This is a genomic window from Arthrobacter gallicola, from assembly GCF_014836775.1.
Taxonomy (GTDB): Bacteria; Actinomycetota; Actinomycetes; order Actinomycetales; family Micrococcaceae; genus Arthrobacter_B; species Arthrobacter_B gallicola.
Map to the genome: position 1 here is coordinate 55,946 of NZ_JACSQD010000004.1, position 56,266 is coordinate 112,211.

The 56,266-nt window shown below is 66.5% G+C and carries 52 protein-coding genes (2 of these 52 cut by a window edge); 19 read left to right on the plus strand and 33 right to left on the minus strand.

Annotated elements, in window-relative coordinates:
* Positions 1 to 809, minus strand: partial view of an acetaldehyde dehydrogenase ExaC gene (gene exaC / locus H9639_RS09720; RefSeq protein ID WP_191807894.1) — the 5' portion only. 715 nt of this gene lie to the left of the window's left edge; 809 of the gene's 1,524 nt are visible here — the first part of the coding sequence; the start codon lies at positions 807 to 809; its stop codon lies beyond the left edge, outside the window.
* A gap of 207 nt (positions 810 to 1,016) precedes the next feature.
* Between exaC and H9639_RS09725 the strand changes: the two genes are divergently transcribed.
* The gene (locus H9639_RS09725) at positions 1,017 to 2,699 is read left to right on the plus strand and encodes a DHA2 family efflux MFS transporter permease subunit (RefSeq protein WP_191807895.1); all 1,683 of its coding nucleotides are present in this window, start codon (positions 1,017 to 1,019) and stop codon (positions 2,697 to 2,699) included.
* Between the two features lie 39 nt (positions 2,700 to 2,738).
* On the opposite strand, the gene H9639_RS09730 is transcribed toward H9639_RS09725, so the two are convergent.
* Positions 2,739 to 3,974, minus strand: a complete 1,236-nt coding sequence (locus tag H9639_RS09730) for a GAF domain-containing protein (protein ID WP_191808132.1) — start codon at positions 3,972 to 3,974, stop codon at positions 2,739 to 2,741.
* Between the two features lie 376 nt (positions 3,975 to 4,350).
* Positions 4,351 to 5,778 (minus strand): FAD-dependent oxidoreductase, encoded by a 1,428-nt coding sequence (locus H9639_RS09735; RefSeq protein WP_191807896.1) that lies wholly within the window; start codon positions 5,776 to 5,778, stop codon positions 4,351 to 4,353.
* 171 nt (positions 5,779 to 5,949) lie between these two features.
* Between H9639_RS09735 and rarD the strand changes: the two genes are divergently transcribed.
* On the plus strand, positions 5,950 to 7,026 hold the full coding sequence (gene rarD, locus H9639_RS09740) for an EamA family transporter RarD (RefSeq protein WP_191807897.1): 1,077 nt from the start codon (positions 5,950 to 5,952) through the stop codon (positions 7,024 to 7,026).
* Positions 7,027 to 7,137: 111 nt separating this feature from the next.
* Here rarD and H9639_RS09745 read toward each other — a convergent pair whose 3' ends face one another.
* A complete protein-coding gene (locus H9639_RS09745) occupies positions 7,138 to 8,634 on the minus strand; it encodes a CAP domain-containing protein (RefSeq protein WP_191807898.1) in 1,497 nt (498 codons plus the stop codon).
* Between the two features lie 225 nt (positions 8,635 to 8,859).
* A complete protein-coding gene (locus H9639_RS09750; RefSeq protein WP_191807899.1) occupies positions 8,860 to 10,506 on the minus strand; it encodes an amidohydrolase in 1,647 nt (548 codons plus the stop codon).
* A gap of 246 nt (positions 10,507 to 10,752) precedes the next feature.
* Between H9639_RS09750 and H9639_RS09755 the strand changes: the two genes are divergently transcribed.
* Positions 10,753 to 11,649, plus strand: coding sequence for a LysR family transcriptional regulator (locus tag H9639_RS09755; protein ID WP_191807900.1), 897 nt, complete (start codon positions 10,753 to 10,755; stop codon positions 11,647 to 11,649).
* A 127-nt stretch (positions 11,650 to 11,776) separates the two neighbouring features.
* Here the strand turns inward: H9639_RS09755 and H9639_RS09760 are convergent, their stop codons facing one another.
* From H9639_RS09760 to H9639_RS09770, 3 genes are read right to left on the minus strand one after another with little or no spacing between them, the layout of a single operon-like run.
* The gene (locus H9639_RS09760; protein WP_191807901.1) at positions 11,777 to 13,348 is read right to left on the minus strand and encodes an APC family permease; all 1,572 of its coding nucleotides are present in this window, start codon (positions 13,346 to 13,348) and stop codon (positions 11,777 to 11,779) included.
* Positions 13,345 to 14,259: a universal stress protein gene (locus tag H9639_RS09765; protein WP_191807902.1), complete on the minus strand. Its 915-nt coding sequence runs from the start codon at positions 14,257 to 14,259 to the stop codon at positions 13,345 to 13,347. Before H9639_RS09765 ends, H9639_RS09760 begins: the two co-directional genes overlap by 4 nt.
* A 7-nt stretch (positions 14,260 to 14,266) precedes the next feature.
* Positions 14,267 to 15,637, minus strand: a complete 1,371-nt coding sequence (locus tag H9639_RS09770) for a flavin monoamine oxidase family protein (protein ID WP_191807903.1) — start codon at positions 15,635 to 15,637, stop codon at positions 14,267 to 14,269.
* Between the two features lie 183 nt (positions 15,638 to 15,820).
* Here H9639_RS09770 and H9639_RS09775 point away from each other — a divergent pair, with 183 nt between their 5' ends.
* Positions 15,821 to 16,489 carry a TetR/AcrR family transcriptional regulator gene (locus tag H9639_RS09775; RefSeq protein ID WP_191807904.1) on the plus strand — a complete coding sequence of 223 codons (669 nt, stop codon included), beginning with the start codon at positions 15,821 to 15,823 and terminating at the stop codon, positions 16,487 to 16,489.
* A gap of 102 nt (positions 16,490 to 16,591) precedes the next feature.
* Here the strand turns inward: H9639_RS09775 and gabT are convergent, their stop codons facing one another.
* Positions 16,592 to 17,947, minus strand: a complete 1,356-nt coding sequence (gene gabT / locus H9639_RS09780) for a 4-aminobutyrate--2-oxoglutarate transaminase (protein WP_191807905.1) — start codon at positions 17,945 to 17,947, stop codon at positions 16,592 to 16,594.
* Positions 17,948 to 18,099: 152 nt separating this feature from the next.
* Here gabT and H9639_RS09785 point away from each other — a divergent pair, with 152 nt between their 5' ends.
* From H9639_RS09785 to H9639_RS09795, 3 genes are all read left to right on the plus strand, one after another.
* On the plus strand, positions 18,100 to 19,518 hold the full coding sequence (locus H9639_RS09785) for a PucR family transcriptional regulator (RefSeq protein ID WP_191807906.1): 1,419 nt from the start codon (positions 18,100 to 18,102) through the stop codon (positions 19,516 to 19,518).
* 85 nt (positions 19,519 to 19,603) lie between these two features.
* Positions 19,604 to 20,230: a putative glycolipid-binding domain-containing protein gene (locus H9639_RS09790; protein WP_191807907.1), complete on the plus strand. Its 627-nt coding sequence runs from the start codon at positions 19,604 to 19,606 to the stop codon at positions 20,228 to 20,230.
* Positions 20,231 to 20,303: 73 nt separating this feature from the next.
* Positions 20,304 to 20,726: a hypothetical protein gene (locus tag H9639_RS09795; RefSeq protein WP_191807908.1), complete on the plus strand. Its 423-nt coding sequence runs from the start codon at positions 20,304 to 20,306 to the stop codon at positions 20,724 to 20,726.
* Between the two features lie 76 nt (positions 20,727 to 20,802).
* Here the strand turns inward: H9639_RS09795 and H9639_RS09800 are convergent, their stop codons facing one another.
* The 3 genes from H9639_RS09800 to H9639_RS09810 all read right to left on the minus strand — a co-directional run bounded on the left by H9639_RS09800 (position 20,803) and on the right by H9639_RS09810 (position 23,952).
* A complete protein-coding gene (locus tag H9639_RS09800; protein WP_191808133.1) occupies positions 20,803 to 21,813 on the minus strand; it encodes a polyprenyl synthetase family protein in 1,011 nt (336 codons plus the stop codon).
* A gap of 87 nt (positions 21,814 to 21,900) precedes the next feature.
* On the minus strand, positions 21,901 to 23,244 hold the full coding sequence (locus H9639_RS09805; protein WP_191807909.1) for a geranylgeranyl reductase family protein: 1,344 nt from the start codon (positions 23,242 to 23,244) through the stop codon (positions 21,901 to 21,903).
* On the minus strand, positions 23,245 to 23,952 hold the full coding sequence (locus H9639_RS09810) for a demethylmenaquinone methyltransferase (protein ID WP_191807910.1): 708 nt from the start codon (positions 23,950 to 23,952) through the stop codon (positions 23,245 to 23,247).
* A gap of 144 nt (positions 23,953 to 24,096) precedes the next feature.
* Here H9639_RS09810 and H9639_RS09815 point away from each other — a divergent pair, with 144 nt between their 5' ends.
* The 5 genes from H9639_RS09815 to H9639_RS09835 all read left to right on the plus strand — a co-directional run bounded on the left by H9639_RS09815 (position 24,097) and on the right by H9639_RS09835 (position 28,914).
* Positions 24,097 to 25,416 carry an isochorismate synthase gene (locus tag H9639_RS09815; protein ID WP_191807911.1) on the plus strand — a complete coding sequence of 440 codons (1,320 nt, stop codon included), beginning with the start codon at positions 24,097 to 24,099 and terminating at the stop codon, positions 25,414 to 25,416.
* A gap of 117 nt (positions 25,417 to 25,533) precedes the next feature.
* Positions 25,534 to 26,319 carry a basic amino acid ABC transporter substrate-binding protein gene (locus H9639_RS09820; protein WP_191807912.1) on the plus strand — a complete coding sequence of 262 codons (786 nt, stop codon included), beginning with the start codon at positions 25,534 to 25,536 and terminating at the stop codon, positions 26,317 to 26,319.
* Positions 26,320 to 26,498: 179 nt separating this feature from the next.
* Positions 26,499 to 27,284, plus strand: coding sequence for a basic amino acid ABC transporter substrate-binding protein (locus tag H9639_RS09825; protein ID WP_191807913.1), 786 nt, complete (start codon positions 26,499 to 26,501; stop codon positions 27,282 to 27,284).
* Positions 27,285 to 27,360: 76 nt separating this feature from the next.
* Positions 27,361 to 28,146, plus strand: coding sequence for an amino acid ABC transporter permease (locus H9639_RS09830; protein ID WP_191807914.1), 786 nt, complete (start codon positions 27,361 to 27,363; stop codon positions 28,144 to 28,146).
* Between the two features lie 6 nt (positions 28,147 to 28,152).
* The gene (locus tag H9639_RS09835) at positions 28,153 to 28,914 is read left to right on the plus strand and encodes an amino acid ABC transporter ATP-binding protein (RefSeq protein ID WP_318242050.1); all 762 of its coding nucleotides are present in this window, start codon (positions 28,153 to 28,155) and stop codon (positions 28,912 to 28,914) included.
* Between the two features lie 83 nt (positions 28,915 to 28,997).
* On the opposite strand, the gene menD is transcribed toward H9639_RS09835, so the two are convergent.
* From menD to H9639_RS09850, 3 genes are all read right to left on the minus strand, one after another.
* A complete protein-coding gene (menD, locus tag H9639_RS09840; protein WP_191807915.1) occupies positions 28,998 to 30,734 on the minus strand; it encodes a 2-succinyl-5-enolpyruvyl-6-hydroxy-3-cyclohexene-1-carboxylic-acid synthase in 1,737 nt (578 codons plus the stop codon).
* A 22-nt stretch (positions 30,735 to 30,756) separates the two neighbouring features.
* Complete coding sequence (locus H9639_RS09845) at positions 30,757 to 31,254, minus strand: ester cyclase (RefSeq protein ID WP_191807916.1); 498 nt, start codon at positions 31,252 to 31,254, stop codon at positions 30,757 to 30,759.
* Positions 31,255 to 31,413: 159 nt separating this feature from the next.
* Entirely contained in the window at positions 31,414 to 32,421 is a 1,008-nt protein-coding gene (locus tag H9639_RS09850; protein WP_191807917.1) for an o-succinylbenzoate synthase, read from the minus strand.
* Between the two features lie 161 nt (positions 32,422 to 32,582).
* Between H9639_RS09850 and H9639_RS09855 the strand changes: the two genes are divergently transcribed.
* Positions 32,583 to 33,482, plus strand: a complete 900-nt coding sequence (locus tag H9639_RS09855) for a phosphatase PAP2 family protein (protein WP_191807918.1) — start codon at positions 32,583 to 32,585, stop codon at positions 33,480 to 33,482.
* Here the strand turns inward: H9639_RS09855 and H9639_RS09860 are convergent.
* From H9639_RS09860 to pdhA, 5 genes are read right to left on the minus strand one after another with little or no spacing between them, the layout of a single operon-like run.
* Positions 33,457 to 34,716 carry an MFS transporter gene (locus H9639_RS09860; protein ID WP_191807919.1) on the minus strand — a complete coding sequence of 420 codons (1,260 nt, stop codon included), beginning with the start codon at positions 34,714 to 34,716 and terminating at the stop codon, positions 33,457 to 33,459. The two genes, H9639_RS09855 and H9639_RS09860, sit on opposite strands and share 26 nt — an antisense overlap.
* Positions 34,701 to 35,552: an MBL fold metallo-hydrolase gene (locus tag H9639_RS09865; protein ID WP_191807920.1), complete on the minus strand. Its 852-nt coding sequence runs from the start codon at positions 35,550 to 35,552 to the stop codon at positions 34,701 to 34,703. Before H9639_RS09865 ends, H9639_RS09860 begins: the two co-directional genes overlap by 16 nt.
* A gap of 51 nt (positions 35,553 to 35,603) precedes the next feature.
* Complete coding sequence (locus H9639_RS09870) at positions 35,604 to 37,019, minus strand: dihydrolipoamide acetyltransferase family protein (RefSeq protein WP_191808135.1); 1,416 nt, start codon at positions 37,017 to 37,019, stop codon at positions 35,604 to 35,606.
* A 2-nt stretch (positions 37,020 to 37,021) separates the two neighbouring features.
* A complete protein-coding gene (locus H9639_RS09875; RefSeq protein ID WP_191807921.1) occupies positions 37,022 to 38,116 on the minus strand; it encodes an alpha-ketoacid dehydrogenase subunit beta in 1,095 nt (364 codons plus the stop codon).
* A 15-nt stretch (positions 38,117 to 38,131) separates the two neighbouring features.
* Positions 38,132 to 39,280, minus strand: a complete 1,149-nt coding sequence (pdhA, locus tag H9639_RS09880) for a pyruvate dehydrogenase (acetyl-transferring) E1 component subunit alpha (protein WP_191807922.1) — start codon at positions 39,278 to 39,280, stop codon at positions 38,132 to 38,134.
* A 249-nt stretch (positions 39,281 to 39,529) separates the two neighbouring features.
* Between pdhA and H9639_RS09885 the strand changes: the two genes are divergently transcribed.
* Positions 39,530 to 39,982, plus strand: coding sequence for an Lrp/AsnC family transcriptional regulator (locus H9639_RS09885; RefSeq protein WP_191807923.1), 453 nt, complete (start codon positions 39,530 to 39,532; stop codon positions 39,980 to 39,982).
* A gap of 120 nt (positions 39,983 to 40,102) precedes the next feature.
* Here H9639_RS09885 and H9639_RS09890 read toward each other — a convergent pair whose 3' ends face one another.
* From H9639_RS09890 to paaA, 11 genes are all read right to left on the minus strand, one after another.
* A complete protein-coding gene (locus H9639_RS09890) occupies positions 40,103 to 40,366 on the minus strand; it encodes a DUF6480 family protein (RefSeq protein WP_191807924.1) in 264 nt (87 codons plus the stop codon).
* Between the two features lie 94 nt (positions 40,367 to 40,460).
* A complete protein-coding gene (locus H9639_RS09895; RefSeq protein ID WP_191807925.1) occupies positions 40,461 to 41,717 on the minus strand; it encodes a Dyp-type peroxidase in 1,257 nt (418 codons plus the stop codon).
* Positions 41,717 to 42,358: a copper chaperone PCu(A)C gene (locus H9639_RS09900; protein WP_191807926.1), complete on the minus strand. Its 642-nt coding sequence runs from the start codon at positions 42,356 to 42,358 to the stop codon at positions 41,717 to 41,719. Before H9639_RS09900 ends, H9639_RS09895 begins: the two co-directional genes overlap by 1 nt.
* Positions 42,359 to 42,500: 142 nt before the next feature.
* Positions 42,501 to 43,142 carry a copper resistance CopC family protein gene (locus tag H9639_RS09905; protein ID WP_191807927.1) on the minus strand — a complete coding sequence of 214 codons (642 nt, stop codon included), beginning with the start codon at positions 43,140 to 43,142 and terminating at the stop codon, positions 42,501 to 42,503.
* Between the two features lie 55 nt (positions 43,143 to 43,197).
* Positions 43,198 to 43,815, minus strand: coding sequence for a hypothetical protein (locus H9639_RS09910; protein WP_191807928.1), 618 nt, complete (start codon positions 43,813 to 43,815; stop codon positions 43,198 to 43,200).
* Positions 43,816 to 43,981: 166 nt separating this feature from the next.
* The gene (locus H9639_RS09915; RefSeq protein WP_191808136.1) at positions 43,982 to 44,749 is read right to left on the minus strand and encodes an enoyl-CoA hydratase/isomerase family protein; all 768 of its coding nucleotides are present in this window, start codon (positions 44,747 to 44,749) and stop codon (positions 43,982 to 43,984) included.
* A 46-nt stretch (positions 44,750 to 44,795) separates the two neighbouring features.
* Positions 44,796 to 45,959, minus strand: coding sequence for a 1,2-phenylacetyl-CoA epoxidase subunit PaaE (gene paaE / locus H9639_RS09920; protein ID WP_191807929.1), 1,164 nt, complete (start codon positions 45,957 to 45,959; stop codon positions 44,796 to 44,798).
* 2 nt (positions 45,960 to 45,961) lie between these two features.
* Positions 45,962 to 46,573, minus strand: coding sequence for a 1,2-phenylacetyl-CoA epoxidase subunit PaaD (paaD, locus tag H9639_RS09925; protein ID WP_191807930.1), 612 nt, complete (start codon positions 46,571 to 46,573; stop codon positions 45,962 to 45,964).
* A 5-nt stretch (positions 46,574 to 46,578) separates the two neighbouring features.
* A complete protein-coding gene (paaC, locus tag H9639_RS09930) occupies positions 46,579 to 47,397 on the minus strand; it encodes a 1,2-phenylacetyl-CoA epoxidase subunit PaaC (RefSeq protein WP_191807931.1) in 819 nt (272 codons plus the stop codon).
* The gene (gene paaB / locus H9639_RS09935) at positions 47,394 to 47,756 is read right to left on the minus strand and encodes a 1,2-phenylacetyl-CoA epoxidase subunit PaaB (RefSeq protein ID WP_225219451.1); all 363 of its coding nucleotides are present in this window, start codon (positions 47,754 to 47,756) and stop codon (positions 47,394 to 47,396) included. The genes paaC and paaB overlap by 4 nt, the downstream gene beginning before the upstream one ends.
* 2 nt (positions 47,757 to 47,758) lie before the next feature.
* Entirely contained in the window at positions 47,759 to 48,748 is a 990-nt protein-coding gene (gene paaA, locus H9639_RS09940) for a 1,2-phenylacetyl-CoA epoxidase subunit PaaA (RefSeq protein WP_191807932.1), read from the minus strand.
* A 202-nt stretch (positions 48,749 to 48,950) separates the two neighbouring features.
* Between paaA and H9639_RS09945 the strand changes: the two genes are divergently transcribed.
* Together H9639_RS09945 and H9639_RS09950 are read left to right on the plus strand one after the other, a co-directional pair.
* A complete protein-coding gene (locus H9639_RS09945; protein WP_191807933.1) occupies positions 48,951 to 49,538 on the plus strand; it encodes a hypothetical protein in 588 nt (195 codons plus the stop codon).
* 94 nt (positions 49,539 to 49,632) lie between these two features.
* The gene (locus tag H9639_RS09950; RefSeq protein WP_191807934.1) at positions 49,633 to 51,819 is read left to right on the plus strand and encodes a S9 family peptidase; all 2,187 of its coding nucleotides are present in this window, start codon (positions 49,633 to 49,635) and stop codon (positions 51,817 to 51,819) included.
* A gap of 114 nt (positions 51,820 to 51,933) precedes the next feature.
* Here H9639_RS09950 and H9639_RS09955 read toward each other — a convergent pair whose 3' ends face one another.
* Positions 51,934 to 52,716 carry a DedA family protein gene (locus H9639_RS09955; RefSeq protein ID WP_318242051.1) on the minus strand — a complete coding sequence of 261 codons (783 nt, stop codon included), beginning with the start codon at positions 52,714 to 52,716 and terminating at the stop codon, positions 51,934 to 51,936.
* Between the two features lie 158 nt (positions 52,717 to 52,874).
* Here H9639_RS09955 and H9639_RS09960 point away from each other — a divergent pair, with 158 nt between their 5' ends.
* The 3 genes from H9639_RS09960 (at position 52,875) to H9639_RS09970 (ending at position 55,524) form a co-directional block, all read left to right on the plus strand.
* A complete protein-coding gene (locus H9639_RS09960) occupies positions 52,875 to 53,351 on the plus strand; it encodes a hotdog fold thioesterase (protein WP_191807936.1) in 477 nt (158 codons plus the stop codon).
* A gap of 117 nt (positions 53,352 to 53,468) precedes the next feature.
* Complete coding sequence (gene paaK, locus H9639_RS09965) at positions 53,469 to 54,812, plus strand: phenylacetate--CoA ligase PaaK (protein ID WP_191807937.1); 1,344 nt, start codon at positions 53,469 to 53,471, stop codon at positions 54,810 to 54,812.
* Between the two features lie 76 nt (positions 54,813 to 54,888).
* The gene (locus H9639_RS09970) at positions 54,889 to 55,524 is read left to right on the plus strand and encodes a TetR/AcrR family transcriptional regulator (RefSeq protein ID WP_191807938.1); all 636 of its coding nucleotides are present in this window, start codon (positions 54,889 to 54,891) and stop codon (positions 55,522 to 55,524) included.
* A gap of 71 nt (positions 55,525 to 55,595) precedes the next feature.
* On the opposite strand, the gene paaZ is transcribed toward H9639_RS09970, so the two are convergent.
* Positions 55,596 to 56,266: the 3' end of a phenylacetic acid degradation bifunctional protein PaaZ gene (paaZ, locus tag H9639_RS09975; protein ID WP_191807939.1), read on the minus strand. Its footprint extends 1,423 nt past the window's final position; 671 of the gene's 2,094 nt are visible here — the last part of the coding sequence; the start codon falls outside the window, past its right edge — the gene reads right to left on this strand; it ends in the stop codon at positions 55,596 to 55,598.

Below are 56,266 nucleotides of genomic sequence, written 5' to 3' on the forward strand. Positions count from 1 at the left end.
TTCGGGCTTTTGCCGCCCAGTTCCAGCGTCACCGGAATGAGGTTCTGGCTGGCGTACTGCATGATCAGGCGGCCCGTGGTGGTCTCTCCGGTGAACGCGATCTTGCGGATCCGCTTTGAGGAAGCCAGCGGTTTGCCGGCCTCCACACCGAAGCCGTTGACGACGTTGAGCACCCCGGCGGGCAGCAGATCAGAGATCAGTTCCATCAGCACCAGGATGGATGCCGGCGTCTGTTCTGCGGGCTTGAGCACGACGGCGTTGCCGGCCGCGAGCGCCGGCGCCAGCTTCCAGGTCGCCATCAGGATGGGGAAGTTCCAGGGGATAATCTGGCCCACAACGCCAAGCGGCTCGTGGTAGTGGTAGGCCGTGGTGTTGTCATCGAGCTGGGAAAGCGTTCCTTCCTGCGCCCGGATGGCCCCGGCGAAGTAGCGGAAGTGGTCAACGGCCAGGGGCAGGTCAGCTGCCAGCGTCTCCCGGACCGGCTTGCCGTTGTCCCAGGTCTCTGCGACGGCCAGCATCTCCAGATTGTCTTCGATCCGGTCCGCGATGCGGTTGAGGATGTTGGCCCGTTCCGCCACCGAGGTCTTGCCCCAGGACGGCGCTGCCTTGTGGGCAGCGTCCAGAGCCAGATCGATATCCTCCGAGGTGCCGCGTGCCACTTCGCAGAAGACCTTGCCGGTCACGGGTGAAACGTTCTCAAAGTAGCCGCCCTTGACCGGGGCGACCCATTCTCCGCCGATCCAGTTTTCGTAACGGGGCTTGAACGAGACGAGGGCTTCGCTCTGCCCGGGCTGCGCGTATACGGTCATGACTAATTCGCTCCTGTTCTTCAACGACGCCGGTGTCGTTTCCGTCGGTGCAGTGAACCGTACGCCGGCCCAGGTTGCATCTACGTAGCAGCCGCCCTGCCCCTTCCCTGCGGTGTGGAGGGGACGGCCCGGCAGGTTTATTGTTGCCGTGGGCAAGTTTTCGCATGCCCGGTTTTTACTCCCACGACGCACCCCAAAGGACGGCACATGGCTTCCGCATCGCCCTCCCGCCAGGACGCCCAGCGCCCCGGCCGCTATCTCCGCTACCGCTGGTGGGGCCTGCTGGCTGTCAGCCTGGGCGTTGCCATGATCATCATGGACGCCACCATAGTCTCGGTGGCAGTACCCTCGATCGTTGCCGACCTGGGCATTTCCAGTACCCAGATTCAGTGGGTTCAGGAGATTTACACCCTGCTGTTCGCCGCCCTGCTCCTGACCTGGGGCCGGATTGCTGACCGGGTGGGACGGCGGCGGGTGATGCTCATCGGCGTCGTCCTCTTCGTGGCTGCGAGCGTACTGTGCGCAATGTCCGAATCCGGCGGCATGCTGATCCTCGGCCGCGCCCTGCAGGGTCTGGGCGGGTCTATGATCCTGCCAACCACGCTGGCTCTGCTGAACGCCAATTTCCAGGGCCGCGAGCGCGGTATAGCTTTTGCGGTATGGGGCTCCACCATTGGCGGGATGGCTGCCATCGGCCCGTTGCTGGGCGGGTGGCTCACCGAAAATGCCAGCTGGCGCTGGGCGTTTGGCATCAACGTCCCCGTGGGGCTGCTGATCGTGGCGGGCCTGCTGCTCTTCGTAGCCGAATCCTCGGAACCGGTTACTGGTGCCGCACAGCGCCTGGACCTTGGCGGTGCTGCCCTGTCCATCCTGGGGTTCGGCGCGCTGGTCTTCGGCCTGATCGAGGGCCGCACCTACGGCTGGTGGGAAGCCACCGAAGCGGCACCGTTCCAGATGGGACCGCTCTCCCCCGTCCCGCTGGCCTTCCTGCTGGCAGCCGTGTCCCTGGTGGGCTTTGTGCTGCTCCAGCGCGCGCGGACCGCGGCAGGCAAGGGCGTGATCCTGGACCTGTCCCTGTTCCGCATCCCGTCCTTCGCCAACGGCAATGTCACGGCGCTGATCGTCAGCTTCGGTGAGTTCGGGCTGATCCTTTCGCTGCCGCTGTGGTTCCAGAACGTGCTGGGTTTCAGCGCTTTTGAAGCCGGGCTGGCACTGCTGCCGCTGGCCGTCGGCTCCTTCCTTGCCAGCGGCGGGGTTGCGGCCCTGGCCAGGAGATTCAGTCCCATTGTGGTGGTCCGGATGGGGCTGGGGCTGGAGATTCTCAGCATTGCCGCGCTGGCCCTGCTGATCCGGCCGGACAGCACTGCCTGGCTGACCTCCCCGATCCTGCTGGTCTACGGCATGGGCGTGGGGCTGGCCACCGCGCAGCTGACTTCTGTAATCCTCGCGGAGGTCCCGCTGGCCAGCAGCGGCCAGGGCTCGGCCACGCAGAGCACAGCCCGCCAGACCGGCTCGGCCCTGGGCATTGCGGTGCTGGGGACCGCTTTCTTCACCACCCTCCGCACCGGAACCGAAGACCAGGTGGCCGGCGCCCTCACCGGCGCTCCGCAGCTGAGCGTAGCCGTGGACTCGGTCAATGCCACCTCCGGCGGCAGCATCGCTGCCCTGGCCGCCGACCCCCAGACCGCCTTCATCGCGGATGCCGCCCGGGAGGCGATGACGGACGGCGCAGCCCTGGCCGGGTGGATTGCCGCCGCAGCCCTGCTGTTCGGCTTCCTGACCAGCCTGCGCATTAAGCCGGCCGCCCAGCCCGCCGCAGCGCAGACCCCGGACGGTGCCGCTGAGACCCCTGACGGTGTCGCTGAGACTCCGGGCGGGGCATCCCAGTAGCCCGGTCCGGCGGCGGGCCGGCCGGAGCGCAGCGCCTGCCTAAGCCAGGTCCCGCTCAATCCGCTGGAGCCGGGCCACCACGCCCGCCCTGCGCGGTGAGCGGGCAGGCAGCAGCTGCAGGGCCAGGTGCCAGGCCTCGCCGTCGTCTGCCGCTTCCGGGAGGCGCAGGTACTGCAGCAGCGTCTCGATGCCCGCGTCAGCGAGCACCGCTTCCCGAAGCACGGAGCTGAGGCTGCGCCGCAGCTCCGTGATGCCGGGAGCCTGGGAGTGCGGGAGGACTTCCCCGCGGTAAATGTTCAGGGCCAGCCGGTAGGCTCCACGTTCCAGGCAGGAGCGGACCTGGCCGGCGTCGACCATCAGCTCCCGGGGCAGCCGGTAGGGACGGGACTGCGGGACCATCCCGGCGCCGGTTTCGCGGGCCAGCAGTTTGCGCAGCCGCAGCATCTCAGCGCGGACCGAGCCCACCGAGGACTGCTCCGGATAGGCCAGGACCGCCAGCTCTTCGGCGGTCAGTCCCCGCGGGTGCAGTGCCAGCAGCGCCATCAGCTCGGAGTGCCGTGGACTGAGCTGCAGGCGGGATCCGCCCAGGCAGAGCACGGCGGAATCCGTGCCAAGGATCTGCAGGCTGTCCTGGTAGAGGCTTGGCCGGGGGCCGGGAACAGAAGTGCGGGGCTTCCGGGGAGCCCGGACCTGCAGGCGTTCAACGTGCAGCTGCGCCTGGGCCGCCGCCACCGTTGCCTGCACCAGGGCCAGCGTGTGCACGGCAACGGCCTCTTCCTTGCCCGTGATGTCCACAACCCCCAGAACCGCACCCGAATCCGGGTCGTGTACGGGCACTGCAGTGCAGGACCAGGGATGTACCTGGACGCTGAAATGCTCGGCTCCGGCGATCTGCACGCTCCGCCCGGTGACCAGGGCGGTGCCCGGCGCGCTGGTGCCAATCGAATTCTCTGACCAGTCCGCGCCCGGCAGGAACATCATGTCTTCGGCGCGGCGGCGCAGTTCCGGATCGCCATCCACCCAGAGCAGCCGGCCCAGCTGGTCGCCGACTGCGACCAGGAGTCCGCTTTCCCTTCCGGGTTCCACCAGCAGACGCTGGATGACGGGCATGATCGAGGCCAGGGGGTGGGAAGCGCGGTACGCCTGGAGGTCTGCGTCGTCAAACACCAGGGCGGGCCGGGCGTCGTCCGGATTGGGATGATGCTGCAGGGACCGCTGCCAGGACTCTTTGACACCGGGACGAAGAATATCCAGGACTTCGCCCTGCGCCCGCATGCTTTCATGCGCCCGCCATGCCTCCTGCTGGAGGGATTCTGCTGTCCGGGACCAACGTTCCCGCACGCCGCTTCGAGTGTGCACCGTCCTGCCTATCCGCGCTGATAAGGAGACCGCTTGCGCCGGAACGTGGGTAACCCGGCGTACTGCCGGCAGGTTCCGGACAGCCGGAGGCTGCGTGTCCATGGTGACACGCGAAACCGTAACGTTCCAGAGCAAGTCCGCACGGCTGCAATGACGGGCCGGGGAGGGAGCAGCTCCGGTAGCTGCCGGCGCGCAGAAATCACTGAAGCCAGGGCCGCGGGGCGGCTCTGGCTTCAGTGACTAGCGCTTCGGTGGTTAGCTCCGGTGGTGGCTTGAACAGGCCCGAAGGCCGCTACTCCACACCCTGCCGGCTGATCCGGATCATTTCTTCGCGGTCCACAACCTTCACACGTTCGCGGACCAGCTCACCCACGCCCGGATCGCCGTGGACGTAGCTGGCGCCCAGCGACATCTCATGGGCATCAAGCTGCTTCCAGCCCTGCCAGGTGGTGTATTCGATGCCGCGCTCTTCGAGGAGGCGGATGATTGCTTCCGGCTCCGGCTCTTCAGCGGCGGGCAGCGTCCGGCGGTCCTCCAGCAGGAAGCCGATGGTTTCCAGCGCATCACCCTTGGTGTGGCCGATGAGTCCCACCGGGCCGCGCTTGATCCAGCCGGTCGTGTAGATTCCGGGAATGGGCTGTCCCTCAGTGTCCACCACGCGGCCGCCCTCATTCGGGATGACTCCACGGCGGGCGTCGTAGCCTACCTCGGGCAGTTCCGAGCCGAAGTAGCCCACCGCGCGGTAGACGGCCTGGACCGGGTAATCCACGTACTCGCCGGTGCCGCGGGCATTGCCGCTGCCGTCGAGCTCCGTGCGTTCCATCTTGATACCCGCAACCTTGCCCGGTGTGGCGGGATCGTCATGGATCTCCACCGGGGAGTGCAGGAAGTGCAGGTGCAGGCGGCGCGAGGCACCGGTGTCCTGCTCCTCGACCAGCCAGTTGGTCAGGGTGTTGACCATGGTCTTGGTCTGGTTGTTGGTGCGGATCTGCTCATCGGAGGCCTCGTCGAACTCGAAGTCTTCCGGGTACAGGACAATGTCCACATCGCGGGAGTGCGAGAGTTCGCGCAGTTCCAGCGGAGTGAACTTCACCTGCGCCGGGCCGCGGCGTCCGAACACGTGGACGTCGGTGACCGGGGACTTCTTGAGTCCCTCATAAACGTTGGACGGAATTTCCGTGGTGAGCAGATCATCGGCGTGCTTGGAAAGGATGCGCGCGACGTCGAGCGCCACGTTGCCGTTCCCAATCACGGCAATCTCTTTGGCGTCCAGGGGCCAGTCACGGGGTACATCCGGGTTGCCGTCGTACCAGGAAACGAAGTCGGCGCCGCCGAAGGAACCCTCCAGTTCGACGCCGGGAATGTTCAGCGGGGCGTCCTTGAGCGCACCCGTGGCGAAGATGACCGCGTCATAGAAGTGCCGGAAATCGCTGAGCGTGAGGTCGCGGCCGTAGTTCACGTTCCCGAGGAAGCGGATGTCGCCGCGGTCCAGAACCTTCTCCAGTGCTTTGACGATCCCCTTGATGCGGGGATGATCGGGCGCGACGCCGTAGCGGATCAATCCGTAGGGAGTGGGGTACTGGTCGAAGAGGTCAATGCTGACGTCGAAGTCGCGGTCGGCTTTGGTCAGGATGTCTGCCGCATAAACGCCGGCCGGACCAGCACCGATAATTGCCACCCGCATGGGACGCTGCGAGCTGTCCGGGGCTGAGTTAGACACGTATAGTCCTTCTTCTCTGGAGTTCTGTGCATCTCAGGAGCAAGTCACTGAGCGGCTTACGGACGCAAATGGCGCACAGTTTCCTATTCTAATTGCCCCGTAGCACGGCGTCTAAACGGCACCGGTCCACGGCCGTGGAATATGCGCAGGGCGTAGCGCGTTGCACCGCACATGCCCAACGAGCAACCTCCCGGCAGTCCTCCTGCCTACGCCGCCTCAGATGCCGCTTCCCAGACTCCGCAGGGACCGCCCGCGCAGGGCGCTGCCGGCGCTGCTCCGGGCACCACACCGGAGGGCGGGTCTCCCGGCGCGGGAACCAGACGCGCGACAGACGGCAGGATCAGCGGATCAGGCCTGCTGTTTGGCATTGGCGCCTACGGCATCTGGGGTTTCCTGCCGCTGTACTTCCTGCTGCTGGAGCCGGCCGGGCCGGTGGAGATTGTCGCCGCGCGCGTTGTCTTCTCCCTGGTGTTCTGTGCCGTCCTGCTGACGGTTATGCGGTCCTGGCGCCGGGCCCTCACCGCTGCGCGGGATCTGCGGATGCTGGGCACCCTGTCCCTGGCGGCCGTCCTCATTGGGGTGAACTGGCTCGTCTTCTCCTGGGCAGTGCTCAACGGCCATGCGGTTGAAGCAGCGCTGGGCTACTTCATCAATCCCCTGGTTTCGGTCCTGCTGGGAGTGTTCCTGCTGAAGGAGCGGCTGCGGCCCCTGCAGTGGGCCGCCATTTTGGTGGGGTTCATTGCCGTGCTGGTTCTGGCATTCGCGTACGGCAACGTTCCCTGGGTCGCGTTGTCATTGGCATTCAGTTTCGGCTTTTACGGGCTGGTCAAGAAGGGTGTAGGCGGAAAGGTCGACGCCGTCTCCAGCCTCTCGATCGAGACAGCCGTCCTGACGCCGCTTGCCGTCGCTGTGCTGCTGGTGATGGGTGCCGGCGGCACGGGCACGCTGTTCAGCTTCGGGCCCGCGCATTTCTGGCTGCTGGCGGCCTCCGGCATTGCTACTGCCGTGCCCCTGATTTTCTTTGGTGCCGCCGCCAGCCGGCTGCCGCTGACGATGGTCGGAATGCTCCAGTATCTGGCACCGGTCCTGCAGTTCATCATGGCGCTGATCGTCTTCCAGGAAGCCATGCCCCCGGAACGCTGGGCCGGTTTTGGGCTCGTGTGGCTGGCCCTTGCCATGCTCAGCATCGACATGATGGGCTCCCCGCGGCGGGCCCGGCTCCGCCGGGCGCAGACCCAGGCTGTGTAGCTGCCCGCTTCACAGGAGTTAGCCGGGAGCTTGCCCCGGAACAGGCCGAATAAACGCTGAAAGCGCAGGACCGGATGGTCCTGCGCTTTCAGCGTTAAGGCCTGCTGGCGGTTACGCCGTTTCTTGCCTGCGGCTCCGCAGGAACAGCAGGGCTGCTGCACCGGCGATGATCAGGACTGTGCCCGTTCCGCCAAGCACGGCCTGGCCCGCGGAGAAGCCGGTTGAGGCCAGTTCCGCCGGTGCACCGGGACCTGCCGCGGTGGCGACACCGAGCACGTTGACCTCTGCCTGCACCGTGAAGGCCTGCCATCCGGCCAGGGTTCCATCGGCTTCATAGAGGGCTACCCGGTGGTCACCGGCTTCCAGCCCGGCCGGGATATCGATCCGCAGGACACCGTTCGCGTCAACCGTGAAGACTCCGGCCTTCACCGGGGTGGAATGCAGGAAGACCTGGTATTCGTGCCCGGGGGTGAGGCCGGAAACCGTGAGGCTGCTGCCGCTGGTCCTGGTTTCGAAGCTGCCGCGGGCCTCGGGGGTCAGCACGGCCGGGTCGCTGGTCTGCAGGTCAACGAACTCCCCTGCCGCGGTGACGGCTGCGGGCGTGACCGCTGCGGCCGGGTCAGAAAGTTCGGCTGCCTCCGGAGTTTCCTCGACCGGTGTCTCCACCGGCTCAGGGCTTTCCACCGGGTCGGCTGTCTGTGACGGCTCTTCCGGTGCAGGTGCGGAGGGTTCAACCGGGGCCGGAGGATCTGTGACCGGGGCTTCCGGGGTCTCGCTCGGCGCAGCCGGCTCGGCGGGCTCGGCGGGCTTAGCGGGCTCGACGGGCTTAGCGGGCTCGACGGGCTTAGCGGGCTCGGCGGGCTTAGCGGGCTCGGCGGGTGCTTCCGTCGGCGCCTGGTCGGGGACAGTTTCCGCCGGAGGGCTGCTGGGAGCCGGCTCCGGAGCAGGGGGAGGCGTCTCAGCCGGGGATTCAGGTTCCGGTGCGGCTTCCGCAGGCGGGCTGGCCGGTTCCGTTTCGGCGGGCGCGGCCGGTGCCGTGGGCTTCTGCTCGGCAGGGGTTTCCTCCGGCGAAGTCCCGGTAGCCGGAGTCTCAGTGGGCAGTGACGGTTCGGGGGTTCCGGCGTACTGGCCGAAGTTCACGGTGGCCAGGTACACGCCCTTGTTGGGCCCTTCCATCAGCTGGACAACCCCGATGCCGATATCAGTATCTGCGGCCCGAAGCATGTTCGCCCGGTGCGGCGTGGAATTAACCCACCATTGGAAGGCCTGGTCCACGCTCATGTTCCAGGCAATGTTTTCGGAGTATCCCAATGCGCCCGCAGGGTACTGGGCTGCGAAGTCCGGGTTGTGCAGGAAGGTACCGGCTCCGTGGACGTTGGCGGTCTGCGCGGAGCGCATGGTCCAGTCCTGGGAGACAGCGGCGATTCCGCCGTTCCAGGCAAGCGGCTTGAGCGCATGAGCCTGACGGTAGGTGTTGATCAGGGAGTGAAGTCTGCTGGCGGCCGCGCCGTCCAGTGACGTGGCCGACGCCGCGGGCAGCGCCACGGCGCTTGCCCCCAGTGCCAGCATCAGGGCAACAAACACCCCGGCGAGTTTCCTCAGTCGCATTGTGTAAATCCTTATGCCTCGAGACCCGCGGTTTCCACCGTGGAGGCCTTTGCTGCGCATCCGTCCCCTACGAACGCGACACACCGCATGCATGCAGTGCTTGACAAGCAATCTAACGCACACCTAACAGATTCACAACAATCCCATCAAGCTCTTCGGCAACACCAGCACCAAGGGAGGCCATGGGAGAGGCGCACCAGCCGGCGACGCTTCCGGGAACGCCTCCTACCCCAGGAAACCGCCGGCGTCGTACAGCATCTCTCCTCCGACGACGGTGGCCAGGGTCTGCGTTTCACGGATACGGGACGGGTCAATGCTGAACAGATCTTCGGAGAGCACCGTGAAATCAGCGAGCATCCCGCGCCGCAGGGCCCCCTTGTCCCCTTCCTGCCCAACGGCGTAGGCCGAACCGAAAGTGTAGGCACGGACGGCTTCGGCGACGCTGAGGCGTTCCTGGGCGCCCAGAACGCGCCCGGAGGCAGTACGCCGGTTGACCATATCGTGGATGGAGACGAGCGGGTTTCCGTCAGAGACCGGTGAATCGGTGGAACCCGGGAGGACCATTCCGGCGTTCAGCAGCGACTTCATCCGGTAGATCAGGGGCGCCAGGGCGGGTTCAACCGCGTCCATCATGCCGTCACCGAAATCGGAGATGAACGTGCCCTGCGGAACGGCTGTGAGTCCAAGGGCTGCTGCCCGGGCCACTTGGGCATCCGAAGCCAGCGCGAAGTGTTCGATCCGGTGGCGGACATCCTGCCTCGGCTTCAGACGCTGGGCTTCCTCCACGGCATCCATCACGTGGTCGATGGCAGCGTCCCCGATGGCGTGGACAGCCACCGTCCAACCGGCGGCGTGCGCACCGGTAATCATGGCGCGGAGCTCGTCTGCGTCATACTGCATTACCCCGTGGTTGTGCGGTTCGCCGTGGTAGCAGTGGTGCATCGCAGCAGACCGTCCGATGAAGGAGCCGTCGGAAACGATCTTGACCGGCCCAATCCGCAGCCTGTCATCCCCCAGTCCGGTGCGGATCCCCAGATCCAGCCCAAACAGTGCCGGACCCGGCATACCTTCCAGCGCGTGCAAAGTGGTGCAGTAGGGCATCAGGGTCACCCGGGTGCGCAGGGTCCCTTCCTCCACGGCCTGCTGGTAGGAGTGGAAATCCAGCGGTGTATTTCCGACCATCCGGTGGTCTCCAACGCCGGGTTCCGTGACCGAGGTGAGGCCGTACCTCAGTGCCTGGCGCCCGGCCAGGCCAAGGTTCCGCTGCACCTCGTCCAGGTCCATGGGCCGGACCAGATCGTAGATCAGCACCATGGCACGCTCCTGGAGCAGCCCGCTGGCACGGCCTTCGGCGTCCCGGTCCACGTGCCCTCCCGCGAAGTCCGGGACTCCCAGCCGGCCGGGATAGCCGGCCAGTTCAAAGGCCCGGGTACTGGCCGTACCCATGTGGCCGGACACGTGTTCCAGGAAGACCGGCCGTCCGCCGGATGCCTGATGCAGGGCTTCCGCATCAGGATGTGCTTCCAGGCAGTTCTGGTCGTAGCCGGATCCGCGGACCCAGGCGTCCGCCGGCAGAGTCCGGGCGTGTTCCGCCACGGCGGCGTAGATGTCTGCCAGGCTGTGCACCTTGCCCGGCCGCAGGTCCAGGGCCGCGAGCCGGGCACCGGTCAGCGACAAATGGAAGTGCGCATCGTGGAAGCCCGGGAAGACGGTTGCCCCGCGCAGATCGATCACCTCGGACGCGCTGACGCCCTCCAGTTCGCCGTCGAGTCCGGCAATCCGCCCGCCGAAGACGCCCACCCGGCTGGCGAGGGGATATTCCGGATCCAGGGTGTGAAACCGGCCGTTAGTAAAGATGGCGTCCAGGTGCATGGGGCTTCCTTGGGATTGGACCCGGCGCCGGAACGGTTGGGGGGACGGTTCCGACGCCGGGAGACTTGGGTGGCGCTGGTGAGGCAGGTCCGGCTGCAGGGGTGGTTCGGCGGTGTGACACCGGGTGGCGGTCTTCGGTTGCCCGGGCCAGGACTGCCCGGACGGAAGGTGATGCTCACCCCACCTTGGTGCAGCACCGGGATAACTGTCTAATGACTAATCGGCACGGTGCCATAACCTGTTGACATGATGGATCGCCGTGACCTCCAGTACTTCCTCGCTGTGGCCAACCATGGAACTGTGAGTGCGGCTGCCGCCGCCATCTACGTTTCCCAGCCCGCGGTGTCCCGCCGGATCGCCGGGCTGGAGCGGAAAATGGGGGTGCGCCTGTTCCGCCGGATGGCCTCGGGCATGAAACTCACCCCGGCCGGCGAGCGGGTGCGTGAGCTGGCCCAGGACCTGCAAAACCGGCAGGACCGGGCGGATGGCGTTATGCGCGCCATGCGCCGCGGCCACCAGTCATTTACGGTGGCGTGCCCCGAGACAACCGGTAACTTCTTCATCGCTCCGTTTGTCGCCGCAGGCGCTCCGATCGCCGATATTCAGCCGGCACATCCCAACGAGGTCTATGCCCGCCTCGCTTTGGGAGTGGACATGGCCGTTAACACGTCGGAGCCTCCGGCCCATCTTTCCCGGCGCCATTTGGCCTCGTCTCCGGTCTTCGTTCATTTCCGGCCAGACGCACCACCGGCAGTATCCGGCGGCGAAGTGGAGCTGGCCGAAGCCGCCCGTCTGCCTGCACTGCTGCCCGGCCATGGGAGTGCGATCGAACGGATCGTCAGGGAAACTGCACTGGCCGGTGGAATCGATCTGGCGCTGGCCCGGACCACCAGCAATGGAACGATGGCGCAGGCCATGGCCGCCGCGGGCCATGGAAACGCGGTCACCATCGAACCGGCCGGCTTTGGCCTCCAAAGTGCCTTTCTGGTTCACCAGGGCCAGCGCCTCGCAGTCCATCTCCATGCGGGGTGGGAACCCGACCACTACGCCGCCGGGGAACTCATGGACCTGGCGGCGTCACTGGGGTTGTGGATGCAGGAACGGGTCCCCCGCCTGGCCGGGCTGGATTCCGGCGAGAGGTGAGGTCCGGCGAGGGGTCCAGACTTCAGCCACCAACCGACCCCGGGCAGCGGAAAGCCCGCGGACCCCCTTGATCAGCGTGAGGGTCCGCGGGCTTTACTGCAGGTTGACTGCCTTTACCGGCTGACAGCTAGACGGACGGGACGTCTTCCCTGCCGGGAGCCTCATCCGGCGCGCTGCCGGAGTGCCCCACCCGCAGCGTCTCGCCCCGGAAGAAGCCGGGGTGCCGGCGGTACATCAGGAGCATCAGCACGGCACCGAGGGCGATCACGCCCATCCCCAGCACGAAGACCAGCCCCACCCCGCCCAGCGAGGACCCCGAACCGTAGGCCGGATCCATGGAATCCACCGCCGTCTTCAGGAACATCACCCAGAGAATGATTCCACCCAGCGCCGGGGCCAGGAACTTCAGCAGGAAGCTGCGCATACTGCTGAAGGCTTCACGCCGGAAATACCAGACACAAGCCAGGGCCGTCAGACCGTAGTAGAAGCAGATCATCAGGCCAAGCGCGGTGATGGTGTCCCACAGTGCGTTCTCCGACAGAAGCCGGGTAACCACGTAGAAGCCTGCGGCGGCCACAGCCGCCGCCACCGTCGCGTAGCCCGGGGATTTGTGGGCCGGACTGATCCGGCTGAAGCTGCGCGGCAGGGCCCGGTAGTGTCCCATCGCCAGCAGCGTGCGCGCCGGCGAGACGAAGGTTGACTGCAGCGAAGCCGCTGAACTGCTCAGGATGGACAGGGACATCAGGATGGCGAACGGTCCCATCACGGGACCAGCCAGCACGGCGAAGATGCTCTCCTGGTTCTCCGGGTTGCCGGCGCCCAGTTCCCCGTCTCCGATGCCGGCATAGGAGATCACCGCCAGCGCGATCATCATGTAGATCAGCACAATCACGAACACGGTGGCGGTGGCTGCGCGGCCCGGCGTCTTGTCGGGGTCCTTGGTTTCCTCGTTCATGGTGAGGGTTACGTCCCAGCCCCAGTACACGAAGATTGAGAGGGATACACCCGCTGCGAACGCCGAGAAGGATTCGACAGCAAAGGGGTTGAACCACTCGGCACTGATCTGCGTCGCGTCAAAGGCCGTGCCGTTGGCAACGTGGATGAACGCCGCCACCGAGAACCAAGTGAGCACCACCAGCTGGAAGGCCACCAGGACATACTGCACCGTCTTGGTCGTCTCGACGCCCCGGTAGGAGATCCAGCACGCCACGGCAATGAACACAAGCGTCGTTGCAATGTTCAGCGGAAGGTTCAGCGTCAGGTCCGCCAGGGCATCATTGCCCGTCACCTGCGCAAGCATGAGATAGAAGAAGTCCACCGCCACGGCGGCGAGGTTTGAAAGCACGATAATGGTGGCCGCGATCAGGCCCCAGCCGCCCATCCAGCCAACCCAGGGCCCGAAGGCCCGGGTCGCCCAGGTGAACGACGTGCCGGAATCGGGCATGGCGGTGTTCAGCTCCCGGTAGCCGACGGCAACCAGGATCATCGGGATAAACCCGACCAGGAAGATCGCCGGGAGCTGGACCCCCACCTCGGAGACGGTGGGGCCGAGCCCCGAGGTGAGGGTGTACGCGGGGGCGATGCAGGAGATGCCGATAACGACGGCGCCAATCAGCCCTACCTGCCCGCCCTTCAGCCCTTTGCTGGACAGCCCGCTTCCCTCTGCGCCCGAGCGCCCTGTTGATGTTTTGGCGCTCATTGCGGTTCTCCTGACTGCGGTGCGGGTGAGGCCGGCTGCCCCGGGGAGCCAGCGAGGTCCGGTGTCCCGGCGTAACTGCGGGGAACCACCACCATGGGTACGGGAAGGCTGCGCAGCACTTTCGACGCCGTGGTCCCCAGGAACAGCTGGTTGTGCAGGGCCAGGCGGCTGGAGCCGATAATGAAGATTTCCCCGTCGTCGAACTCAAGGTTGTCCACGGCGTTCTCAATGGTGCGGCCCTGTGCGACCGTGCCGGTGACTTCGCAGCGCCCGCCGGTGAGGGTTTTGGCCTTGGCCACCCGGTCCGCCACATGCAGCCGGGCTTCCTCAAGCGCACCGCTTGCCGAGGAGTCCAGGGCGAGCACCGACAGCAGGCGCAGCGGCAGGCCATGCCGCGCGGCCGTTGCTGATCCCACCTCGAGGACGTCTTCTGCCCCGCGCCGCTCGCCAACAGCGCAGGTGACCCGGGTGACCGGGTCGATCCGGCTGTAGCCGCGCGGTGCAAGGGCCACGGGAACGTGGGCTGCGTGGAGCAGCGCGTTGGCCACGCTGCCCACCGTGTAGCGCTTGAAGAGCCCATTGCTTCCGGCTCCGACCACAATGAGCCCGGCTCCGAACTCGTCAGCGGCCTCAATCAGGCCGCGGGCGTCCGAATCCGCGGCGCGGATATGACCCCGTGCCTCCACATCGGCCGGAACCATGGCGAGGGCTTCGTCCAGCCAGGTTCCCAGCTGCTGGGCCAGCAGCGTGGAGAATGAACGTTCCGGAGGGTAGACGGCCGTGTAGGGCGACTGCTCAGGATCAATCATCACCAGGTCCAGGGACGCCCCCTGGCTGCGCGCGAGCGCGCAGGCCAGGTTAAGGGCGTCGCGGCCCCGCTCCGTTGCGGCGTAGCCGACTACGTAGCGCACCTGGGTCTTAGCCTTTGAACCGGGAAAGGATACGGTCAGCGGTCTGGACGCCCATGCGGATGGCGCCGTCAACGTGCTGGTAACCCTCGGCTGCCAGGTCGGAGCTGGACCAGTAGATGGGGCCTACGGGAACCAGCTGGTCCGGTCCGTAGCGGTGCAGGCCGCCCAGATCGTAGCTGGCGGCGTAGGCACCGCGGGTCCATTCTTCCGAACCCCAGTCGGATTCGTAGTAGACCTCCGGGGTCAGGGCCTGCTCGCCCAGATACCCGGCAATGGATTCCAGAATGGCCTGCTTGCGCTCTTCGGCGCCGAGTTCGAACATCCGGTCGGCTTTTTCGTCGGAAACGAAGCCCACCAGGGTACCGCGGGGGTCGCCGTGGTTGGTGTTGTCGTAGACCTCCTGGACCAGTTCGTGTGCACCGAAGCAGGTGCCCGAGAGCCCGGCTTCGCGCCAGAACGGTGTCTTGTACACGGCGTGGACCTTGATGACCAGGCCCAGGGACTGGTGCTGGTGCATCTGGTGCTGGCGGCGCGGCAGCGGCGGATCGAAGGAAACCCGGGAGTAGAGGTTCGGCGGCACAGCCATCACGGCGTAGCGTGCGGTGACGCTGACGCCGTCGGCAAGTGCGGTGACGGACGTGCCTTCGGCGCCTTCAGACCAGCGCAGTGTGCGGACGGGAGCGTTCAGGATGACGTCCTCCCCCAGCTCGGCAGCCATGCGTTCGGAAACCTGCTGCATACCGCCGGCAACCCGGCGGTCGAGGATGAAGTCTTCGTCCACCAGGTTGGAGAAGGACCCTGCCGAGGCAGACATCAGCAGCGCCTGCAGCGCCGAGAAGGAATGCGCCGGTTTGGTCAGCATTCCGCCGGCCACGAAGAGTCCGATGTTGTTGCAGGCTTCTTCGTTGTCCGACTGGCTGCGCAGCCAGTGATGGAACGAAATGGTGTCCAAGGCCCGGGCATCCGGATGCGCCCACGGGGCGGCCGGATCGGTCTTGGCAGTGAGCTCATCAAGCAGATCGATGAGCCGCTGCATTTCCTTGGCCGTCTTTTCGGCCACCGGGAACATCTCACCGGTGTAGCGGACAGCGCGGTGGTCCGCTCCGATGTAGACGGACTCGCCTTCGCGGTAGCGCTGGAAGGTTTCCAGGCCGAGCTCTTCGACCAGTTCACTCAGGACTTCCTGGTCCGGCGAAATCCACTGCCCGCCGATTTCCAGGAAGGCACCGTCGATGGTGTCCGACCAGGTGCGGCCGCCTACCCGGTCCCGGGCTTCCAGCACGGTGACGCTCAGGCCGGCAGCCTTGAGCTTCCGGGCTGTGGTCAGGCCGGACGGGCCTGCTCCGATGATGACTACGTCGCGTTCCAGGTTTTGCACTGTGTTTCCTCTCTCCTGCGGCCGACCGCCGGCCGCGCAAATGCAGCGCTATCGGTGAGTACATAAATGAATAGCGTTCATTTTGTATCGACACTCTAGCCGACCCCCGGCGCCGTGGGGAGACTTTGTGCGAATATTAATTTCAGGGTGCCGAAGTGCCCGACAGACCATTGGAGGAAATGGATGCCGGCAGCACGCACCAGGCGCACCGCGGGGCGTCCGCACCAGCGCATCCTGACCCGGGAGAACATCACCGAGGCAGCGCTGGCCGTGATCGGCGCCAACGGCTACGGCGGCTTCACCATGTCCTCACTGGCTGGCAAACTTCAGGTTGCGCCGTCGGCGCTGTACAACCACGCCGCCTCCAAACAGGAAGTCCTGCGGTGGATCCAGGATGACCTCATGGCCAAGGTGGATGTCAGTGGATTCACCGCCGGTCCGTGGGAGGACGCGGTGCGCACCTGGGCCCGCTCCTACCGCGATGTGTTTGTCCGGCATACCCCGCTGATTCCCGTGATCGCTGTCCTCCAGGTCAGCGGGGCTCCCCGGACCCTGGCCATGTATGAGGCCGTGACAGCAGGCTTCCTGCGGGCCGGCTGGGAGGAAGCACGTATTGTTCCTGCCATCGTGGCACTGGAATCCTTCATCTTCGGGTCCGCGTTCGACGCCGTGGCACCCGAGGACATTTTTGATACCGGCCCGTTGACGGATGAAAGCCCCCGGTTCAGTTCAGCGGTGGCCGCTGCGGCCGCAAGAATCGGCGGCCAGGGTGCGGAGGAGGCTTTTGAGGCAGGCCTGAGTGCCCTGATCCGCGGATTCTCGCTGCCCGTGACCGGGCAGCAGCCCAGCTAGCAGCACGTCCGTACGCGCTGCGGCGCACAAAAAAGGGGCGGTGCCCGGCACCGCCCCTTTTGAGGACGTTATTCGTTCGACGGCGCTGTGCGCGCCGCCGCCTTAGGCCTGGGCGCGGATAGCCGCTTCCAGAACGTCAAGGCCATCAGAGAGCAGCTCGTCGCTGATCACCAGGGGGGGCAGCAGACGGATGACATTGCCGTAGGTGCCGCAGGTCAGGATGATGACACCCTCCTGCAGGCAGGCAGCGGCAATAGCCTTGGCGGCTTCCGCGTTCGGGGTCTTGGTGCCCGGCTTCACGAGTTCCAGGGCCAGCATGGCACCGCGGCCGCGGACCTCACCGATCACACCGGTTTCCTCGGCCACCTTGCTCATGCGGGGAACCGTGATCTCCTCGATGCGGCGGGCGCGGCCGGCCAGATCCTGGGACTTCATGGTTTCGATGGCGGCGAGCGCGGAGGCGCAGGCCACCGGGTTGCCGCCGTAGGTGCCACCCAGGCCGCCGGGGTGAACGGCGTCGAGCAGATCCGCCCGGCCGGTCACGGCGGAGAGCGGCATGCCGCCGGCAATGCCCTTGGCCATGGTCAGGATGTCCGGGACAACGCCTTCATGGTTAACTGCGAACCATTCCCCGGTGCGGCAGAAACCGGACTGCACTTCGTCGGCAATGAAGACGATGCCGTTTTCCTTGGCCCATTCGGCCAGGCGGGGCAGGAAGCCCTCGGCCGGAACAATGAAGCCGCCTTCGCCCTGGATCGGCTCGATGAGCAGGGCAGCGAGCTGGTCCGCACCGATCTGCTTTTCGATGGCGAGGATGGCACGGTTAGCGGCTTCGACGCCGGTGATCTCCGGGTTTTCTTCGCGGAACGGGTAGCTCATCGGCATCCGGTAGATCTCGGAAGCGAACGGCCCGAAACCGGTCTTGTAGGGCATGGCCTTGGCGGTCAGGCCCATGGTGAGGTTGGTGCGGCCGTGGTAGGCGTGGTCGAAGGCGACGACGGCCTGGCGTCCGGTGGCCGAGCGGGCGATCTTGACGGCGTTCTCCACGGCTTCAGCACCGGAGTTGAACAGCACGGTGCGCTTTTCGTGGTCACCGGGGGTCAGTTCGGCCAGCTTTTCGGCGACCTCGACGTAGCCTTCGTACGGGGTGACCATAAAGCAGGTGTGCGTGAACCGGGCAACCTGCTCCTGGGCTGCAGCGACCACGGCCGGATCGGAGGCGCCCACGCTGGTCACGGCGATGCCGGAGCCCAGGTCGATGAAGGAGTTGCCGTCAACGTCCTGGATGATGCCGCCGTCGGCGTCCTGGACGTAAACCGGAACACTGGAAGCGACACCCTTGGCCACGACCGCCGCACGGCGTTCGCTCAGCGCAGCGGACTTCGGGCCGGGGAAGGCCCCGGTGATATTCCGCTTCTGCTCCAGCCGGTAAGTCGGTTCGATGGCTGATGTGCTCATGGTTCTGCCTTTCGGAACAAAGTGTGGGGCGGCGTCAGTCCGCAATGATCCCCAACTTACGCGCCGGAGAACCTGCTGGGGACAGCCACCCGCACAATGGCTGGGTTCACTTGACGTGCAAACGCCCAATCCTGCCAGCATATAGTTGTTTGGTGCCTATCTCACTTTCCGATCTGCTCACCGCCGATGGCCTGGACCTGGAGGTGCGCGGTACTGCTGCGGTCAGTCCGGAGCCGGTGCAGTGGGTGGCCGTCACCGAGCTCGAAGACCCTTCCCCTTTCCTCGGCGGCGGCGAGGTGGTTCTCACCACCGGGATGCGGCAGCGGACGGGGGCAGCTCAGCGCAGGTTCGTGGAAAGCGTTCACCGGGCCGGCGCCCTTGCCATTGGCTTCGGCACCGGGCTCAGTCTGGACCGGGTTCCGGGGCCGCTGGTGGATGAGGCCAACCGGCTGGGGCTTCCGGTCTTCGAGGTTCCCTACAACACGCCTTTTATGGCAGTGGGCAAGCTCGTGGCGGACGCGCTCTCCGCAGACCATGTGGGCCAGCTCCACGATCTGCTCTCCGGCCACCAGGTTCTGGCCAAAGCACTGCTCTCCGGTCAGGGACTGGAAGGACTGCTGCGTGAACTGGCGCAGATCCTCGGCACCCAGGTAACCCTGCACCAGTACGGGGCGTTGATTTACTCCGCGGGCAAAAGTGCCAGCCCGGGAACAACCTGGCACACCACGCCGATCGCCACCGGACTGCGGGACCGCTGCACCCTTGCCGTGGCCGAGCCGTTCCGCGCCCCTGACCTTATTGCCTACGCACAGAGCCTGATCAGTGTGGAGCTCAACAACCAGGCCAGGCGCCGGGTGCGGGACAGGGCCGTCAACGGCCAGCTGCTGGCGGATATTGTTGCGGGCAAGCTCAGCGGCCCGGACGCCGTGCACCGGCTGCGCGCCTCCGGCGTGGGCACCGACAGGAAGCAGCTGACCCTCCTGGTTGAGGTTGCCGCCGCACAGGCCCGCTCGCTTCCGTCGCTGCCCCTGCCGGCGCGGTTCGATTCCGCGGTGACCGCGATCCTCGAAGAACGGCTGGTCATCCTGTACCCGGACGGAGATTCCGCGGAGCTGGCGGCAGCGCTCAGCAGTTACCTGCGGGACGCCGGACTCACTGCGAAAGTCGGCGTGGGCGGAGCGTACGCGGAACCTGCCGGCCTGCGCTGGGGATACTACGAGGCCAAGGAAGGCCTGCTCCGCGGTGCGGCGGTCAACCAGCCTGACCGGCTGAGCCTGGCCTCGCTGCTGATGGCCAGCCGCGATGTACCACTGGCTGACCTGGCGGCGGAAGCCCTGGAGCCACTGCTCGCCTTCGACACAGCGCACGACGCCGATCTGGTGGCCACCCTGGAAACCTACCTGGCGCTCAACGGGTCCGTAGCCAAGGTGGCCCACACCCTCGGACTGCACCGCAACACGGTGCGGTACCGGCTCTCCCAGATTGCGGACCTTTCCGGGTACGATCCGGCGGTCACCGCTGACCGGGTGCATCTGTATCTGGCCCTCAACGTCCGCCGGCTCGCTGGCTGAGGTTCCGGCAGCCGGCCGCCCCGCGGCATCGCAAGGCCGCGGTTTTGTGCCGCTTTGGGCCGGACTTTACGCTGTAGGAATGGACATGCCCGCGCAGCCCGCCAGGACCCTTCACTGGGCGGGCGTTGACGACCCTGAACGCCGGGATTCCGCCGTCGTGTCCTTCCGTCCCGGGGAACTGGCTGCCAGCGGCACCTCCACCTGCGCTGAGTATTCCGCCGCCTGGACCCTGAACACCTCCCCCGGCTGGGTGACCCGCCGCCTGCAGGTGCAGGTGACGGGCGAAGGCTGGACCCGGTCCCTGGACCTCACGCGGTCGGTGGAAGGGCGCTGGGACGCCCATGTGGAGACCAGTGGGGAAGTTGACCTGCCCGAGCCCGGTATTGAGGATCCGCTGGCGCTGGACAATGCCCAGGACTGTGATCTGGGTCTGAGCCCGCTGACCAACACGATGCCGATCCTTCGGCTGGACCTGCTCAATAATGCCGCTCCTCCGGACGAGACCCGGCTGACCATGGCGTGGGTGGAAATGCCCAGCCTGCGGGTGCTCGCCAGCGAACAGGTGTACTCGCAGGTCTCCCCCTACCGTGCCGAACGCGGCAGCGCGATCGTCCTCTACTCCTCCGCGACGCGCGGCTTCACGGCGGAACTCACGGTCGACGCCGACGGCACTGTCCTGGATTATCCGGGCCTCGCCCGGCGGACCAGCTAGGCCTGGAACAGGCCGCGGCCGCTCGCGGCTAGGATTGAAGCACGCCCGTCTGAAACCTTGGAGAACCCCCGCAATGAGTGAAATGTTCCTGGAAAAGTTCCGCGCCCTGGTCCCCAAGTATCTGGAGGACAAGTGGCGCCCCGAAGACGGTATTCCGGCCGCGGAACTGGACGAGATGCTTGAGGAACACGACTTCTCGATTCCGCTGGTGCTGCGCGAGTTCTATCTGGCACTGGGCGGCTGCGAAGACCTGATGGAGGCGTTCCACTTCTTCTGGGATCCGGACGAGCTGGAGATCGAGGACGGCTATCTCCTGTTCCTCGAGGACGAGGAAGAAAAGTTCACCTGGGGCTTCCGCGCCGACCAGCTGGACGTTCCGGACCCGATTGTCTGGCGCCGGAACAACGCCCGCGGCGGCTGGCAGAGCGAAGAGGGCACCTTCAGCGAATACACCTTCGACATGTTCGAGTGGGTTTTCGAAGAAGACGAAGACTAACAACTACCGCCAAAAGACAAACAACTCAGTCTGGTTTCCGCGGGTGCCTGGCGCACCCGCGGAACACCGGAAGTGTCTAAGCCTCGCGCTCCACCACGGCTTCGGCGAACGCTGCCAGGGATGCCTTGACCACGGAGTCCGGCATCGGGTCCAGCGCCGCTACGGCGTCGGCAGCCCAGCTGCGGGCCACTTCCCAGGCCTGGGCGGTTGCCCGGTTGCCGCGGAGGGCGTCCACCGCCACCGCAAGTGCCTCATCGGAGGTGAGATCGCCATCCACCAGTTTCAGGACGGCAGCGGCCTCGGCATCTCCTTCGGCGGCGTTGCGGCGCAGCAGCAGGACCGGCAGGGTCGGCACGCCTTCCCGCAGGTCGGTTCCCGGGGTCTTGCCGGACTTGTCCTTCAGGCCTGCGACGTCGATCACGTCATCGGCGAGCTGGAACGCCACGCCCACCTTCTCGCCGTACTCCACCATAATTTCCACGGTCTGCGCGTCAGCACCGCCAAACAGGGCGCCCAGCTGGCCGGAGGCCGCGATCAGGGATCCGGTCTTGCCTGCAATAACAGAGAGGTAGTGCTCAATGGGATCCTCGCCGTCGGCCGGACCCACCGTTTCATTCAGCTGACCCAGGACCAGCCGCTCGAACGTCCGGGCCTGGATGCCCAGTGCCTCGCCGCCCAGGACTGACACCAGGGAGGAGGCGCGGGCGAAGATCAGGTCGCCGGTCAGCACGGCAACGGAGTTCCCCCAGACTTCGTGGGCGGTCGGGGCTCCGCGGCGGACCGGGGCCGAGTCCATCACGTCGTCGTGATAAAGCGTGGCCAGGTGGGTGAGTTCGACGACGACGGCGGCCGTGCGGACATCTGCGTTGCCGGGATCGGTGCCGAGGTGGGAGGCCAGCAGAACCAGCAGCGGACGGACCCGCTTGCCGCCCGCTTCGAGCAGGTGCCGCGACGTCGCGTCAGCGAAGGGATCCGCGTTGGCAATGGCCTCATGCAGCTGCGTTTCCACTTTTTCCAAACCGGCGACGATGGCCGGACCCAGGACGGGGTCCTGGGCGAGGGGGGCGAATCCGGGGGGAAGCACCATCTCGGTGTCCCCGGCTGCGTCCGGGCTGGCATTGGTGGATTCAGTCACTGTTCAAGGCTAACTTCTCGTCGGGGCAGGTGGGCAGGATTAGGCATGTCGGGCACCATCGGTGCCCGACGCCCTGGCGGAGCGCGGAACGGTGTCCTGATTGGAAGCGGCCGGAACGAGCATTTCCAGCACTGCAATCACTCTATCCTCGATCCCCCTGGGAGACGCGTCTACCAGGTTGGCGAGCATCCGCACCACAAACTTCATAAGGACCGGGATCGGCATTCCGGTGCGCAGCGCGAGCTTCATAACTGCGGGCCTGCCGATCATGCCGGCGAAAATCCGGCCGATGGTGAAATGGCTGCCCCATTCAGAACGGATCCGGTCCGCATAGCCGGACAGCACGCCGTCGTACGCGGCCTGTGCTGCCAGCAGACCCGGCGTGCCGGCGGCCTGGGTGGCGGAAACAATGTAATCCGCGGCGAAACGCGCGGATTCCATCGCGTAGGAAATGCCTTCACCGTTAAACGGGCTGACCATGCCTCCGGCGTCACCCAGCAGCAGCAGCCCGGGGGAATAATGCGGGGTCCGGTTAAAGCCCATGGGAAGGGCCGCGCCGCGGATCTCGCCGACCTGGTTCTCCGGTGTGAAACCCCATTCTTCGGGCATGCCGGCGGTCCAGTCCCGCAGGACCTTGCGGTAGTCCAGCCGGCCGAACTCCTTGGAGGAGTTCAGGATGCCCAGGCCAACGTTGGAGGTCCCGTCGCCCACGCCGAAGACCCAGCCGTAGCCGGGCAGCGGATTCCCGGCTGCGTCGGGCAGTTCCAGCCAGCCTTCCATCCAGTCGTCGTGGGTGCGCGGGGACGTGAAATAGGTGCGTACCGCGACGCCGAGGGGACGGTCGTCGCGCTTTTCCAGTCCCAGGCTCAGGGCGGTGCGGCTGGAGTTTCCATCCGCCGCGAGGACAACGTCCGCAGTGAAGTCGCGGGTCTGTCCGGTCCGCCGCCCGTTTTCGTCCAAAACGTTTGCGGTGACGCCGCGGACCCGGCCGGAATCGTCCCGCAGAGCTGTGGTGACGCTGTGCCGTTCCAGGATTCGGGCTCCTGCGGCCTCGGCGTGCCGGGCCAGGGCTTCGTCAAAGCCCAGCCGGGTCCGCACCAACCCGTAGGAGGGGAAGTCGGAGAGCGCGGGCCAGGGGATTTCGAGCGTGCGTCCGGAAGCGATCAGGCGCAGGCCCTTGTTGCGGCGCCACCCATCGGCTTCCTCATGCGGCAGGCCAAGGAGCTGGATTTCCCGCACTGCCCTGGGGGTCAGGCCGTCGCCGCAGACCTTTTCCCGCGGGAAGGAGGTCTTTTCCAGCACGGTCACGTCGATCCCGGCCGAGGCCAGGTAGTAAGCGGCGGTGGAGCCGGCCGGGCCGGCTCCAACAATCAGGACGTTCACTTAAACAGCGGTCTCCGCGGGCTTGACGGCACGGTGGATGGCGACGATGCCGCCGGAAAGGTTGCGGTAGGCCACGTCCTGCCAGCCGGCGGCGGAAATCCAGGCGGCCAGTCCATCCTGGTCCGGCCAGGCGCGGATGGATTCAGCCAGGTACACATACGCCGTGGGGTTGGAGGCCACCTTGCTGGCAATCGCCGGCAGGGCCCGCATCAGGTATTCGGTGTACATGGTCCGCCACACCGGGACCACCGGAGAGGAGAACTCAGCGATAACCAGCGTGCCGCCGGGCTTGGTGACCCGGTACATCTCTTCGAGCGCTTTCTGCGGCTCGTTGACGTTGCGCAGGCCGAAAGAGATGGTGGCGGCATCGAAGGATTCGTCGGCGAACGGCAGGTTGGTGGCATCGCCGGCAACGAAATCGATGTCCGGGCGGCGGCGCTTGCCCACCTTCAGCATGCCCAGGGAGAAGTCGCAGGCAACTACGGAGACACCCGCGTCGGCATACGGCTCACTGGAGGTGCCGGTTCCCGCGGCCAGGTCCAGGACCCGCTGTCCCGGACGGGCGCCCACTGCATCCACCACCAGGCGGCGCCAGCGGCGCGTCTGCCCCATGGACAGCACATCATTGACGATGTCGTATTTGGGGGCCACCTCATCAAACATGGCAGCGACTTCATCAGGGCGTTTTTCCAAAGTTGCGCGCTTCACCCGCCCATTGTCTCAAACAATAGTGAGGCCGCCGAACCGGCGGACTACCCGTTTACCGTTGATCACACACCCGTGTGAGACCAAGCGCCATCTTGGTGTCCGGAATGCAGGCCGCACCTGCAGTCGGAGTAGGGTTGAGGCACTATGACCACCCTGCGTTCCCTTACCGTTCCCCTGGGCGTGCCGTCAGCCACCATCGGACTACTGGAGTACCTGGTCCGTGATGACCAGCTCTGCTGGATCCGCCGCGGCGAAGGCCTGGTGGGTTTCGGCGAAACCCTGCGGTACACCTCCTCCGGCCCCGGCAGGTTCGCTGCTGCCCGGGACTGGTGGGCGGACATCTCCGCTTCCGCCGAGATTGAGGACCAGGTGACTGTTCCAGGGTCCGGGCTCACCGCGTTCGGCTCGTTCGCTTTCTCCAAGCGCTCGCCCTTCGCCTCCCGGCTGGTGGTCCCGGAGATTATTGTTGGTTCCCGCAATGGAACCGCCTGGGTCACACAGACCACTGCCGATCCTGATCAGGTGCTGGACGCGGAGAGCGTCTTCACCGCGCTGGCGGGTTTCCTGGACGACATTTCCGGCGAGCAGCTGCCCGAAGCCGGCGACCGCATCCGGCCCGGAGTCCTTTCCGAGTCCGAGTGGAAAAACGCCGTCGCCCGGTCCGTAGCGCACATCGCCGCCGGGGACCTGAGCAAAATTGTGCTGGCCCGGGACATCGTTGCGTCCCTCTCCTCCCCCATTGCCACCGCGCAGGTGCTTCGGGAACTGGCGCTGCGCTATGAGAGCTGCTGGACCTACGCAGTGGACGGCCTGATCGGCTCCACTCCGGAAATGCTGATCAAGGTCGAAGATGGCAAGGCACAGGCCCGTGTACTTGCGGGCACCCTGGACCGCGCCACCGCACCCCTGGATGATCCCGGTTATGCCAAACGGGTCCTGGCCGGTTCCGAAAAGCAGCAGCACGAACACGCGATCGCCATTGATTCTCTGACCCGCCAGCTGGAGCCGTTCACCTCATCCATGACGAGCCACAGCGAACCGTTCGTCCTGGAACTGCCGAACGTCTGGCACCTGGCCTCCGATGTCACAGCTGATCTGCGCACCGAAGACGGCGCCCTGCCCACACCGCTGGACCTGGTCGAGGCGGTGCACCCCACTGCCGCCGTCTGCGGCTTCCCGACCAGCGTGGCCGGGGAACTGATCAGCGAACTGGAACACATGGACCGCGGACCGTATGCGGGTCCGGTGGGATGGCTCGACGCGGCCGGCAACGGCGAGTGGGGCATTGCCCTGCGCGGCGCCGTGATCGAAGAGCCGACTGAAGTGCGGCTCTACGCCGGCTGCGGGATCGTTTCCGGCTCCAACCCCACCGCCGAGCTGGAAGAAACCTGGAGCAAGTTCCGGCCCATGCTGGAGGCGCTGGGACTGGACCGAAGCCGCGTGCTCTCCGGCCAGGTTTCCTGAAACAGCGGGGCACCGCGCCCCGACGGTACAATCTAGGTAGCCGGAGCGCCGCCTAGGACGCCCCGTTCTCCCCCCCACCGGAGCCTGCGCTCCGCAACGATCTAAGGTTCTAACTCCATGCACCACAAAGCACGCAAAGCCGTTGCGGCCGTCTTCGCAATCGGCGCCCTCAGCCTCACTGCCTGCAGCTCGGGCTCGGATTCCGCTGATGACTCCGGGCTTGGCCTGGTTCGTGAAGGCACATTGACGGTTTGCTCCAACCTGCCGTTCCAGCCCTTCGAGTATGTCAACGACGACGGCGACTACGCCGGGTTCGACATGGACCTCACCCGCGAGATCGCCTCCGGGATGGGCCTGGACTGGGCTCTGCAGAACGTGGGCTTTGACGGGCTCCAGAGCGGCACCGTCCTGGCTGCCGGCCAGTGCGACCTGATCGCGGCCGCGGTGACCATAACCCCCGAGCGCGAAGACAAGCTGGCTTTCTCCGATCCGTACTACGACTCCCTGCAGTCGCTGCTGGTTCCCGCCGGTTCCTCTGTCACCTCCCTCGAAGACCTCGACGGTAAGAAGGTCGGCGTACAGCAGGGCACCACCGGCGAATCGTACGCCCGGACGAACGCCGAAGGCGCTGAAGTCATCGCCTATCCCTCCGACGCCGAGCTGTTCCCGGCGCTGAAGGCCGGCAACATCGACGCTGTCCTCCAGGACCTGCCCGTCAACCTGGACCACACCGACGGCGGAAAGTTCACCATCGTTGCCAAGTACGAAACGGACGAGGCCTATGGCTTCGCAATGAAGAAGCAGGGCAGTGAGGATCTGGTTGCGGCCGTCAACGCCGAGCTGGCTGAGCTGCGCGAAAGCGGCAAGTACCAGGAAGTCTACGACCGCTACTTCACCGAGTAGGGCGGCCTGCCACGGCGCGCCGGGCACGGCGGAACACTGTATCTGGGCAAAAACGGCATGCGTACAATCTAGACTGCTTGCCAAGACGTTCAGGGGCCTTATAGTCCCTGTTCAGCACCGTTCAGCACGTTCAGCACTGCCCAGCTCCGTCCAGCTCGCTCAAGAGAAGGTAGCCTTCAATGCCGTACAAAGCACGATCCTCCGTCCTGGCCACTGCGGCATTGTCCGCACTGCTCCTCTCCGCCTGCGGCGGCGGAGGCAATGACACTGCCTCCGACTCCGGGATGAACCTCGTGACCGAGGGCACCCTCACGGTCTGCTCCGACATCCCCTACATCCCGTTCGAGTACGAAGAGAACGGCGAGTACGTGGGGTTCGACATGGACCTCGTGAAGGAGATCGCCTCCGGCATGGGCCTGGACATCGCCATCCAGGATGTCGGCTTTGACGGTCTGCAGGGCGGTACCGTGCTGGCCGCCAAGCAGTGTGACCTCGGTGCCAGCGCCATGACCATCACCGAGGAACGGCAGAAGAACCTGGCGTTCTCTGACCCGTACTATGACTCGCTGCAGTCCATCCTGGTTCCAGAGGGATCGGACATCGCCGGCATTGAGGACCTGGCCGGGAAGAAGGTCGGTGTCCAGCAGGGCACCACCGGCGAGGCTTATGCCCGGGAAAAGGCACCTGAGGCCGAGATCATCTCCTACCCCAGTGATGCAGAGCTGTTCCCCGCCCTCCAGGCTGGAAACGTCGAAGCCGTGCTCCAGGATCTGCCCGTGAACCTCGGCCATACCCAGGAGGGCGCCTTCACCATTGCCGCGAAGTTCGAAACGGACGAATCCTACGGTTTTGCGATGTCCAAGACCGGCAGCGAAGAACTGGTCTCCGCCGTCAATGAACAGCTGGCGGCCCTGCGGGACAACGGCAAATACCAGGAAATTTACGACAAGTACTTCACCGAGTAACAACGACTGACCCATCGCCGTCCCGGACACACCCCGTCCGGGACGGCGCCATCACTTCCGCGGAAGGCCTTCCACCTTGAAACCGTCCACCCGCAGACGCCTCACCCGGGGCATCCTGTACGCCGTCTTTGTCCTGGCGGTTCTTGCCGTAGTCCTGCTTGCAGACTGGCAGGCGATCGGCGTCAACTTCTTCGATCCTGAAGTTGCCCGTGAGTCTTTCCCGACCATCATTACCGTGGCGGTCAAAAACACCATCGTCTACACGGTGATCGCCTTCATTGGCGGAATGATCCTGGGCCTGATCCTGGCCCTGATGAAGCTCTCCCCGGTGGCACCGTACCGCTGGGCCGCGACGATCTACATCGAGATTTTCCGCGGCTTGCCGGCCCTGCTGGTCATTTTTGCCATGGCTTTCGCCGTGCCGATCGCCTTCGCGTGGCGTCCGCCGGGAGGCAATGCCGGTGCAGGCCTGATCGCACTGATCATGGTTTCCGGCGCCTACATTGCCGAGACCATCCGGGCCGGCATCCAGGCCGTACCCGCCGGCCAGACCGAGGCCGCCCGCTCCCTCGGGATGGGGCCCGCCTGGACGATGGTGTCCGTGACCCTCCCCCAGGCCTTCCGCATCATCACCCCGCCGCTGACCAACGAGCTGGTGATCCTGATCAAGGACACCTCGCTGCTCTTCATCGCCGGCATGGCCCTGCAGGACCGGGAACTGACAACATTTGCCCGTGATTCCCAGTCGCAATTCGCCAACTCCACCCCGCTGGTCCTAGCCGCCGTGATGTACCTGATCATCACCCTGCCGCTGACGCAGCTGGTCGCCAAACTCGAACGCCACAACCAGAGAGGCCGGTAGCCCAGCGTGAGCACAGCTGCATCTGTCCCGTCCGCAAACCAGCCCGCCATTGAAGTCCGCGACCTGCATAAGTCCTTCGGCGACAACGAAGTCCTTAAGGGCATCGATTTCCATGTGAACCAGGGCGAAGTCGTCTGCGTGATCGGTCCGTCCGGCAGCGGCAAGTCCACCCTGCTGCGCTGCGTGAACCGGCTGGAGGAGCCCACCAGCGGCATCATCCGGGTCGAAGGCGTGGACATCACCGACCCGGAAACCGACCTGGACGCCGTCCGCACCCGGATTGGCATGGTCTTCCAGCAGTTCAACCTCTTCCCGCACCTGAACGTGCTGCAGAACCTCACCCTGGCCCAGCGCCGCGCCAAGAAACGCGGCAAGGCCGAAGCCGAACAAACCGCCATGAAGAACCTGGCCAAGGTGGGACTGGCAGACCGCGCGAAGGCCTTCCCCGCGCAGCTCTCCGGCGGCCAGCAGCAGCGCGTGGCCATCGCCCGGGCCCTGTCCATGGATCCGGACATGATGCTCTTCGACGAGCCCACCAGCGCCCTCGACCCGGAACTGGTGGGCGACGTCCTCGAGGTGATGCGCCAGCTTGCCGAAGAGGGCATGACCATGATGGTTGTTACCCACGAGATGGGTTTTGCCCGCGAGGTCGGTGACCGCGTGGTCTTTATGGACGGCGGCGTCGTGGTGGAGCAGGGCAATCCCGCGGATGTCCTTGGCAGCCCGCAGCACGAGCGCACCCGCTCGTTCCTCTCGAAGGTCCTGTAGGGACCAGCCCCCGGGAAGCCTTCAGCTGCGGCCTGCACCATCCGGTGCGGGCCGCAGCTGCGTTACGGGCTGCCGCAGGGAAATCAGCGGGGTGCAGAATCAGCGAGCGCGCTGCGCACGGCCGCCTGTACCCGGCGGTGCAGGGAGCGCAGCCCGGTCCGCTGCACCGGCACCTCGATTACCGACCGGCCGCGGATCGGCGCTTCCAGTGCCGCCGTCAGTTCCTCCGCTGTCCGGGCTACCTGGTGGGGCACGCCGTAGCCGGCGGCCAGTCCGCCGATGTCCGCCCGGTGCGGGGTGCCGAAGAATCGTTCGACGACGCCGCGGTACTCTTCCCGCTCTCCCAGCTCCCCGTGTTCGAGCAGGCTGAAGATGCCGCCTCCGGAGTCGTTGAGCACCACCAGCTGCAGGTCGGGTTCGGTTTCGCCGTCTCCGAGCAGCAGACCGCCGGCGTCGTGCAGGAAGGTCAGGTCTCCCAGCAGCAGGCGGGTCGGGATGCCCTGGGCCAGCGCGATCCCGGCCGCCGTGGAGATGGTGCCGTCGATTCCGGCCAGGCCGCGGTTGGCGTACACGTCCAGCGGGTGCCAGTGTGTGGAGGCCACCAGGTCCACGTCCCGGATCGTGTTGGAGGACCCCAGCACCAGGTTGCCGTCGGAAGAATCCCAGACCATGCCAGCCACGTGCAGTCCGGTGAGTTCAGCCTCGGACGCGAGCAGCGACTGGATGGAAGCTTCCGCCACCCCGGAGGCCTGCTGCCAGGATTCCAGCCAGCCCGGCGCACCACTGCCGGCAAAGGCGAGCAGCGCCCCCAGATCCGAGATGACCGTCTCCGGCCGTTTCCCGGGCTCAAACCAGTTCACCGGGTGGGGTACGTAGAGCGCCTTCCGGACGTCCGGGCGCGCCAGGAGCGCAGCCACCGGCCGGGACAGCGTGGGGCGGCCAAAGACCACCACTCGTTCAATCTGCCCGCCCAGTTCCCCGAGCAGCAGCCGGTACGCGGGAATGGCGTTGGGCCCGAACCGTGCGTTCGATGACGGTTCCGCGAACAGCGGCAGTCCGGCCCGCTGGGCGAACATCGCCGCCACTTCCCCGGCGCCGTCGCCGGCCACCACCACGGTGTGGTGGGCCCCGGCCAGCTCCGCCAGGGTTCCGGGTTCGTGTTCGGCCGGTTCGGGAAGCAGCACGGGGCCGCCGGCACCCGCGGCCGGCACCAGGGCGTCGGCGGCGGTGGGGACCAGCGGGTCACGGAAGTGCAGGTTGATGTGGACCGGTCCGGTGGGGGACGTGCCGCCGACCCTGCCGAATGCCTCGGCAATCGGGCCCGCCGGGTCCTCCCCGGCCTCCACAGAGGTGTGGGCCGCCGGGAACCGGCCGAAAATCCCATGCTGCACGGTGGTCTGGTTGGCGCCGCTGCCGTGCAGCTCGGACGGGCGGTCCGCGGAAAGAACCACCAGCGCAATGCCGGCATGATGGGCCTCCATCACGGCCGGCAGCAGCTCGCCGACGGCGGTGCCCGAGGTAGTTACCACCGCTGCGGGCCGCTGCCCGCCGCGGGCCAGACCGAGCGCCGTGAATCCGGCGACCCTCTCGTCGATGCGGACATGAACCTGGACCAATCCCTGCACCTGTGCCTCCGCCAGGGCATACGCAAGCGGAGCGCTGCGCGACCCGGGGGCCAGGACCACGTCCCGCACGCCGGCTGCGGCCAGCGCGGACACAGCTGAGCGGGCTGCCTGCAGGGAGCTCAGGCTCTTGGCGGATGCCGGCTCGGCGGCACCGGTGGAGGAAAACTGGCGGGGGGACTTCGAAGATCCGGTCACCTCTCCATCCTAGGGTTCGTGGTCAGGGACCGTGCCCTCCGGGCCTGCCCCTAAACTCTCCCGGAGGCCATTCCAGCGGGTCCGGAGCCCTCAGGCGCCGGAGCACACCTGTCTGCTGAAGCAGTGAGAAGCGGTCCGGCACGCCCCAGTGCTCAGTGATCCTGCCGTCAACCACTGTGGCGACGTCTATGACGGTGAGCTCGACATGCTTACCGCTGGGCGGCCCGAAGAACTGACCCGTGTTGGTACCCATGCCGTAAAACCGCGCCCACCCCGTGTCACCGCGGGTAGCCCAGTCCTGCAGTTCATAGCTGATGTCCGGCATGGCCTCGTGCACCTGGCGAATGGCTTCCCTGACGTGTTCGATGGCTTCTGCGCCGCCTCCGTCGAGGCCGAACTGGTGCTCGATCAGGTCCGGTGAGAAAAGCTCGTCCACGATCGAAGTGTCCCCGAGGGCAAAACCCTCGAAAAGGACCCGCCGCAGTACGCTGACACTTTCCGGCAGCTGGGTCTGGTCCATTCTCTGCATCCTCGCCACTGGGAGTGCGGCCGCACGGTCCGCACCGCGGTAGTGTCTCAGCCGGATAGCAGCGGTTGAGGCATTGGATAAGTAGACCATAGGCCCTGCGAAACCGCGGAGGAAGGGAGGGCCGCTGTTCAGCCGGGCCGCCGCCGGAGCCTATCCGTGCGCTGCTGCGCCCAGCCCGGCCTGGACCCGCTCCAGCCGATCCAGCCACCACCGCCGGCGCTCCGGCTCGGCGGCGAACCGTTCCAGCAGCGCCTCGGAGACCGGCACGTCCCGCACAGCCAGCGCGCCGCCGTCGGGCACCAGCGAATCCTCCGTGATGTCCCCTGCCATCAGCGACAGCGTGCCAAGTCCGCAGGCGTAGGGCAGCTGGGGCAGGGAAGCTGCCAGCGCCACTCCGGCGCGGATCCCCACCGAGGTATCCAGCGCGGAACTGACGACGGCGGGAAGCCCGGCAGCCGCCACGATGTCCAGGGCGCGGCGCACCCCGCCCAGCGGCGCCACCTTAACCACAATCAGGTCGGCGGCATCTTCGCGTGCCACCCGCAGCGGATCGGTCTCCTTGCGCACACTTTCATCGGCGGCGATCAGCACCGGGATGCCCCGGCGCTGCAGTTCCAGCCGCACCTCGCGCAGCCCGGCGATCTCCGGCACGGGCTGTTCGGCGTACTCCAGCCCGGCCTCGGCCAGGGCTTCCAGGGCCCCGACGGCGGTGGGCACGTCCCAGCCGCCATTGGCGTCCACGCGGATGCCGGCGGCTGGAAGCAGGCGGCGGACCTCGGCCACCCGGGCCAGATCCTCCGCCACGGACTGGCCGCGTTCGGCAACTTTCACCTTCACGGCGCCCACATCACCGAACCGGGCCAGGACACCTTCCACCTGCTCCACCGGGACGGCCGGTACGGTCCCGTTGACCGGCACCGAGCCGCGGAGCGGATCCGGGTAGCCGTGCCAGGCCGCCTCCACAGCCGCGGCGAGCCAGGGAGCAGCCTCGGCGTCGTCATATTCGGGAAACGGCGCGAACTCGCCCCAGCCTTCCGGGCCGCGCAGGAGCAGCGCCTCACGGTGCAGGATCCCGCGGAATTTCACCCGCATCGGGATCGAGACGACGTGGGCCCGGCTGAGGAGGCTGCTGAGACTGGGAACTGTATTCGAATCCACCCAGCCAGCCTACCCGCGGGACTCCGCCGGCAGACCGCGTGCCAAGGTGGGCCGCCGCCGGAGAGCCACGGCCGCGGCCGCGGGACTTTTTGCGGACCGCCTGTGCAGCGCGGCGGCCGGCGCACAGGAAACCGTCATGGACCTGTGGCACGCTGGAGGGAATGGATACGCGCAATCTCCTGAGCAAACGGGCACCGGCACGCCGCCGGGCCGGGCACAACCCTGCCCTGTTCCTCTTCGCCGCACTGATAACCGCAGCCTGTGCTGCCCTGACGTATTTCGGTTTTGTCCGCACCACCACCGGGCAGCTGGCGGACGAATCGGCGTGGCGCGAGGCAGAAGTGGTGGCGCCGGCTACCCGTGTCCCGGCCCTGGAAGTTCTGGACAACCTGCCGCTGCTCTCGGTGTTTATCGCCCTTGCCGTCATAGTGGCCGTCAGCATTGCGCGGAAACGCCTGGCGCCCGCCATCATTGCCGTGGCAGCCATGGCCGCTGCCAACCTGGCGACCCAGCTGCTGAAGAATCTGCTGCTGGACCGCCCGGACCGCGGCGTTATCACCCTGGACTTTAATTCCCTGCCCTCCGGGCACACCACCCTGGCAGCCTCCGCCATGGCCGCCATTTTCCTCGTGGCGTCCCCTCGCTGGCGGCCCGCCGCCGCAGCCCTCGGCGGCACCTACGCCGTCCTGGCCGGAGCGGCAACGTTCTTCAACCTCTGGCACCGCCCGGCCGACGTCGTTGCTGCCTTCTTTGTGGTAGCCACCTGCACGCTCCTGGGCGGCTTGGTGATGCTGAGGACAAACCCCGATTGGAACACCTGGCCGGCCGGCGGACGGACCACCGGAACCAGGTTCTGGACCGGGATCTGCGTTCTCCTGGGGACCCTTGCCCTGGCAACCGCCGCAGCGGTGTACGCCTACGCCCGCTGGGGAAACGGCATCGCCGTGCTTGACGGCAGCCCGCTCTACTTCTGGTGCGGCCTCGCACTGATCATCGGGGTTGGCTACAGCCTGGCCGCGCTGGGCTCACTGTTGTTCAGCCAGCAGGCGGGCGACCGTTAGGCACCGCACCAACCCCGGGCCGACCTTTGGGGACCCAGCGCCAGAGAACCGCTGCGCCCGCCACTCCCAGCAGCGCCGTCGCCCCGATTCCGGCGGAGAGCGAAAGCACCGCCGTGATCCCGGCGAGCAGTCCGGGACCGCCGAGGGTGCCGATGTCCGAGAGCAGCCGCCAGATCCCCAGGAACTGCGGGCGTCCGGGCTGCGGGGAAAAGTCCGCACCGAGGGTCATCACGATTCCTGATCCGATCCCGTTGCCGAAGCCGATGAGCAGCGCGGCTGCCAGCAGACCCAGCGGACTGGACGTCAGCGGCAGCAGCGCCAGTCCCAAAGCCATCAGGAGCATGCAGGGTACCGCCACGGCACGCCGGCCGCGCAGGTCCATCACCCGTCCGGCCGGATAGAAAAGCAGCATGTCGATTCCGGCGGAGATCCCGTAAATGATTGCGGTCTGGGTGGGGTCGATCCCCAGGTACTGGGCCCAGAGCGGAATCACGGCCTGCCGGGTGGCCCGCACCGCCGCAATCAGCAGCACGCCGATTCCCACCGTGCGAAAAATTCGGGAGTGGCTGCCCAGAACGGATCGGAGGGTCGGCGCGGCAGCGGCTTCCACGCCGTCCGGCTGCCCTTGCCCGCGCTGCCGCCGGCCAGGCCGCGGTACACGCACCGTGAGGTCCGGGACAGTCAGGCTGAGCAGCCCCGCCGCCAGCGCGGCTGCGGCGCCAACCCAATACGCGCCTGCGGTACCGGCAAAATGCATGGCCGCCGCAGCGGCGAACGGTCCCAGGAACACACCGATCCGGTTGGATCCGCCCAGCGTGGAAAGCGCCCGGGCGCGGTACAGCAGCGGTACCGCTTCGGTCACATAGCTTTGCCGGGCCAGTCCGAAGACGGCGCCGGCCATACCGACCATAAAAACGGCGAGGGCGAAGACCCACAGCACCGGAATGGTGGCGGCCAGGACCATGGCGGCGGCGCACCAGGCGGCTGCCCCCACCAGGGCCCACTTCTCACCGAAGCGGGTGGTGATGAGGGTCGCGGGCACGTTGGCCACCAGCGATCCAATGCCGGTCAGGGTCACCACAAGCGCAGCCAGGGCAACGGTGGCACCCAGATCGCTGGCAGTAAGGGCGACGACGGGCAGGATCGCGCCAATGGCGGTCCCGTACAGGATGGTCGGTCCGAAGGCCGGTACGGCGATGCTGCGCAGGCTGAACGAGTCTATTGCTTCAGCCATTTCCACCGGGCGAGGGTCCGCAGCCGGGTGAGGAGCGCCCGCGACTGTTCCGGTCCGTAGGGCAGGATCGGCACGGCCTTGGTCACATCCGTGGAGGCCTGTTCCATGGCGTTGCGGGTCACAGCTACAGCGCTGCGCATCTTGTTCATCTGCGTGGTCACGAAATCCATGGTCACCGGTTTGCCGTGCCCGGGAACCACGGTGGCGTAAAGGTCTTCCAGGGCGGTGATTTTGCCCAGGGTCCGGACCCAGTCCTTCGGAAAGGAGTCGCCGAAGTTCGGGTCTGCACCCTCCTCGACCAGATCGCCGGCAAACAACACGTCCCCGGCTCCCACCAGGAGGTCGTGGCTGGTGTGGCCACGGCCCAGATGGAACAGGGTCACGGACATTCCGCCGAGGTCCAGATCCACGGGGCTGCCGTCCACCAGCCGGTTCGGCGGGGTGATGCCGGTATGCTCACCGGTGCCCGCGGCCATGCCGGGTTCGACGGCGGCTACCGCGGCGCGCTGGTTCTCCCCGTCTTCGGCGATGACCGCGGCGCAGTCGCTGGTTCCCCAGATATCTTCTACGCCGTGGGCCAGCAGGTAGCTGTTGCCATAAAAATGGTCGAAATGGGCGTGGGTGTTCACGGCCGTGACCGGCAGATCGGTCAGCTGCCGGACGCCGTCGAAGATGGTTTTGGCCTGGGCCGGGCCGGCGCCGGTGTCGATCAGCAGGGCACGCTCATCGCCGATGACCAGTCCGGTGTTCATTCCCCAGCCGGGGTTGGTCCGCACGTAAACGCGCGGCGCAACCTCCACCCAGTCATGAGGAGTGTGCTGGCCTGCCTGCGTCATGGTGTCCGTCCTTCGGGTCTGTCCGAAAACAAACCTACCGCGTATCGGACATCACAGGTCGGCCAGCACGCTCCCGGGGTTCTCTATTGCGTCGGCCACGTAACGGAGGAAGCCACCGGCGGTTCCGCCGTCGCAGACCCGGTGGTCAAACACCAGGGTCAGCTCGGTGAGCTTGCGGACGGCCAGTTCCCCGTCGACGACCCAGGGCTTGTCGATAATCCGGCCGATGCCCAGGATCGCCGACTCCGGGTAGTTGATAATGGCCGCGCTGCCGTCCACACCGAAGACCCCGTAGTTGTTCAGGGTGAACGTTCCGGAGGTGAGTTCTGCCGGGGTGGCGGCCCCCGACCGGGCCGCGGAAGTCAGCCGGCGGATCTCGGCGTCGAGCTCCCGGGCGCTGAGCTTTTCCGCATGCCGGATGGAGGGGACCATCAGGCCGCGGTCGGTCTGCGCCGCGAAACCGAGGTTTACGCCGTCAAACTCCAGCAGCTCCGCATCTCCCGCCTCGCCGCGCACATAGCGGGTGTTCAGTTCCGGGAAACGGCGCAGGCCGGCCAGCACAAAGCGGGCCAGGAAAGCCATCAGGCCCGGCGTGTTATCCGGGTCCCGGCGCTTCATTCCGGCGCGCAGCTCCAGCAGCGCGGTGGCGTCCACGTCCACCCACACGGTTGCCTCGGGGATTTCGGAGCGGCTGGCGCTGAGGTTGGCCGCGACTGTGCGGCGCAGTCCCTTGACCGGCGTCCGGCTGGTGATGGCCAGTCCCGAGCGTGTGTCAGTGCCCGAAGCGGGCACTGCTTCAGCCGCAGGCGCTGTTTCAGCCGCGGGCGCTTGGGCACCTGCGATGGCCTGCTCGACGTCGCGGCGCAGGATCAGCCCGTCCGCACCGCTGCCAGTCAAGGTCATCAGCGCCAGTCCGGCGTCGCGGGCCAGCCGGCGCACCAGTGGGTTGATGCAGCGGGGCGCTTCGAGCGTTACCGTGCCTGCAGCTGCAGTTGCCGCTGCGGCAGCGGGAGCAGGCACCAGGGCTGCAGCGTTGGTGCGGGCGCGCCGCGGGGCACGGGTGCGCCGGTTGGTTCCGTGGTTGTCCGGGGTCCCGTAACCGATCAGCACGTTACCGGAACCGGCTCGTTCCTCTTGGCGGTAGGCTTCGCCGGCAGCATCGGACCCGGGTGCGGACACAGCCGCTGCGCCGCCGGAAGCTACGGCTCCGGGTTCGGGCAGTCCGGCAGCCGCCGTCGTGCGCACCGAAATCAGCGGCTTACCGACGTCGATGCTTTCACCGGCAGCGCCGTGCAGTGTTTCGACGATCCCGGCAAACGGGGAAGGAACCTCCACCAGCGATTTGGCGGTCTCCACCTCGGCTACCGGCTGATCGACGGCGATCGTGTCGCCCTCGGCCACCAGCCAGGTCACCAGTTCGGCGTCGGTCAGGCCTTCGCCCAGGTCAGGGAGCAGGAAGGTACGCACGCTCACTTGTCCTCCCACTGCAGTTCGTCAACGGTGTCCAGGATCCGGTCCACGCCGGGCAGGAAGAAGTGCTCCAGTTTGGGCGCCGGATAGGGAATGTCGAATCCGGTGACCCGGAGCACGGGAGCCGCGAGGGAATGGAAGCAGCGTTCCTGGATCCGGGCGGTGATCTCGGAGGCCACGGATGCGAACCCCGGGGCTTCGGAAATGACGACGGCGCGGCCGGTCTTGCGGACGGACGCGCAGACGGTTTCGTCGTCGAACGGCACAATGCTGCGGACGTCGATGACTTCCAGGCTGCGGCCTTCGGCGGCGGCGGCTTCCGCGGCGGCCAGGGCAGTGGACACTGACGGTCCGTAGGCGATCAGGGTCGCGTCAGTTCCCGGGCGGGCAACGGCGGCTGTGCCGATGCCGGTTCCGGGCTGGGTGTCATTGGAAGCAGCGGACGCGGTGCCGTCGTCGGCTGATTTTCGGGACGCGTCGGCGTCGGCGCGCAGCTGCGCCAGGTCCACGTCTTCCTTGGTCCAGTAGAGCTTCTTGGGCTCTAGGAAGACCACCGGGTCCGGGTAGCGGATGGCTTCGCGCAGCAGGGTGTAAGCGTCGGCGACGGTGGCCGGCGCCAGCACGGTCAGGCCGGGGGTGTGGGCGTAGTAGGACTCCGAGGAATCACAGTGGTGCTCCACTCCCCCAATGCCGCCGGCGTACGGGATGCGGATGACCAGTGGCAGCTTGACCTTCCCGCGGGTGCGGTTGGACATCTTGGCAACGTGGCTGACCACCTGCTCGAAGGCCGGGTAGGCGAACGCGTCGAACTGCATTTCCACGACGGGACGCATCCCGTTCATGGCCATGCCCACGGCCATGCCTATGATGCCGGATTCGGCCAGCGGGGTATCGAAGCAGCGGTCTTCGCCGAAGCGTGCCGTCAGCCCGTCGGTGATCCGGAAAACGCCGCCCAGCGGGCCAACGTCTTCGCCGAAGATGACGACGGAGGCGTCGGCCTCCAGCTCGTCGGCCAGGGCGGTGTTCAGTGCCTTGGCAAAGGTCAGGGACACCGTCGTGGACGCGGGTGCCGGTGCGGGGTCTGTGATTGTCATGGTGCGTGGCGTTCCTTAGGCCTGGGTCCGGGAGAGTTCGTCCTGCAGCAGGGCGGCCTGTTCAGCCAGCTGCGGGGTCCGGCGGTTGTAGACGAAGTTGAACAGGTCCATCGGTTCCGGCACGGTGTCGGTGTTCAGGCCGTCGCGGATGCGCGCGGCAATGGTTTCGGCGTCCGCTGCCATGGCGTCCTCCGCGGCGTCGTCGAGGACTCCCAGCTCGCGCAGGTAGGTACGCAGCCGCGTCAGCGGATCCCGCGGAACCCATTCCTCGACGTCGGCGGCGGCACGGTACCGGGTGGCGTCGTCGGCGTTGGTGTGCGCCTGCATCCGGTAGGTATGTGCTTCCACGAGGGCAGGTCCGCCGCCTTCGCGGGCCCGCTCGACGGCGGCGCCCAGGACAGCCAGGAGGGCTGCGGCATCATTGCCGTCCACCCGTTCGCCGGGCATGCCATAGCCAATGGCCTTGTGCGCCAGGGACGGTGCCACCGACTGGTTTTTCAACGGGACGGAGATGGCGTACTCGTTGTTCTGGACGAAAAACACCACGGGCACGTGGAAGACGGCCGCGAAGTTCAGGGCCTCATGGAAATCGCCTTCGCTGGTGGCACCATCACCGCACATGGCCAGGACCACGGTGTTCTCGCCGCGCAGCTTCGCCGCGTGGGCCACGCCGACGGCGTGCAGCAGCTGGGTGGCCAGCGGAGTGGCCTGCGGGGCGACGTGGTGCTCGTACGGATCGTAGCCGGAGTGCCAGTCGCCCTTGAGCAGGGTCAGCACCTGCAGCGGGTCGACGCCGCGGTGCACCACTGCGACGGTGTCGCGGTAGGTCGGGAACATCCAGTCGCCATCGGCCAGGACAGCGGCGGCCGCGATCTGGCAGGCTTCCTGGCCGTGGGAGGACGGGTAGACCGCAAGGCGGCCCTGCCGGACCAGGGCGTTGGCCTGGTCATTGATCCGCCGTCCGGCAACCAGGCCCTGGTAGGCGGCGCGGAGGCGGCCGCCGTCGGGCAGCGGGTACTTGTCGCTGTGCCGGTGGCGGCCGTCCGCGTCGATCAGCTGAACCGGGGTGGCGGAGGGCAGCATGGTGTCGGTGCGGTCCTCGTTGTCCTCGGGACGCTGACTGTGCGCGGACCCGGGGTGTGTGTGGCCGGTGGGAATAGTCATGGAAGCCTCCGTCATCAGCGGCGGATGCGGACAGGCCTCCAAGCGGCTCACTGCATATCAGCAATCTGATAGCGGCAATTTACCCACTCGAGCCCAGCCACACGGATGGAATTTCTGTAAGCCCAGTATGGATAGGCGCACGATTCGCATCCAGCTTTGCCGGAAATCCTAGATTTTTGGTTGTGAAAACCGTACGGTGGTGGACAAGTTGCAAAAGTGAGCTGGATTACTTTGAAGGATGTAGACACTATGGCGGAGACTCCGGCCGCGGCACTGGATGAGATCGACAAGAGCATTCTGGCTGAACTCACCAGGGACGGGCGCGCCTCGGTGAGTGCCGTGGCGGAGGCCGTCCACATCTCGCGGGCCCATGCCTATTCGCGGATTTCCAAGCTGACCAGCTCCGGTGTACTGACCCGCTTCACCGCGGTGGTGGATCCGGTGAAGGCCGGGCTGCGGTCCAGCGCCTACGTGACGCTCAAAGTCCGGCAGCACTCCTGGCGTGAATTGAAGGAGGCCCTGCGCAAGATCCCGGAGGTGCACCATGTGGCCCTGGTGGGCGGCTCCTTCGACGTGATCCTGCTGGTCCGGGCCGAGGACAACCTGCACCTGCGCCAGGTCATCTTCGATCACCTGCAGTCCATGCCCGGTGTCCTGGACACCCAGACCTTCCTGGTCTTCGAGGACCTCGACATCCGCTGAGACAAAATTGAGCTCCAGCGGATTAACCCCAACGGCCGCCGCAGTACCGGTGCAAACCCGGAATTGCGGCGGCCGTTGGGCACGCGGGGGCAGGAACGCCTGCGGCCAGCGTCAAGGGACCTAGTTTTCGTCGTGCCCCTGATCCATGCTCATCTGGTTTTCTGCCGGCGGAGTCTCTCCCGGCGGCACGCCGCCGCCCGATTCGAGTCCGGTGATGTTGCCTTCCGCGGGATCGGGGTTGGCGCGGCTGCCTTTCTCGCCGCTCCCGGCATGATTGCCGGTACCCTCACCGGTCCCGGGCCCCTTCTGTGCGGCGGCTGCTTCTGCATCCTTGGGTTTGTCCGGATTCGCGGGATCGTTGTTGGGGTCATAGCTCTGTGTCATCGTCGCCTTTCGGTCGGGCCCCGCCAGGGGAACGGAAATCGATCAGCATGCTGATAAATCCAACCTAGCGGGACCGCGCCCCGGGAGCAATCTGCTACTTGAAGAGCTCCTCCCCCACGAATCCGCCCTCCCGGGCACCCGGGGGAACGGCGAACACCGCCGAACCAATCGGCGTCGTCCATTCATTCAACAGGTCCAGCTTGTCCAGGCGCTCCTGGATCGGCAGGAACTGAGCCGTGACATCGGCCTGGTAGGAAACAAAGACCTGGCCGGCATTGGAGACGGCTCCCCCGGGCTCCGGCGCGGCGTCGTAGTTGTACGAACGGCGCAGGATCCGCTGGCGCGGATTGTCCGGCCGGGCACGGCGCATGTGTGCGTAGTCCGGTATCACCGGGAAGCCCAGAGCCGTGACTGCCTCGAAGTCCGGTTCGTCGCGTTCGGAGGAGCCGGTCAGCGGTGCACCGTTGGTCAGCGTCCGCCCAACCGATTCCTCCCGCCCGCGCCGGTCCAGTTCATCCCAGGTGTCCAGGTTCATCGCAATCCGGCGGACGACGACGGATGTTCCGCCTTCCAGCCACGCCGGGATCTCGGCGTCGCCCCAGACCACGCGGTGGAACTCGGCGGTGCCCGGGACGGGATTAGCTGAACCGTCCACCTGCCCAAACAGGTTCCGCGCGGTGGTGCCGGCCCGTTCACTGCCGTAGGCGCGGCGGAAGCCGGACTGGATCCAGCGCACCGTGGCGAAGCTCCGGCTGTCCTTAAGCAGCATGCGCTGGGCATGGGCCAGGGTCAGCGGATCATCCGCGCAGAGCTGCAGCAGCAGGTCACCACCGTTCCAGCGTTCCTGCAGCGCGTCGATGCCGAAGGCCGGGAGCGGAGCCAGCCAGCCCGGGACCAGGTGCGGGGCCACGGCGGCCACGAGCCGCGGCCCGAATCCGAACGTCACCGTCAGCCTGGCCGGGAGCACCGCCAGTTCCGCTTCCGTGTCCGCCAGGGCAGCCTGCCCCTGGGTCAGGGCAGCGGCGTCGTCACTGAGCAGGCGCAGCAGGGACCGGATGCGGTCCCTGCCCACGCCGGCGCGCAGATCCAATGCCACAAAGGATGCGTGGGCGGGTGGCGGGGTTTCAATGCCTGCCTGATGAAGACCGAAAAACGGGACAATCTGGCTGCCGTTAGCGCCGGCCTCGTCCAGCCCTGTCCGGACCAGGTCCGGCGCAGCGGATCCGGCCCGGCCGGCGGCCAGCTGCGCGCCGGCTGCGGCAACCGCACCCAGGCCGGCTGCTGCCCCGCCGAAGAGCAGGTGCCGGCGGGCGACTCCCCCGTTGCGGGGTGGAGCTGATTCCGGGCTCATCAGTGGTCCACAGTGCCGTGGGTGTCTTCAGTGCCGTGGGCGTGTTCAGTGCCGTCGGTGTGCTCAGTGCCGTGCGTGTGTTCGGCACCGTCCGTGTCTTCAGCGCCGTGCGTGTGGTCAGCGTCCGCGGCGTCGTCGCCGTAGTTTTCATTGGCTCCGGCAAAGTCCTTGGCGATGACCTCGATGCCGGTGGTGCTTCCGTCCGCCAGTTCCAGAGTGATCGGCAGCGTGTCTCCCGCAAGCAGGCCGTCCTCCAGTCCCATCAGCATCAGATGGCTGGCGCCGGGTTCCAGCAGGTATTCGCCACCTGCCGGAATGATGAACCCGCCGTCGATCTCCTGCATGGTCATGGCGCCGTCAGCTCCGGCTGCCGTTTCATGCAGTTCAACCGAGGCGGCTGCCGGTGAGCTGGCGGCGACCACGGTGAGATCTTCAGCGCCGCCGTTTTTCAGGGTTCCGAAGACTCCGGTCATGCCGCCGGCGTCCGCAGCCTTGGCCCAGGCACCGGTGATGGTCAGGGACTGCGCCTGTTCAGCCGCAGCCGATGAGGCAGAGCCGGGTGCCGGAGCGTCCGCTCCGCAGCCGGCCAGCCCGACGGCGGACAGGGCGAGGACTGCTGCTGCAAGGGTCATTTTTTTCATGGGGAAGGTACTCCAAAGGGGTAAGTGTCCGGGCACGCATGAGGGGGCCGGGAAAAGGTGTGGGAGTCCTGCGGCGCCGCGCCGGCACCGCAGCATGGGTGGTGCGCCGGGACTGTCAGGTCCTGCGCATCAAGAGGTGAAGCTAAGCGTTGCCGCCGCGGCGGCGCTTGTTCACGACGACTACGATGACGTAGATGATCACTCCGATGAGTGCTCCGCCCAGGGCCGTCAGGACCCATCCCAGCGGTCCAAAGGTTACTGTGCTGGTGGTTTCGCCCGGAGCCAGCGCGGTGGCGGATTCTTCGGGAGCCGGAGTTGTGGCTTCGGCAGTCGGAGTTGCAGCCGCTGTGCCCGCTTCAGCCTGATCGGTGGCAGCGCCGCTGGCCACGGGTGCACCAACGGTGAAGCTGAACGCACCGGTGATCGGGTGGCCGTCGCTGGAGACCGCGCGCCAGGTGACCTGGTATTCGCCGTCGTCGAGAGCGGGGAGCTTCTGGACCAGGGTTTCGCGGTTCAGGACCGGCTCGGACTCGGCCAGGTTGGTCCCGGAAGCATCAGCCACGATCACCTGGTTGCCCAGGTCCATCAGTGCGGAGCTGAACACCAGTTCAACTTCAGTGGGCGCTTCGGCCAGCACCGTACCGTCGGCAGGGGTAGCGGAGACAAGTTCATCATGGGCCAGGGCCGGCGGGGCGGCCACCAGGAAGAGGGCGAGGGCGCCGAACAGAGCGGCTGCCAGCAGGGTGGCACGCGTGCGGGCGTGCTGGAAAAGGGAGGTGGTCATTACTGCTTTCCGTTCCGTGGAGAAGTGGGGTTCGTGTGGGTGCGCGGGGAGGCGCTTAGGCGGACACGAACGCAGCCGGCGGGCCACGGTGGCGGAAAGCTAACAGGGGTATGCCGAGATTGCGCAGGCCGCGCGGGCGGTAGGCGAGAACCAGGGCCACCGGACGGGGCAGGTGTTCCGGAAAGAACAGCGGGAGCAGGGCCCCGGGCCGCAGCCCAAGAGCTTCGATGAGCCTGCGGGCGGCTTTCTCGCCGCAGGCCAGCAGCCAGACCGTTGCAGCAGCCGCGAGGGCGTGGCTCGCCCACATCAGGAGCCCCGCGGCGGCGGCGGCCTGGGCTGGTTCGGCCGCGAGGGAACGCTCAGCTATGCCACTGAGGAAGGCGGCGTGGCCGGCATGTCCTGCCTGGGTCCCGACCGTTGCCGGCGCGGACCCCAGGCTGAACAGGAAGTGGAAAAGTCCCTGGCTGAAGACCACCGCTGCGGAAAGCCGCAGCAGTGAGAGCGAGCGGCCAGCGAGAAGGCAGCTGACCATTCCGGACAGTGCCAGGGAGAACAGGACGATGGCGGGCTCCGGTGTGGAACCTCCGCCAAGCACATGCGACGCCGAGGCGACAGCCGTGGCCGCAAATGCTGCGGCCCAGCCACGCACCAGGCGTGCGGCACGCACAGTCATGAGTCCTCCTCGGGCACCGGATGCCGGGCAGGGTGGTGCTCCGGCCCTGTCATTCTCCCGGAGTTTGGCGGTGCTGTCGAATGGAACGGCACCGCGGTGACGGCCGGGCCGTCCATTCGCCGGCCCCGCCAGCGCGCCGGTGTTTAGCTCACGCCTCCGGCGTTGATCAGCCGTTGAAGCGGGGCCGCCGCTTTTCCTTGAAGGCGGCAAAACCCTCGGCGTAGTCCCGGGTGCCGCACAGGACGCCCTGGGCTTTGTTCTCATCCTCCACGGAGTCCCACAGTCCCAGGCGCTGGTCGCGGATCTGGGCGACCAGGTCCTTCGACGCGCGGAAGGCTCCGGTGGCGCCGGTGGCGACGCGGGCCACGGTGGCACGGGTGGTTTCGAGCAGGTCATTGGCCGGGAAGACGCGGCTGAACAGCCCGGCGGCCACGGCCTCTGAACCGCTCATCAGGTCCGCGGTGTAAATCAGGTCGAGTGTGCGGTGCGCGCCGAGGCGCTCGGTGAACAGCCAGTGCCCGCCCGAATCCAGGGTCGCGCCGAGGTTGGCAAACGGCGAGCCGATCTTCGCGTTATCCGCTACGTACACCACGTCCGTGGCCACCAGCAGGCCGAGTCCGACGCCGAGGCACGCGCCGTGGGCGGCGGCGAAGGTGGGCGCCGGGAAGGCTGCCATCTTCTTCAGCAGCGGAGTGACCAGATCGCCCAGGAAACCGTAGGCATCGTCGTTGGCGGGGTCGACGGCGGAGATGTCCCGTCCGGCGCAGAACGCCCGGCCCTCCCCGCGCAGCAGCAGCGCCCGCACTCCGGCGGAGGCGGCGTCGTCGTAAGCCTTGGACACATCAGCCAGTGCCTGCTCGTCGAGGGAGTTCAGCTTTTGCGGAGCGTTCAGCACCACTTCGGCGACGCCGTCGCTGATGCTCAGCTCAACCATGGACTTAGGCTCAGAGGGGATCTGCTCGCTCATATGTTCGGTGCTCCTAGGCGTCGTAGTCGACGGTGACTTCGGGGCTGGTGGGGCGGCTCTGGCAGGTGAGGATGTAGCCCTTTTCGATCTCGTCCGGTTCCAGGGCGTAGTTCTCGTCCATCGACACGGTGCCGGAGACCACCTTGGCCCGGCAGGTGCCGCAGACGCCGCCGGCGCAGGCGAACGGAACGTCCGGGCGGACGCGCAGCGCAGCGTTGAGGATTGACTCGCGGGCGTGGGTGGGGCTGGCCACCTTGCCCTGCAGTCCGTCGAGCCGGAAGCTGATCTCGAAGTTGTCTGCGGACGCATCCACCGTGACCGGGCGGCCAATCTGGCCTTCCGGGCGGCCCGGCTGGCCGGTGGTGAAGAGTTCGAAGCGGATTTTCTCGGCTTCCACGCCGCGTTCGGCCAGAGTGTCCCGGCACAGCTGCACCAGTTCGAAGGGGCCGCAGAGGAACCATTCATCGACGTTGCGGGTGGGCAGGACGGATTCGATCAGCGATGAGAGTTTCTCCGCATCGATCCGGCCGGAGAGCAGCGGAGAGATGCGTTGTTCCCGGGACAGGACATGGTAGAGGGCGAACCGGGCGGGGTATTTGTCCTTCAGGTCGGCGAGTTCCTCGAGGAACATCACGTCCATGGCGGCCTTGTTGGCGTAGACCAGGTCAAAACGGACGTTGTCCGACGCCGCGAGCACGGTCCGGGCGATGGAGATGACCGGCGTGATGCCCGAACCTGCGGCGACGGCGACGAACACGTTTTCCGCGTCGACGTCGATGTCCTCGGGGTGGTTCAGCGCCGTCATCGGATGCTTGGAGATGAAGCCGCCCGTGGGGCTCATGACCTCCAGCACGTCTCCGGCCCTGAGGTTGTCATTGGCCCAGGTGGAGAAACGGCCGCCCAGGTCCCGCTTAATGGCTACCCGGATTTCCCCGGGCTTGGGTTCGGCGCAGATGGAGTAGCTGCGGCGGATGTCCTGTCCGTCCAGCGTGGTGCGCAGCGCAACGTACTGGCCGGGGAGGTAGTCGAAGGAGCCGGCCAGTTCCTCGGGCACAGCGAAGGTGACTTCAATGGCATCTTCGGTGAGCCGGCGGACTTCGCTGACCGTCAGCGGATGGAAGGCGGTGCGGCGGGAGGCCGGAGCCGCACCGGCGGCCTCGGTGGTGGAGGTTGTCATAGTTAGAGCACCTTGAAGTAGTCGAAGGGTTCCCGGCAGTCGCCGCAGACGTACAGCGCTTTGCAGGAGGTGGAGCCAAAGCGGGTCATTTCACGGGTGTTGAGCGAGGAGCACTGGGGGCACTTGACGCTCAGCCCCAGACGGACGGGTCCCGCTGCCGCACGCCCGGTCGGTGGGGCGATCCCGTAGGCGTTGAGCTTGGCCTTGCCCGCCTCACTCATCCAGTCCGTGGTCCAGGCCGGTGCGAGCACCAGATCCACCCGGACGCCGGCATAGCCTGCGGCCATCAGTGCCGCCGTCACGTCCTCGCGGATCGCGTCCATGGCCGGGCAGCCCGAATACGTGGGAGTGATGGTGGCCCGGACCTGGTTGCCGTCCAGCAGCTCCACGGCCCGCAGCACACCCAGGTCCTCAATGGTGAGGACCGGGATTTCCGGATCGCAGACCGTGGCAGCAATATCCCAGGCGGCAGCGGCTGCCGGGTCCGCCGGGCGGAGCGCCGTGCTCGAATCCGGGTCTGTGCCGGTGTTCTGGTCCACCCCGGATTCGTGCCGGGCTCCGCTGTGTCCGGAAGCTGCCCCTGACGGGTCCCAGGCCGTGTGTGTCTGATTCATGGCTGTTACCAGGAAGCGCCGGGATGTTCGCGGGCCAGGACCTGCATTTCCGCCAGGAGCGGGCCCAGGTATTCGCTGTGCAGTCCCTGACGACCGCCGCCGGGAGCGGACTGAACGTCGGGAACCTGCAGTTCCGCTTCAGCCAGCACCGCGGCGATCTTCTCGTCGAAGGCGGCCCGCAGGGTGGAGGGCAGGACGGCGGTTCCGTCCAGGGAGCGGACCAGGTCATCGTCCTGGAACAGCTCTCCGACGTAGGGCCAGACCAGTTCCAGGGCGCGGATCATGCGGGTGCGGGATTCCTCAGTGCCCAGGCTCAGGCGCAGGACCCACTGGGCACTGTGGTCCCGGTGGTAGTCCACTTCCTTGACCGCCTTGGCTGCAATGGCGGCAAGGGTCTCGTCCTTGGAGGCGAGCATCGCCGTGTACAGCTCGAACTGGTAAAAGGACACCACCAGCTGACGGGCGATGGTCCTGGCGAAGTCACCGTTTTCCTGCTCGACGATGTGGGCGGAGCGGTAGTCGCCCTCGCCGCGCCAGTACGCCAGGTCATCTTCGGACTTGTCCCAGGCGGTGCCGGCGTAGGTCAGAAAGGACCGGGCGTGGCCAATCAGGTCCAGGGCGATGTTGGAGAGGGCAATGTCCTCTTCCAGCTCCGGCGCCCGGGAAATCCACCAGCCCAGGCGCTGCGCCAGGATCAGCGAGTCATCACCGAGACGGAGGGCGTATTCGGCGGTGTCGGCCGGTGCCTTGGCATCCGAGGCGGCAATGTCTTCAGGACGGAGGGCATTTCCCGGGGTGATGCGGGTGGCGCTGTCCGAGCTCACAGGTGCTTCACCCCTTCAGACTTGCGGTAGTACGTGGCGTGCCGGTAGTCCTTGCCCTGCGGGGACTCGAAGAACTGTCCCCTGGCATCCGGATCACTGGAGATGATGGCTTCAGCGGGGACGACCCAGAGCGAAACGCCTTCATTGCGGCGGGTGTAGAGGTCGCGGGCGTTGCGGACCGCCATGTCCGCGTCCGGCGCGTGCAGTGAACCTGCGTGCACGTGGGACAGCCCGCGGGAGGAGCGGACAAAAACCTCCCAGAGCGGCCAGGCCGCGCTGGCGCCCGTACCGGGCTGGGCGGAGGAATCAGTGCCCACCGGCTTGGCGCCGTCGTCACCCGTTGTGGAACCGGAAACCATGCTTATGCCACCTCAGTCTTTCGTGCCTGTTTGGCGGCGTAGGCCGCTGCTGCTTCGCGCACCCAGGCGCCGTTCTCGTGTGCTTCGCGGCGCCGTGCCAGGCGCTGGGCATTGCATGGGCCGCGGCCGGCGAGGACTTCCTTGAATTCATCCCAGTCCAGGGGCCCGTGCTCCCATTTGCCGGTTTCTTCGTTGAACCGGATCTGGTCATCGGGGAGGGTCAGGCCCAGGACCTTGACCTGCTCGAAGATCATCCCGACGAACCGCTGCCGCAGTTCATCATTGGAGAAACGCTTGATGTTCCACTTCATGGACTGCTGGGAATTCGGCGAATTGTCATCCGGCGGGCCGAACATCATCAGGGACGGGGCATACCAGCGGTTGATTGCGTCCTGCGCCATCTGCTTCTGCGCCTCGGTGCCGTTGGCCAGTTCGAGCAGGATTTCAAACCCCTGCCGCTGGTGGAAGGACTCTTCCTTGCAGACCCGCACCATGGCCCGGCCGTAGGGGCCGTAGGAGGCACGGCACAGCGGCACCTGGTTGCAGATGGCAGCGCCGTCCACCAGCCAGCCGATGGCACCCATGTCCGCCCAGCTGCGGGTCGGGTAGTTGAAGATGCTGGAGTAGCGGGCCTTGCCGGCAATCAGATCCTCGGTCATCTTCTCGCGCGGGGTGCCCAGGGTCTCGGCGGCGGAGTAGAGGTAGAGTCCGTGCCCGGCTTCGTCCTGCACCTTGGCCATCAGGATGGCCTTCCGCTTCAGCGACGGAGCCCGGGTGATCCAGTTGGCCTCCGGCTGCATTCCGACGATTTCCGAATGCGCGTGCTGGGAGATCTGCCGGACCAGGGTCTTGCGGTAGCCCTCCGGCATCCAGTCCCGCGGCTCGATCCGGGAGTCCTCGGCAATAATCGCGTCGAAAGCGGCCTGCCCGGCCTGGTCCTCGAATGCCGGGACAGCCTGCAGGTCCCGCTGTGCGTCGGTCTGCGCAGCCATATAAGTCACCTCACTGTTTTCCACGTGCCCGCGGTCCGGACCGCGGAAGTCGCCCGGCCAATAATTACCGACCGTTCGTTCAGGATATGGGTGTGAGCGGCGGCACGTCAAGACGGCACCGTTCCGGTGCCGCCGCCCGTCCGGCAAGCTGCCCCGGCACAGTCATATCCTTGGATATGCACACCCAGCGGCTACCTTGGGAATGGCACAGATCAGCGGCGGAGGAAGCACCATGGTGAACAGCGGGCAGACGGAGCGCAGCAGGCTTCGCGCGCGGATCAAGGACCGGGTCTCCCCGGCCCTGGCGGCGCAGCTGCTGGTTCCCGCGCTGCTGGGACTGCTGGGATTCTGCGCCGTCGCCGCAGCCGTCGCCTCCACGGGCGGAGTCCTGGGTATCACCGTGACCGGACTCGCCGTCGTCGTTACCCTGCTGCTGGCCGCGGGAGCTGCACCCTTTTACGTTCCCTTCCTGCTGGCCGGGACCTGGTACAAGCCACTGGGCGTGCTGGCCGCTGTGGCGGCCTTCCATCTGCTGCTTTTCGCGACGATCGGAAGATCGGTCCTGCTGACGGTGTCCGCTGTCCCAGTGGCACTGGCCGGGGGCGGGCTGCTCCTGCTCACCTCGCTGTGGTCCCAGTTCCACCACGGCCCGGCCGCCGAGCCGGTCATCGGACCCGCCATGCCGGAGGATGCCCGCCCGTTCACGCACACGCTGGTGCTGGTAACGGTCAACTGGGTGTTTTTTGCCGCCGCAGGTATGTTCAGCGCCTGGTTCCTGCTCGGCCGCTGAACGTCCACACGGTGCAGCCCGTGCCGCGGCCGTCTGCTGGCGGCATAACCGCAGGCTGCCGCCTTCCGCTGCGGGCAAGGCTCGATATATTCGGATGATGACTACTACGCAGCCTCCCGTCGCCAAGAAGGTACCCACCGAGCGCACCCACCACGGCCAGACGTTCATTGACGACTACGAATGGCTGCGCGAGAAGGAAAACCCCGAGGTGATCGCGCACCTTGAGGCCGAGAACGCCTACACCGAGGCCGTGACGGCTAACCAGGAAGAGCTGCGGCAGCGGATCTTTGAGGAGATCAAGGCGCGGACGGTGGAAACTGACCTGTCCGTTCCTGCCCGCAAGCGCGGCTGGTGGTACTACACCCGGACCGAAGAGGGCCAGCAGTATGGGATCCACTGCCGCACCGCTGCGCAGGATACCGGGGACCTGCACGCCGATTGGACCCCGCCCGTCGTCGAACCTGGGGTTCCGGTGCCCGGGGAACAGATCCTGATCGACGGCAACGCCGAAGCCGAGGGCAAACCCTTCTTCTCCCTCGGCGGACTCGCCGTCACCGAGGACGGCAACCTCCTCGCCTACTCCGAGGACAACGCCGGGGACGAGCGGTTCACGCTCCGCATCAAGGACCTGCGCACCGGGGAGCTACTGCCGGACGTGGTCAGCAACGTTTTCTACTCCCTGGCCTTCTCCCCCGACGGCACCCGCGTTTTCTACACGGTCGTCGATGATTCCTGGCGCCCGTACCAGATCAAGGCCCACACCCTGGGAACCCCGGTGGAGGAGGACACCGTCATCTACCAGGAAGACGACGTCGCCATGTGGACCGGCTTTGATCTCTCCGCCGACCGGACGCAGCTGCTCATCGGCATCAGCACCTCCGAGTACAGCGAGTACCGGGTGCTGGACTTCGACGATCCCACCGGCACCGTCCGCACCCTTATTCCGCGCAGCGAACGCATCCTCTACGAAGCCGAACCGTTCACCCGGGACGGAGTCCGCGAATACCTCATCACCCACAACCGGGATGCCCTGAACTCGATGGTCTCCCTGGTTGCGGAAACCGAATTCGCCAAGCCGGTCGCTGAGCAGGACTGGCGCACAGTCGTGGCGCATAACGACGCCGTCAGGGTCAACGGGGCTTCGGTCACCAGCACGCACGTCCTCGTTTCGGTCCGCAAGGAAACCACCGAGCGGGTGCAGGTCCTGCCATTGGAGGGCCTGGGCACTCCGGCCCAGGCCAGCCCCGTCGAACCCGCCTTTGACGAGGAGCTGTACACGGCGGGCCTGACCAACGCCGAGTACGATTCCCCGATCATCCGGCTGAGCTACACGTCCTACCTGACTCCGCCGCGGGTCTATGACTACGTCCTGGCCAGCGGCGAACTGGAACTTCGCAAGGAAACCCCGGTCCGCGGCGGCTATAACCCCGCCGACTACGTTGCGGAACGGGATTGGGCGACGGCGCCGGATGGCACCCGGGTGCCGCTTTCGGTGCTGCGCCGCGCTGAAGTGACCCGGGACGGCTCCAATCCGGCACTGGTTTACGCCTACGGCAGCTACGAAATTTCCATGGACCCGGCCTTCAACATTTCCCGGTTGTCGCTGCTGGACCGCGGCGTCATCTTCGTCGTCGCGCATATCCGCGGCGGCGGCGAAATGGGCCGCGCCTGGTACGACCAGGGCAAGAAACTGCACAAAAAGAACAGCTTCACGGACTTCGTTGCCGCCACCGATCATGTGGCTGCCTCCGGCTGGGTGGACCCGGCAAGGATCGCTGCGATGGGCGGTTCCGCGGGCGGACTGCTGATGGGCGCCGTAGCGAACCTGGCCCCGGAGAAGTACAAGGCGGTTGTGGCGCAGGTGCCGTTCGTGGATGCCTTGACCTCGATCCTGGATCCAGATCTGCCGCTCTCGGCCCTGGAGTGGGAGGAGTGGGGCAACCCCATCACCGATCCGGAGGTGTACCGCTACATGAGCGAATACACCCCGTATGAGAACATCCGCCCGGTGGACTACCCGCGGATCGCGGCGGTCACCAGCTTCAACGACACCCGGGTGCTGTATGTGGAGCCGGCCAAGTGGGTGGCAAAACTCCGCGAGGTCACCACCGGCTCCGAGCCGATCGTGCTGAAGATTGAGATGGAAGGCGGTCACGGAGGAGCGTCCGGCCGCTACGAGGCGTGGAAGGACCGGGCCTGGGACTACGCCTTCGTCCTGGATGCGCTCGACGCGCAGGACCTGTTGCCGAGCGCCGGTTCACCGGTGCAAACGAGCAGGTAATACAGACAGCGGCGGGAGCCGGGTGCATTGCATCCGGCTCCCGCCGCTGTGTTTATGCTGTGTTCAAGGCAGTGGAAAAGCGGGCCATGCCCCCGGCCGTCCGCGCGGACCGCTTCAGTCAGCGTTGCCGGCCTCCGGAGCCTGCGGGCCGGGGCGGGGATCCGGGGCCGGCTGGTCTGCGGACGGCGAAGGGCGGCCTGACCGGCGGCCCGAACGGTTGTTGCCTGAACGGCGGCCCGGCCGGATCAGCCCAACCACCACAAAGACCAGGGTCAGGGCGATGACACCGAGGAAGATCAGGTCCAGATTGTCCCGGACAAACGGCACCCGGTCTCCCAGCAGGTAGCCGAGCAGGATCAGGCTAAGGGCCCAGAGGACCCCGCCGATGGCGTTGAACGCGATGAAGGTGGCGTAGTGCATCCGGCCCACTCCGGCGACCACGGGCGTGAAGGTGCGGACCACCGGAACAAACCGGGCCAGGACCACCGCCTTTCCGCCGTGCCGGGCGAAGAAAACCTCCGCACGGGTCACGTTCTCCCGGCGGAAGAGCCTGGATTCAGGCCGGTTGAAGACCACAGGTCCAGCCTTCCGCCCAATGTAATAGCCAAGCTGGTCTCCCGCGAACGCACACAGGGCGACCAGCAGGATCAGCAGCCAGACGTTGATGGAAATGGCCCCCGTGGCCACCAGCAGGCCCGCGGTGAAGAGCAGCGAATCCCCCGGCAGGAAAAAGCCGACCAGCAGGCCGGTTTCCACAAACACGATTCCGCACACCAGCAGGACTACCCAGGGTCCGATGGCGGGGTCGGCGAGAAACACCTGCGGATCCAGCCATTCCGGCAGCAGGGAGGACATAACAGGCTGCAGCGCTCCCGGCACTGCCAAAGCAAAGGTCACTTTCTCAGGGTATGCCATGCCCCGGAGTTCAGCCCGGGAGCCCCCGGATGCCTGCCGGGCCGTGGGTGGCCCTGCCCCTCCTGCCCGGCCGAACTTGACAGTGACAGCGCTCACAGGATTACCTAATGAACATTCGGTAAAGAAAAGTGAGGGATCCCATGGCTGACTGCGTCGTCACCACTCCGGCCCGCGAAACGCGTCCGGCCCACCCCATCCTCGAGCAGGACGCCACGTCCGAATGGCTGGGGATCCAGGTGGCCCATCTGGGCGATGGGGAGGCCACCATCACCATGGACCTCCGGCCGGAAATGCTCAACGGGTTTGCCATCGCCCACGGCGGCATGGTCTTCGCCTTCGCCGATACCGCGTTCGCCCTTGCCTGCAATCCGTCCAGCCCCGCGTCGCTCGCCGAGATGGAGACCATCACCGTGGCCTCGGGAGCGGACATCAACTTCATTTCCTCGGCCAGTGCCGGGGAAAAGCTCCGGGCAGAAGCCGTCCGGCGTGCAGGCGCGGGCCGCAGCGGCATTTACGACATTGAGGTTAGTGCCGAAGCACCGGACGGGAGCAGCCGCGTCATCGCGGAATTCCGCGGCCGATCCCGCACCATCCCGAATCCCGCCCGGCGGGCCTAACCCGCTCCCCGCCGTCCGCCGCGCATTTCCCGGAAGCATCGCCCGGCAGCGGCCCCAACCAGTTCCGCTTCCGCCGTAACCCTGCCCCACCATTCCCCTCCACGAAGGTTCCCGCGCATGAATACCGCTTCCCCCCTCAAGGCCACCGCAGCCGACCCCGCAACGCTCGATCCCGAGGAGCTGATGAGCCGGGAGGAAATCGAAACCCTCCAGCTGGTCCGCCTGCAGGAAACGGTGCGCTACGCGTATGAGCGGGTGCCGCTGTACACGAAGAAATTCGACGACGCCGGTGTCCACCCGGACGATCTCAAGGAGCTCGCAGATCTGGCGAAGTTCCCATACACCACCAAGGAAGACCTGCGGCAGAGCTATCCGTTCGGCATGTTCGCCGTCCCCATGGAGCAGGTGGCCCGGATCCATGCGTCCTCCGGAACGACCGGCCGGCCGACAGTTGTTGGTTACACCAAGGGTGACCTTGACCGCTGGGGCACCCTGGTGGCCCGTTCCCTGCGTGCCTCCGGCGTGAAGTCCAGCTACAAAGTGCATAACGCCTACGGATACGGGCTGTTCACCGGCGGCCTGGGCGCGCATTTCGGGGCCGAGAAGCTGGGGTGCACAGTGATTCCCATGTCCGGCGGCCAGACCGAGCGGCAGATCCAGATGATCCAGGACTTCGAGCCGGACACGATCCTCTGCACGCCGACCTACCTGTTGACCATTGCTGATGCCATGGCCAAGGCCGGCATCGATCCCCGTTCCACGTCGCTGAAGAACGCCGTCCTGGGTGCCGAGCCCTGGACCGAGGAGATGCGCCATGAACTCGAAGTCCTGCTGGACCTCGATGCGTGCGATATTTACGGCCTGTCCGAGGTCATGGGGCCGGGCGTGGCCGGGGAATGCGTCGAGACCAAGGACGGGGCACACATCTGGGAGGATCATTTCCGTCCGGAGATCATCGACCCGTTCGATGACACCAGGGTTCTGCAGGACGGTGAACACGGTGAACTCGTCTTCACCTCGCTCACCAAGGAAGCCCTGCCGATCATCCGCTACCGCACCCACGATCTCACCCGCCTGCTGCCGGGCACTGCCCGTCCTGGCATGCGGCGGATGGGCCGGATCACCGGGCGGAACGATGACATGATTATCCTGCGCGGCGTGAACCTGTTCCCCAGCCAGATTGAGGAAATTGCCCTGCGCATTCCCGCCCTGAGCCCGCATTTCCAGCTGGAAATCACCCGCCCGGACCGCATGGATGAGCTGACCGTCAAGATCGAGCGCCGCACGGAAGCCAGCTCCGAGGAGTGCATCGGGGCTGCTGCTGAGCTGAGGTCCCAGATCAAGATTCACATCGGCTCTTCCTGCACCGTCAACGTGGTGGAGCCTGGCTCCCTGGCCCGTTCCAGCGGCAAGCTGCGCCGGATCTACGACCTCCGCAAGAAGGCCGAGGCCCAGGCCTAACACCTGCCCCGAACGATCCATCCTTCGGTTGGCCGGCCTGGTCCGGCCAACCGAACGTTCATGGGAAAATAGATAGATGCCTAAGACTCCGACCTCCTCTGCTTCGCCGCCCGCTGCCGCAAACGGCACCCGCCGGGGCAGGCCGGGCTATGACCAGCAGACCGTGCTGAACATCGCCGTCGACGTCTTCAACCGGCACGGCTACGAGGCGACCTCCATGGGGATCCTCGCGGAGAACCTGGGCATCACGAAGTCCGCCATCTACCACCATGTGCCGTCCAAGGGGGATCTGCTCCGCCTAGCACTGGACAATGCGCTGGGCGGCCTGGAGGGGGTCCTGGACGATCCGCGGGCATCCACCGGTCCCGCCGATGCCCGGTTGGAGTTCGTCCTGCGCGGAACCATCCGGGTTCTGACGGACCGCCTGCCGTTCGTGACCCTGCTGCTGCGTCTGCGCGGCAACACGGAGATCGAGCGGGATGCCCTGGCCCGGCGCCGCGAGTTCGACCACCGGGTGGCCCAGCTGGTCGACGCCGCCCGGACCGAAGGCTCTCTGCGCAGCGACATCGATCCGCGCACCACTACCCGGCTGCTCTTCGGCACCATCAACTCGATTGTTGAGTGGTACAAGCCCGGCGGGCCGATCGGCGCGGACAAGCTCGCCGACGACGTTATTTCCATGGTGTTCGACGGCCTCCATAAAAAGGCCTGACCGAACCCTCCCCCTTCAAACACATGAAGCCCGCCTGGATTTCCAGGCGGGCTTCGCTGTATCGCCGAAAGTTAAGCGCGTTCCTTCTCCACCAGGGTCAGGACGTCGTAGGTCGCCACGATCTCGTCGTTCTGGTTGTGCAGGACGGCGTCCCACGCCACCTCGCCGTACTCGTCCGTCTCCCGCGGGGTGATGCGCTTGGCGGTGAGGGTGACCCGGATGGAGTCCCCTGCGGCCACCGGAGTGATGAAACGCAGGTTCTCCAGGCCGTAGTTGGCCAGCACCGGTCCCGGTGCGGGCTCAACGAACAGCCCGGCCCCCCAGGACAGCAGCAGGTAACCGTGCGCCACGATGCCCGGGAAGAACGGGTTCGCCTCGGCAGCTTCCTGGTTGGTGTGCGCGTAGAAGGTGTCCCCCGTGCTGTTCGCGAAGGCCGTGATGTCCTCAAGCGTGACCTCCCGCAGCTCCGAGGCCATCGCGTCGCCGATCTTCAGCGTGGCCAGGTCCTTGCGGAACGGGTGCGTCTCATCGAAGTTCCGGTCCGCGCCGGTGTGCCAGACGCCGGTGATGGCCGTGAGCATGTTGGGCGAGCCCTGGATTGCGGTGCGCTGCATGTGGTGCTTGACGGCGCGGATGCCGCCGAGTTCCTCGCCGCCGCCGGCACGTCCGGGGCCGCCGTGGACCAGGTGCGGCACGGGCGAACCGTGGCCGGTCGATGACCTGGCGTCTTCGCGGTTCAGCA

What these genes read in the sequence shown, in the direction of transcription:
- gabT (WP_191807905.1), bottom strand. Translation starts at nt 17,947, where the DNA reads ATGAGCACATCAGCCATCGAACCGACTTACCGGCTGGAGCAGAAGCGG.
- H9639_RS09865 (WP_191807920.1), bottom strand. Translation starts at nt 35,552, where the DNA reads ATGACGCAGGCAGGCCAGCACACTCCTCATGACTGGGTGGAGGTTGCG.
- H9639_RS09725 (WP_191807895.1), top strand. Translation starts at nt 1,017, where the DNA reads ATGGCTTCCGCATCGCCCTCCCGCCAGGACGCCCAGCGCCCCGGCCGC.
- H9639_RS09755 (WP_191807900.1), top strand. Translation starts at nt 10,753, where the DNA reads ATGATGGATCGCCGTGACCTCCAGTACTTCCTCGCTGTGGCCAACCAT.
- paaB (WP_225219451.1), bottom strand. Translation starts at nt 47,756, where the DNA reads ATGGTTTCCGGTTCCACAACGGGTGACGACGGCGCCAAGCCGGTGGGC.
- H9639_RS09750 (WP_191807899.1), bottom strand. Translation starts at nt 10,506, where the DNA reads ATGCACCTGGACGCCATCTTTACTAACGGCCGGTTTCACACCCTGGAT.
- H9639_RS09885 (WP_191807923.1), top strand. Translation starts at nt 39,530, where the DNA reads ATGGCGGAGACTCCGGCCGCGGCACTGGATGAGATCGACAAGAGCATT.
- paaD (WP_191807930.1), bottom strand. Translation starts at nt 46,573, where the DNA reads ATGAATCAGACACACACGGCCTGGGACCCGTCAGGGGCAGCTTCCGGA.
- H9639_RS09820 (WP_191807912.1), top strand. Translation starts at nt 25,534, where the DNA reads ATGCACCACAAAGCACGCAAAGCCGTTGCGGCCGTCTTCGCAATCGGC.
- H9639_RS09775 (WP_191807904.1), top strand. Translation starts at nt 15,821, where the DNA reads ATGCCGGCAGCACGCACCAGGCGCACCGCGGGGCGTCCGCACCAGCGC.
- paaK (WP_191807937.1), top strand. Translation starts at nt 53,469, where the DNA reads ATGAATACCGCTTCCCCCCTCAAGGCCACCGCAGCCGACCCCGCAACG.
- H9639_RS09860 (WP_191807919.1), bottom strand. Translation starts at nt 34,716, where the DNA reads ATGGCTGAAGCAATAGACTCGTTCAGCCTGCGCAGCATCGCCGTACCG.
- pdhA (WP_191807922.1), bottom strand. Translation starts at nt 39,280, where the DNA reads ATGACTATTCCCACCGGCCACACACACCCCGGGTCCGCGCACAGTCAG.
- H9639_RS09900 (WP_191807926.1), bottom strand. Translation starts at nt 42,358, where the DNA reads ATGAAAAAAATGACCCTTGCAGCAGCAGTCCTCGCCCTGTCCGCCGTC.
- paaA (WP_191807932.1), bottom strand. Translation starts at nt 48,748, where the DNA reads ATGGCTGCGCAGACCGACGCACAGCGGGACCTGCAGGCTGTCCCGGCA.
- H9639_RS09910 (WP_191807928.1), bottom strand. Translation starts at nt 43,815, where the DNA reads ATGACTGTGCGTGCCGCACGCCTGGTGCGTGGCTGGGCCGCAGCATTT.
- H9639_RS09800 (WP_191808133.1), bottom strand. Translation starts at nt 21,813, where the DNA reads ATGGTGCTTCCCCCCGGATTCGCCCCCCTCGCCCAGGACCCCGTCCTG.
- H9639_RS09815 (WP_191807911.1), top strand. Translation starts at nt 24,097, where the DNA reads ATGACCACCCTGCGTTCCCTTACCGTTCCCCTGGGCGTGCCGTCAGCC.
- H9639_RS09915 (WP_191808136.1), bottom strand. Translation starts at nt 44,749, where the DNA reads ATGGTTGAGCTGAGCATCAGCGACGGCGTCGCCGAAGTGGTGCTGAAC.
- H9639_RS09945 (WP_191807933.1), top strand. Translation starts at nt 48,951, where the DNA reads ATGGCACAGATCAGCGGCGGAGGAAGCACCATGGTGAACAGCGGGCAG.
- H9639_RS09960 (WP_191807936.1), top strand. Translation starts at nt 52,875, where the DNA reads ATGGCTGACTGCGTCGTCACCACTCCGGCCCGCGAAACGCGTCCGGCC.
- H9639_RS09950 (WP_191807934.1), top strand. Translation starts at nt 49,633, where the DNA reads ATGATGACTACTACGCAGCCTCCCGTCGCCAAGAAGGTACCCACCGAG.
- paaE (WP_191807929.1), bottom strand. Translation starts at nt 45,959, where the DNA reads ATGACAACCTCCACCACCGAGGCCGCCGGTGCGGCTCCGGCCTCCCGC.
- H9639_RS09730 (WP_191808132.1), bottom strand. Translation starts at nt 3,974, where the DNA reads ATGCGGGCGCAGGGCGAAGTCCTGGATATTCTTCGTCCCGGTGTCAAA.
- H9639_RS09845 (WP_191807916.1), bottom strand. Translation starts at nt 31,254, where the DNA reads ATGGACCAGACCCAGCTGCCGGAAAGTGTCAGCGTACTGCGGCGGGTC.
- H9639_RS09970 (WP_191807938.1), top strand. Translation starts at nt 54,889, where the DNA reads ATGCCTAAGACTCCGACCTCCTCTGCTTCGCCGCCCGCTGCCGCAAAC.
- H9639_RS09825 (WP_191807913.1), top strand. Translation starts at nt 26,499, where the DNA reads ATGCCGTACAAAGCACGATCCTCCGTCCTGGCCACTGCGGCATTGTCC.
- H9639_RS09760 (WP_191807901.1), bottom strand. Translation starts at nt 13,348, where the DNA reads ATGAGCGCCAAAACATCAACAGGGCGCTCGGGCGCAGAGGGAAGCGGG.
- H9639_RS09790 (WP_191807907.1), top strand. Translation starts at nt 19,604, where the DNA reads ATGCCCGCGCAGCCCGCCAGGACCCTTCACTGGGCGGGCGTTGACGAC.
- H9639_RS09895 (WP_191807925.1), bottom strand. Translation starts at nt 41,717, where the DNA reads ATGAGCCCGGAATCAGCTCCACCCCGCAACGGGGGAGTCGCCCGCCGG.
- H9639_RS09855 (WP_191807918.1), top strand. Translation starts at nt 32,583, where the DNA reads ATGGATACGCGCAATCTCCTGAGCAAACGGGCACCGGCACGCCGCCGG.
- H9639_RS09745 (WP_191807898.1), bottom strand. Translation starts at nt 8,634, where the DNA reads ATGCGACTGAGGAAACTCGCCGGGGTGTTTGTTGCCCTGATGCTGGCA.
- rarD (WP_191807897.1), top strand. Translation starts at nt 5,950, where the DNA reads ATGCCCAACGAGCAACCTCCCGGCAGTCCTCCTGCCTACGCCGCCTCA.
- H9639_RS09875 (WP_191807921.1), bottom strand. Translation starts at nt 38,116, where the DNA reads ATGACAATCACAGACCCCGCACCGGCACCCGCGTCCACGACGGTGTCC.
- H9639_RS09795 (WP_191807908.1), top strand. Translation starts at nt 20,304, where the DNA reads ATGAGTGAAATGTTCCTGGAAAAGTTCCGCGCCCTGGTCCCCAAGTAT.
- H9639_RS09890 (WP_191807924.1), bottom strand. Translation starts at nt 40,366, where the DNA reads ATGACACAGAGCTATGACCCCAACAACGATCCCGCGAATCCGGACAAA.
- H9639_RS09905 (WP_191807927.1), bottom strand. Translation starts at nt 43,142, where the DNA reads ATGACCACCTCCCTTTTCCAGCACGCCCGCACGCGTGCCACCCTGCTG.